Raw genomic sequence first — 47,160 nt, forward strand, 5'->3', positions numbered from 1 at the left:
ACTTGATGCCCTCAACAACCTGGCCACGCTTACGCGGAACCCGCGGCTGACTGTTAGCCGGAATGTTCCGGGAAATCACGAACAGCGAAACCAGTACGCCCGCGAAACTCGCTGCGTTGATCAAGAAAACCCAGCCCGTACCGACCGCGGCAATCAACAGGCCAGAAACACCCGGTCCGATCAGCCGCGCCGAATTGAAGCTCGTCGAATTCAAGGACACCGCGTTCGGTACCAACTTGGACGGCACCAAATCATTCACCAAAGCCTGGCGTGCTGGCGCATCGAACGCCGCCCCGATACCTAACAAGGTCGCCAAGATGTACACATGCCACAGCTCAACCGTGCCCGTGAGCACCAAAACACCCAAGATCACCGCGAGCACACCCATGAACGCCTGCGCGATCTGCACGATCCGTAACCGCGGGTACCGGTCAGCGATCACGCCCGCATAGGCAGACAAAAACAGGATCGGCAGAAACTGAAGCCCCATCACGAGGCCCACCGCGGTCCCTGAATTATCGGTCAGCTCAGTCAGAACCAGCCAGTCCTGCGCGATGCGCTGCATCCACGTCCCGATGTTCGAAACCAAGCCGCCGAAAAACCACCACCGGTAATTCTTGATCTGCAGCGAGGCGAACATGCGGGACATGAATAGGCGGCCTCCTCAACGGCGCAGAAACCGGTGGGGTAATACAAAACGGGACCCCGGCGTAGATTGAACTGTAGATTCAACCCTACGCCTAGGGTCCCGCCTTGTTAAGAGTTGCCGCGCTGACGTGGCGCCGCTGGCACGGCGGCATGCCAGCCAAGCTGACGCTATGCCGACGTTAGTTTAGGCCGCGGCCGCACTAGTTCAGGCCGCGCAGGTCGAGTTCGAGGTGGTCCTCCCCCGCCTCATCCAGCTGCACTGGGATACCCCAGTCCTGCTGGTATAGATGGCAGGCGGCGTGGTCCGGGATCTCCTGGCCTTCCTCACCATCGCAGGCTGCAGCACGCGCGGTGATATGCAGAACGCCGTGCACAATCTCCGGGTTGAGGACGAGCTCACGCGTGAGTCCTTGGCTCGTGCCAGCGCCTTCTAGGATGAGTTCTTCAGGGGACGCAGAAACCTGTAGCTGGGTTGGGTCACCCCAACGGTAGTCGAGCTTCTGGCCCGCAGGAGCGGTGAAGCGTGCGGTCAGCTTGTGGGTGCCGGGCTTCACCAGGGTCTTTGGGCGCTGGGTCTGGGATGCGCCACGGTCAACCGTGGTCGCTTCCTTCGGCAGCGGGACCCGCACGAGCTGATGCCGGTTCGTTTCGACCACCAACAGGACCGGATCTCCACCAACGCTGTGGTCCACGAGCACTTCCGCCGGTTCCTGTAGGCCCTCGGCGAGCGTTCCGACCGTATGCGTTTCGGGGTCATAGCGGCGCACCGCACCGTTATAGGTATCAGCGATCGCAACCGAGCCATCCGGCAGAACCGAAACACCCAACGGGTGCTGCAGACGCGCCTCATCGGCCGGACCGTCGCGGAAGCCGAAATCGAACAGCCCCAGGCCTGTCGCGGTCTCAACCTTGGCGACCGTGCCGTCCTCACCCAGGCGCAGCACACGCACCGCGGAGGTCTCCGAATCGGCAATCCACACGTCCCCGTTCGCATCCACATCCACACCGGAAGGCTGCGCGAACATCGCGACATCCGCAGTACCGTCATCCAAGCCTTCGATGCCGGAGCCAGCCTCCAGCGTGACCTCGGCCTTGACGGGGTCGAAACCGAAGATCTGGTGGGTTCCCGCCATAGCGACGATGAACCGGCCAGCCTTCTCTGCCCACGCAAGGTCCCACGGGGATGAGAGCGAAAGCTCGGTAGCGTTCTCCCCCAGCTCACGCGACCAACCGGCGTCCTGCAGGCGGGCGCGTTCGGCATCGAGCAGGCGCTGCACGCCGTTACCGGCAACAGTCGTGACCTCGCCCGTGGCCGTGTTAACGCCACGCAGGCGGTGGTTCACGGTGTCAGCAACCAGGACGTCGTAGCCGACCTTCTCCGCGATGTGGCCGGGAACGACCGCGGCACCCTGCGGCTCGTTGAAGCGAGCGGTGTCCGCGGAGCCGTCCGCGAAGCCGCGCTCCCCAGTGCCGATCTGACCGACCTTGGTCACGAGGTCCGTGTCCATGATCGTGAGCCGGTGGTGGCCCGAATCCACGACGAGGAACTGGCCGTTCGGCAGCTCGATCGCCGAACCTGGGAAGCGGAGGTCCCCTTCGCGTGCCGGCGGGGCGACGTACGGGCCGTCACCGCGGTGCAGGGTGCCCTTCGCATCGTGCTCTTCGATGAGCTCTTCAACCAAAGATTCAAGACCGGCCGCGTGCCCCTCACCCGAGAGGTGCGCAACGATGTAGCCCTCCGGGTCCAGGACCACGAGCGTGGGCCACGCGCGAGCTGTGTAGGCCTGCCACGTCAGCAGCTCTGGGTCATCCAGAACAGGGTGTTCGATCTCGTAGCGCTCAACCGCGGCCTCGAGCGCTTCCTTCTTCGCCTCGTGCTCAAACTTGGGGCTGTGCACACCGATCGTAACCAGCACGTCGCTGTATTTTTCCTCGAGTGGGCGCAGCTCGTCGAGCACGTGCAGGCAGTTGATGCAGCAGAACGTCCAAAAATCGAGGATCACAATTTTGCCGCGAAGGCTCGCAAGGCCAAGGTCCTTACCGCCGGTGTTCATCCAGCCGCGGCCACGAAGCTCGCTCGCACGCAAACGGACGCCGGTACGAAGTGCATCAGACTCAGCAGACACCTTAACTCCTGGTTTCAGACGGGGCTTGAAATGGGGTTTTCACTCGCCGCGCCGAAGGCGGGGCGGATTGTGTCCATTCTAGAAGTTCGCCTCACGCCAACGCTTTCGGCGCGTAACATCACGCTTTATGCCCGCGGCGTATCGTCACGGCCCTCCGGCGAACCCGTGCCCGCGGCCTCGCTCTCCACCGCTTCAGCCTTCGGGGCTTGCGCATCGACCTTGGCCGCCGCATCGTCCTGAGGAAGGCCTTCTGCTGGCAGGCCTGCGCGGATGCGGGCTGCGCGGCGCGCCTCTTCGAGGCCGTCGGCTTGGGCGCCCTGCAGCTGCTGCAGCATCTGGTTGTAGTCGCGTAGTTCGCGGTTGCCGGTACGTTCGGCAACGCGTTCGTCGCGGCGTGCTATGCGTTCCTCCGAACGCGACCACCCAACGGCCACGCCCACGGCGAGCATCAGCGTCGGTACTTCGCCGATGCCCCACATGATGCCGGCGCCTATTCGTTGGTCTTCGATCGCGCTCGGGCCCCAATCGCGGCCTTGGTTGCCGAACCAGTCCGGCTGGATCAGGACGTCGGTGCCCATGATGCTGGTTGCGTAGAACGCGTGGAAGATCATGGTGATCAGCAGGATCACGAGCCGCACAAAGTATGGTGCGCGGTTTGGTAGCGGGTCCAACCCGATCATGTTGACGGCGAGGACGTAGCCGGTCAGCAGGAAGTGGAAGTTCATGAACTCGTGGCCTAAGTGGTATTTCATGGAGAACCACATGAGGTCAGTCGAGTAGAAGATCACGATCGAGGCGGTGAAGTTCACGGCCGCGACAATCGGGTGTGTGACGCCTTTAGCCCACTTGGAGTGAAGGAACACCAGGGTCCATTCGCGGGGGCCGCGGGTTCCGTCGCGCCGGGCGGGGATCGCTTTGAGGGCCAGCGCGATCGGGGACCCGACCACCAGGAAGAACGGCGCGACCATGGTGAGCGCCATGTGAGCGACCATGTGCATCGAGAACAGGTTCTGCCCGTACACCGCGATGGGCCCGGATGTGATGTAGAACAGGAAGATCAAGCCCACATAGAAGCTGAGGGTGCGCCACCAGTCCCAGTGCCCGCCTTTAGCGTGGACGCGGTAGGCCCAGCGGCCGTAGGCGATCGCGAGGAAGATAATGATCGCGACCCACAGCCAGTCGAAGCGCCACACACTCGCCCACGATGAGATGGTCAGCTCGGGTGGTAGCTCGTAGCCGGAGAGGCGGCGGGCCGGGGACATGACTTCCGGCGGCGCGGTGGATACCGGCGGTTGGGTGCGGGCGAGCACCACGGCGATCGCCGATACGGCGGACATGATCGCTACTTCAACACCGATGATGCGCCACGCGGCTTTGCGTGCGGTGAGGTCGCCGTTTTTCAGGCGCGGAATGATGTTGGAGCGGTGGATGATCCCGAGGAAGCCCAGGATCACCGAGAGGAAAGCTTTGAAGATGAGGAACAGACCGTATTGGGTTCCGAAGAGCTGCTGAAGGGTGTGGACGCGGATCGCACCTGCCGCTACGCCGGAGAGCACGACCAGGAAGAACGATGCGCCAGCTAGGTGCGAGAATCGTTGCAGGACTTCCGCTGCGGCGGGGTTGGTATCAGGGCCGGTGATGTTCTTTTGCGCTCCGCCAAGCAGCCCGGAAACAACGGCGAGTGCTACGAGCCCGCCGCCCCACGCGACGACGCCGAGTAGGTGCAGGCCCATCGAGTTCACGGCTCCCCAGTGGTCGTCACCGCCGGCGGCATGGCCGAGTAGCGCCAGCGGCACGAGGGCAACCCCTGCGAAGCCTGCGGCCCAGCCGAGCGCGTTGGCGCTGCGGGCGGCGATCATGGTGGTGCTCGTGATGATCGCGAGGGAAACGACCACGGCCCAGCTTCGGCCGAAATCGAAGTTCAGCATGTAGTCGAAGATGCCGTCAGTGAAGGATTTGTCTGCGGTGACGGGGAGCGCGGCGGCATCCGAATAGCTGAGAACGAGCGTGGACATCGCAGCGAACGCCCACACGATCGCTGCGACGGAGCCGACGGTAACGAGCCGGTTGAACGCTTTGGTGAATTCCCCACCATCAGTGGAACCTGCGGCCCGAGTGGTGCGCTGTGGCCGGGTGGTACGCGGGATGATCGCGCACACGAAGATGAGCGTGCCGAGCGTGATCGAGAAGCTGATGTCGTGAACCCAGCGCGCGATCGGCAGGCCGTAGCGGGTCACCACGCCCGGGTCACCGAGTAGAACGGAGAGCGCTGTACCGGAGTACGAGAGCGCGAGGAAGAGGGTTATGAGCCCGATGGGCGCGGAAATCCAGGTGAGCGCGTATGCGACTCGAGGGTTGTCTGCCGCGAGCCTCGCGTTCTTTGCGGAAGGGTCCTCGCTTCCGCGGGCGGGCTCGGCGGAGGCACGCTTGGACGTTGCAACCTGCGAGTGCGACATGGGCGCCTTTCCTGAGGGCTTTTCTTCAGCGGAGGTTCACGTGAGCGGAGCTCATCAGATCCAGTTTAGGCGGTGCCGCTGTGGGAAGCGTTCCCGCCGTGGGGGTTAAAAAGTAAACCCACTCCAACCTGCGTGGTTGGGGCGGGTTTACTGCTCAGCTTGCGCTGTAAGACTTACTTATTGGAAACAGCAGCCTTCAGCTTGGAGCCAGCGGAGAGCTTAACGGAGTGACCAGCAGGGATCTGGATGGTCTCGCCGGTCTGTGGGTTGCGACCCTGGCGTGCGGCACGGTTGGTGCGCTCGAAGGACATCCAGCCTGGGATGGAGACCTTGTTGCCCTGGGAGATCTGCTCGGTCACGGTCTGGAAGAGGGCATCCAGTACGTCGTTAACCGTGGTCTGGGTCTGGCCGGTGTTGTTCGCGATAGCGCTCACAAGCTCACTGCGGTTCATTACTTGTCCTCCTGGACTCGGATACTCCCCAACCAGTGAGGGCTGAGGATTGCCCCAGGTTTCGGGGCCTGGATATGAAACTAACAGGTTTTCCCAGAATTTCGCGTGTTTCGGGGCGGATTTTCCGCGTTGAGTGAGAATTTACCCAGATTTTTGGCTGATTAGAGCTTCTTAGAGCGGTTTCTGGCGGCGAAAACACGAACGGAGCGGCCTAAACCTGCTTAAACGCGGACGTCCCGGCGCCTCGCTGATGTTCTTTTCAGCTGGGGCCGGGACGTCCGTGACAGCGTGCGATGCTTGTGTGCGTGCCGCTGTTGACGCTATGTGTTCCTCACAGTGCTGAGGAAGCGTGAGCGATTACCAGGACGACTTGGTGATGCCTGGCAGCTCGCCCTTGTGAGCCATTTCGCGGAAACGCACACGCGAGATACCGAACTTCTGGAAGGTACCGCGTGGGCGGCCGTCGATGGAGTCACGGTTGCGAACGCGAACTGGAGAGGCGTCACGTGGGAGCTTCTGCAGGCCGACGCGTGCTGCCTCGCGGGCTTCGTCGGTTGCGTTCGGGTCGATCAGGGTCTTCTTGAGCTCGGCGCGGCGCTCGGCGTAGCGAGCCACGATCACCTTGCGCTGCTCGTTCTTGGCGATCTTCGACTTCTTAGCCATGCTTACCGCTCCTCACGGAAATCGACGTGCTTGCGAACCACTGGATCGTACTTCTTGAGCACGATGCGGTCCGGGTTGTTGCGGCGGTTCTTGCGGGTCACGTAGGTGTAACCGGTGCCTGCCGTGGACTTGAGCTTGATGATTGGGCGAACATCCTGTGCTTTTGCCATCAGAACTTCTCTCCCTTCGCCTTAAGCTCAGCGACTACGGCTTCGATGCCGCGCGCGTCGATCGTCTTGATGCCCTTGGTGGACAGATTCAGGGTGATTGTCCGGCCGAGGGATGGTACGTAGTACCGCTTCTTCTGAATGTTCAGGTCCCACCGACGCTTGGTGCGGCGGTGCGAGTGCGAGATGCTGTGTCCGAATCCGGGCACTGCACCGGTCACCTGGCAACGCTGTGCCATGTTCACTCCTCCAGTGTTGGTCAGTTGTGCTGCGGTCCCTTGCCGCCTGGCTGTGGTGTTGGCTCGCCTGGAGTCAGGTGAGCGCAGCCGATGACGATGCGAGGTCCCGCTACCCAGTTGGGGACACCGTGCTTACAACGCTGGAGGGCCTAAAGCAGCTGGGTGAGATCCAGCCAGTGGTTGACCATCAGACAGGTTTCAAACAACGGTGGTCCGGGTGAAGCGTGGGCATTTGCCTACCCACTGTTCACCTTCTCTTCCGTGTCACGGGCTGTTGGGCACGCAAAGATTAACGCGTGGCAACAGAACGCCTATCTATCTTAGGCAATCCCCCATCTTTGGGGCAAATCATGGTAAGCGAGTTTGGCCACACTCGCACCGGGGCCTCCACCCAGCAGGCCGGCGCCCGGCGCGCGCCATCTGGCAAATTGTGTGCCGCATCGTTTTCTTGGCTAGTCTTGTACTGAATCGACAGGGGAGCGCTAACCGAGCGCTGAGAGTGCCGATGTGGCAGACCCTCGAACCTGATCCGGTTAGTACCGGTGTAGGGAGTTCGAATCTTCTCTCGTGGGCACACGTGGGCCACCCCCTTTCATGAACTGGAAGGTTGTTGTGGCAGATATGCGTAGAAACCCTCTTATGGCGGCTACCGCGGTGCTCTCTGTTGCGGGCTTGGCGTTGAGCGGTTGTTCGATCGCGGCTCAGCAGGAGGATGCGGATTCGAAAGAGAAGACGGTCACGATCATCACGCATGATTCCTTCGAGTTGACCAAGGAACAGGTCAAGAAGTTCGAGACCGAGACCGGCTATAAGCTCAAGACGACCTCCCCAGGTGACGCGTCTTCTGTGGTCAATCAGCTGATCCTGGCTGAAGGTAAGGCGTCCGCGGACGGTTTCTATGGCGTGGATAACCTCCAGGCCGGCGCGCTGACGGAGAAGGGCGTGGTCGAGGACTATGTGCCCGAGAAACTGCCGGAGGCTGCGAAGAAGCTGACCAACAGTGACGCGTTGACCCCGATCGATCAAGGCCAGGTGTGCATCAACGCTGACGCGGGCTGGTTCAAGAAGAACAAGGTTGATTTACCGAAGAGCATCAACGACCTCACCAAGCCTGAATACGCCAAGCTGCTGGTAGCCCAAGACCCGGCGCAGTCCTCCCCTGGTTTCGCGTTCATGGTCACCACGATGCACAAGACTGAGGATTGGAAGAAGGCGTGGGAGGACATGCTGGCTGGCGGCACCAAGGTCGTCTCTTCATGGTCTAACGCGTACAACACGGACTTTTCCGGTTCTGAAGGCAAAGGTAAGTACCCTCTGGTGGTCTCCTACTCCTCCTCCCCCGCTTTTGAGGGCGGTAAGACCGTGAACATCGATGACACCTGCATCGACCAGGTCGAATACGCCGGAGTCCTGAAGAACGCTAAGAACCCTGATGGTGCCAAGGCCTTCGTGGACTTCATGCTCAGCGAGGATATGCAGAACGCTATCCCTGAGCAGATGTACATGTACCCGGTGAACCCCGATGTGAAACTTCCGAAAGACTGGGCCGCTCACGCGCCGCTGTCGAAGACGTCGGTCACCCCGGACCCGAGCGAGATCGCCCAGAAACGCGAGGAGTGGATCAAGCAGTTCCGCGAGCTCAGCAAGAACGCTAAATAGGTGCGTTCCTGAGACGAACACTGGGTAGAAGAACGCCGGGTAGAAGAAGCAGGTCGGGTACCTGATGCACGAGCAGAACCGCTCTCACGGCGAGCTGAGGCGTCGGCGCCGCATCGTGACCATTGTGTGGTCTGTTGCGGCGCTGGCGTTGCCTGCCGTGTTCTTGGCTTTCTTCTTTGTGTGGCCGGTCGCGGCGATGATCGGCCGCGGCGTGACCCCGCCCGAAGGCAGTGAAGGTACGTGGTGGGGGCCGCTCGTTGCCGTGTTGTTCGATGGGTGGACGTGGCGGCTCATCGCGCAAACACTCGGGCTCGCGTTGGGTGGCACGCTCGGCTCGATCGTTCTGGGGCTTTTCGGCGCCCACATTCTCTCGACCCGTTCTTTCCGTGGGCGCGGGGTCATCCGCGCGGTCGCGACCATCCCGTTCGTTTTGCCGACCGTGGTGGTGGGTGTCGCGTTCCGTGCCTTGCTCGCCGAGAACGGCCCGTTAGGTTTCTTGGGCCTGGATCAGACCACGGCCGCAGTCATCCTCGCGATGATCTTCTTCAACTTCTCGGTTGTTGTCCGTCAGGTCGGGGCTGTGTGGGCTGACCTTGACCCGCGCCAAGCCGAGGCCGCCCGGACTCTCGGGGCGAGCCGCTTACGGGCTTTCCTAACGGTGACCCTCCCGGCGCTCAAACCCTCGATCTGGTCTGCGGCTTCGCTCATTTTCTTGTACTGCTCTACCGCGTACGGGTTGATGATGACACTCGGGAAACCAGGTTTCGGAACCTTGGAAACCGAGATCTATATCCAGACCGAGACGTTCCTGGACCTGCCCCAGGCGGCAGCGCTGTCGATCCTGCAGCTGGCGATTGTGCTCGCTTCGCTCGCGGTATCGCAACGCGCGCGTTCTAAAACTGAGACGACTCTGCGGCTATCGCAGCCGCGCTTGCGGCCGCTGGCCCGGGGTGACTGGTTCTCCGCAATGATCGCTTTCGGCACCGTCACTGCCCTTATTGTGGCCCCTCTGCTGGCGTTGCTGTTGCGTTCGTTCTCAACCCCACACGGCTGGAGTCTCAACAACTACCGGCTTCTAGCCACCAGCTCGGGCACCGGTTTCGGTGGCGGGTCGACCCCGTTAGAGACGCTCCGCAATTCGCTTTTGACCGCATCGGACGCCATGTGGATCACCCTCATCGCGGGCCTCCCGTTGGCGTGGTGGCTCTCCCGCCACGCACGCACCGCCGCGTTCGGGCGGGCGCAGAAGATTGTGGATGCCGCCGTGATGTTGCCGGTCGGGGTCTCAGGGGTCACGATCGGTTTCGGTTTCATCGTGTCCTTACAGATCGCGTTCCCGGAGCTTGCGCGTTCAGGCTCACTCGTGCCGTTCGCCCAAGCCGTGGTCGCGTTGCCCGTGGTGGTGCGCATGATCATCCCGATCCTGCGCTCGGTCGACCCGAAACTCAGGGAGGCCGCCGCGACCCTGGGAGCGAGCCCACTGCGGGTCGCGCTGACCGTGGACGGCCCGATGGTCGCCCGCGGCATCGGATTCGCCGCGGGGCTGTCCTTTGCGATCGCGCTCGGTGAGTTCGGCGCCACGAGCTTCCTGGCGTCTGCGGACTTCCAGACCCTGCCGGTCACGATCGTGCGGCTTATGAACCGACCCGGCGCCGATAACTACGGAATGGGTATGGCGGCCTCCGTGATCCTCGCTCTGGTTGCGGCAACCGCGATGGCGGTGTGCGAATGGCTCGCCGAACGCTCAACCCGTTCCGCGAAACTCTCCTCAACATCCGCCCGTCGCACCACAGTTCCCCAGGCTGCTGCTCCCCGCAGCGCAGATACAGACAGCGAAGTTTCCCGCAGCGCCGCCAGTACCGTTCCCGCCAGTGATTCTGCAGCTAAGGAAGACTAAATATGCCTACTGCTTCATATGCCCTTGAGGTGCGCGATGTGGACGTCACCTATCCCGACGGCACCGTTGCTGTCCGCGGGGTCAGCGTGGGCGTGGAACCGGGTTCGGTTTTGAGCCTGTTGGGCGCTTCTGGCTCCGGTAAGTCCACGCTCTTGCGCGGAATCGCGGGCCTTGAAGACGTCACGGCTGGCGAGGTCCTGCTCGACGGCGTCGATGTTGCCGGTGTTCCGGTCCACCGGCGCGGCATCGGGATGGTGTTCCAGGACGGGCAACTGTTCCCGCACCGCAATGTGGGCCGAAACATCAGTTATGGCCTCGAAATGGCAGGGGTCGCGAAAGATCAACGCAAGACGAGGGTCGAGGCGATGCTTTCGCTCGTGGACTTGGACGGTTACGCCGAGCGCCCCATCCGCTCGCTTTCAGGTGGTCAGGCCCAACGTGTCGCGCTCGCGCGCACTCTCGCACCGGAACCGAAGGTCGTGTTGCTTGACGAGCCTTTTTCGGCTCTGGACCGCGGCCTACGCGCAACACTCGCGCCGCATGTGCGGGAAATCCTCGCCCGCACCAACACGACCGCCGTACACGTGACCCACGACCACACCGAAGCCCGTGCGCTGGCAACTCATGTGGCGATTCTCGATCACGGCAAGCTCATCGCCCACGGAACCTGGGAAGAGATCGACCAAGCGGCGGCAACCGATCCGCGCATCGAACGCCTGCTGGGCTAGCACGCGCCGAGCCGTTTCAGCTCGACCCGCTACCCTGCTAGCCTGAGCCTCGGCCATGCTAGCGCGGGGCGTCAGCATTCGACGACGTTGACGGCGAGGCCGCCGCGGGCTGTCTCCTTGTATTTATCGAGCATGTCTTGGCCGGTGTCCCACATCGTCTTGATGACCTCATCGAGGCTGACTTTCTGTGTGCCGTCCCCCATCATCGCCATGCGGGCGGCGTTGACGGCTTTCGTTGCGGCGAGCGCGTTGCGTTCGATGCACGGGATCTGGACGAGGCCGCCTATGGGATCGCATGTGAGGCCGAGGTTGTGTTCCATCGCAATCTCGGCGGCTACTTCTACTTGCCACGGTTCGCCGCCGAGGACTTCGGCGAGTCCCGCTGCGGCCATCGATGAGGCGGAGCCGACTTCGCCTTGGCAGCCGACTTCGGCCCCTGAGATGGAGGCTTGTTTCTTATACAGGTTGCCGATCGCGGCCGCGGTGAGCAGGTAGCGGCGGACCTGTTCCGCGATGACCTCGGGGGCTTGGTCCCGGCATGCGCGGGCGTAGTGGGTCACGTAGAAGCCGACCGCTGGGATGATGCCGGCCGCGCCGTTGGTTGGGGCGGTCACGATGCGGCCGCCCGATGCGTTCTCTTCGTTCACGGCGAGCGCTGCGAGGTTGACCCACTCTTGCCAGTATTCGAAGGAGCGGTCTGTGTCGCGGGCGTAGAGCTCCTTGTGCCAGCGTGGTGCGCGGCGTGAAACGTTGAGCCCGCCGGGAAGGACGCCGGTGCGTTCGATCGCGGAGTTCTTGCAGTCCTCCATGACTTGCCATAGATGGTCGATGCCGTCGAGGACTTCTTGGCGGTCGCGGATCGCTTCCTCGTTGGCTAGCGCGACCTCCCATATGGCGAGGTCGTGCTTCTTGCACTGCTGCAGAAGCTCGGCACCCGTATCGAAGGGGTACGGGACGTCGATGTCCACGTGTGCGGCCGCGTCTTCATCGCCAGCTCGTTCGATGAAGCCACCGCCGATCGAGAAGTAGGTCTCTTCGGCGATGACTCCCCCAGCGGATTCGAGGGCCGCGATCTTCAGTCCGTTCGTGTGCCGCGGCAAGATGGTGAGCGGGCGCTGCGTCATGTCCTCAACACCGAACGCGAGCTCAACGGTCTCCACGCCATCGAGCGCGGACCCCACCGCGAGCTTCTCCCCGCGATCCCACGCGGCATAACGAGCCTCGGCCTGCTCGGGCAAAACCGTCTCCGGCGCATAGCCCTCAAGGCCCAACAAGAGTGCCGTGAACGTCCCATGCCCTTGCCCCGTGGCAGCCAGCGAGCCATACACATCAACACGTAAGCCAGCCAGCCGGCCATACGCTGACGGGTTAGCGGCAAGACGCTGCACGAAGTCCCGGCCGGCACGCAACGGGCCGACCGTGTGGGAGCTCGAAGGCCCCAAACCCACGGAGAAAAGATCAAAAATACTCAGGTACATTCGCACTCCTGAAAACTTTCGCCGGCACGCTCTCCCTCAAGGTGGGCGTGCCGGCGAAGGTCTATATGTCGCTGTGGCGAGGCGCCCTGCCTGGCCCCGCCACTACGGTGAAACGCGTCAAGCGACGCTCTAGACGAGGTTGCCGCCATTCGCGGAAGCGTAATCCTCAGCGGAGAGCAGCTCACCTTCCGAGCTCACCTCGACAGTGAAAAGCCAACCGGCACCGTATGGGTCCGAATTCAACAGTGCAGGATCATCGATCACGGCCTGGTTGATCTCAACGATCGTGCCGCTGACCGGCGCGTACAGGTCAGAAACCGACTTGGTGGACTCGACCTCGCCGCATGTCTCACCAGCGGTGACCTCGCTACCGGCCTCTGGCAGGTCTACGTAGACAACATCACCCAGTGCGTCAGCCGCAACCTGGGAGATGCCAACCTTCACCGGGTTGGAGTCATCCACCCACTCGTGTTCAGCGGAATAACGGAGGTTCTTCTTCACATCGGACATGGTCTCTCCTTGATGATCAGGCCAGGAATCCGGCCGTACATGTGAATCTAAAACTGTGAATCTAGATGCGTGAATCTAGTTGTGTGTGACTTTAGTTGGAACGACGATAGAACGGGAGAGGCGCCACCGTAAACCCGAGCATCTTGCCCCGGATATCCACGGCCAACTCGGTGCCTTCCTCAGCGTGGGCCACATCGACCATCGCCAATGCGACCGGATAACCCAGCGTCGGGGACGGCTGGCCGCTGGTCACCTGCCCCACCTCAGCGCCATCGAGCATCACGGTGTATCCGCCGCGGGCGGCGCGACGCTCAAGGCCCTTCAAACCCACCAAGCGGCGGCCACTCGTGACACCCAGCCCGGATTCTTTGGCGGCCTCGAACGCGTCCCGGCCCACAAAACGCTCATTCTTCTTCAACGAAACCACCGGCCCCAAACCGGCCTCGAGCGGCGAGGTCTCAGCCGATAGTTCGTTGCCATACAGCGGCATGCCGGCCTCCAGACGCAGCGAATCGCGCGCAGCCAGGCCGCACGGAAGCAAACCTTCCGCAGCGCCAGCGTGAATCACCGCATCCCATACGGCCTTCGCATCGGCGTTAGCGATATAGATCTCGTAACCGTCCTCGCCCGTGTAACCGGTGCGAGCAACCAACGCATCCACACCAGCCACCGTGGCGGGCACCGCCGAATAAAAACGCAGATCAACCACGGCGTCGCGGTCAGCGCCCTCGGTCACGGCCGCGAGGACCTTCTCCGCATTCGGGCCCTGAACCGCGACCAGCGCGGTCTCATCAGACTCATCGGTAACCACAACATCGAAACCCAGAGCGCGTTCCCTGAGGGCCTCAAGCACCGCCGGGGTGTTGGAGGCGTTCGGGACCACCAGGAACTCGGTCTCATCTAAGCGGTAGACGATCAAGTCATCGATGATCCCGCCGTCGGCGTTCATAAGCAGCGAATACTTAGCCCGACCCACAGCGACCGCCGCGAGATTCCCCGCAAGAGCCGTGTTGAGGTAGCTCGCCGCATCAGGCCCGCTCACCCGAACCTCACCCATGTGGGAGAGGTCGAATACGCCCGCTGCCTCACGCACCGCCTTATGCTCGGCAAGCTCGGAACCGTAACGCAACGGCATATCCCAGCCGCCAAAATCGGTGAAGGATGCACCCAGCGCCTCATGAACCTCATGAAGCGGAGTGTGACGAGACGTTATATGCATGTTCGTTGGAACCCTTTCGTGCAGGGTCGGCGAAACGCCGGTGCTATCTGGATGGTGGGGTGAGTTATGAGCCACGGGCCAGTCCTCTGAGTCTTCGAAAGCCGAAAGCGGCGGGCATTCGCACATCAGGTTGCGGTCGCCATAGGCCTGGTCGATGCGGCTGACCGGAGTGAAGTACTTGTCCGTGACCGAGGTCTGGCCCGGGAATACGCCCTGCTGGCGGGAGTAGGTGCGGTCCCAATCAGTGCGAGTCACGACTTCCGCGGTGTGCGGCGCGTTACGCAACGGCGAGCCTTCGAGGGAATGGATGCCGTCTGCGACCTCGTCGATCTCTTCGCGGATGGTCAGCATCGCGTCGATGAATCGGTCCAGTTCCGCAAGGTCTTCGGATTCGGTTGGCTCAACCATGAGGGTGCCTGCCACCGGGAACGCGAGCGTTGGCGCGTGGAACCCGAAGTCCATGAGCCGCTTGGTCACATCCTCTGCGGTGACACCCGTCTTGTTGGTGAGTTCCCGCAGGTCGAGGATGCATTCGTGCGCAACCAGCCCGGCGTTACCCGTGTAGAGAATCGGGAATGCCTGCTTCAAGCGGGCCGCGATGTAGTTGGCGCCCAACAACGCATGCTTGGTCGCTTGCGTGAGGCCAGCCGGGCCCATCATCGCGATGTAGGCCCACGAGATCGGCAGCACTCCGGCGGAACCGAAGCTCGCCGCGGTGATCGGCGCGCCATCGCGGCCGCCCAGGCCCTCATCGTCGCGGTCCTCAAGTGCCGGGCCTGGCAGGAACGGACGAAGATGCTCAGCGACAGCAACCGGACCCACGCCCGGGCCGCCGCCACCGTGCGGGATGCAGAACGTCTTATGCAGGTTCAGGTGGGAAACGTCGCCGCCGAACTTGCCCGGCTGAGCCAGCCCGACCATCGCGTTCATGTTCGCGCCATCGATATAAACCTGGCCGCCGGCCTCGTGGACCGCGTTGCACACCTCAACCACCTGCGCGTCAAACACGCCGTGGGTGGACGGGTAGGTGATCATGATCGCGGCGACCTTACCCTGATTCGCTTCGATCTTCGCGGCAAGATCGCCCTCGTCGATCGAACCGTCATCAGCGGTCTTGACAACCACCACGCGCAGGCCCGCCAAGACAGCCGAGGCCGCGTTCGTGCCGTGCGCGGAGGCGGGGATGAGGCACACATCGCGGTCAGCCTCGCCACGGGACTGATGGTATTGGCGGATAGCGAGCAAGCCCGCGTATTCACCCTGGGAACCGGCGTTCGGTTGGATCGAAACCCCGGCGTAACCGGTGATCGCTTCAAGCCGCTGTTCAAGATCAGCGATCAGCTCACGCCAACCGCGGGTCTGGGTTACCGGAGCGAACGGGTGGATGCCCGCGAATTCAGGCCACGTGATGGCCTCCATCTCCGCCGCCGAGTTCAGTTTCATGGTGCACGAACCCAGCGGGATCATCGTCCGATCCAACGCGAGGTCGCGGTTCGCCAGCCGGGTTAGGTACCGCATCATCTGCGTTTCAGAGCGCACCGAGTTGAAGATCGGGTGCGTCATGAACTCAGATTCACGCACCAGGCCCGCGCTCCGCCCGTACACGCCGTCGCAGGATTCGCGTGCTTCGCGGGCCGCTGCGATCGCGTCGTCAGCGTTGGCGATGAGCGCCTTGCATACCGCGGCGATCACGGTCTCGACGTGTTCGTCGGTGGTGGTTTCGTCTGTGGAAACCGAAATCGTGTCCGCATCCACGCGGCGAACGTTGATGCCTGCGGAATCCGCGGCGTCCACGATCGAATCCGCCGCCCCGTCGGTTACGAAACGCACGGTGTCAAAGAACGATGCGGTGGCTAGCTTCGCACCGGCGGCTTCAACGCCTGCGGCGAGCGCGCACGCGTGGGCGTGGGTGCGGCGGGCGATGTTCTTGAGGCCTTCCGGGCCGTGATAAACCCCGTACATTGAGGCGACAACGGCGAGCAGAGCCTGGGCGGTACAGATGTTGGAGGTCGCCTTCTCGCGACGGATGTGCTGCTCGCGGGTCTGGAGCGAAAGCCGGTAGGCGGGGCGGCCATCGGTGTCATAGGAGACACCCACGAGGCGGCCTGGCAGGTTGCGTTCCAGGCCCTTGGTCACGGCCATGAAGGCGGCGTGCGGGCCGCCGAAGAACAGTGGGACACCGAAACGCTGGGAGCTACCGACCGCGATGTCAGCACCCTGTTCGCCCGGGGATCTCAGGTGGGTGAGCGCGAGCAGGTCGGTTGCGATCGTGACTTTCGCGCCGCGTTCCTTTGCTTCCGCGATGATCTCGGCGTGGTTGACGATCGCGCCCGAATCGCCTGGCTGTTGCAGCACGATGCCCGAAATCGGGCCCTCCGGAAGGCCTTCGGCGGCGAAGTCACGCACCTCAAGAGGGATCCCGAGCGCTTCAGCGCGGCCGCGAACCACGTTGAGGGTCTGCGGGAACATGTCCGCATCCACCACCGTGACCGCGTCATCCTTAGCGCGGGTTGCGCGGCGCATCAAAAGGATCGCCTCTGCCACGGCCGAGGCCTCATCAAGTAGCGATGCGTTGGCGATCGCGAGCCCGGTGAGGTCAGCGACCATCGTCTGGAAGTTCAACAGCGCCTCGAGGCGGCCTTGGGAAATCTCTGGCTGATACGGGGTGTAGGCGGTGTACCAGCCCGGGTTCTCAACGATGTTGCGGCGGATCACCGCCGGGGTGTGGGTGTCATAGAAACCCTGGCCGATCATCTGAACACGCAGCGTGTTCTTCTGCGCCAACGCCCGCAACGCAGCAAGCGCTTCCTCTTCTGAGAGCCCCTCCGGGATATCTAGTGGCTCTTCCATGCGGATCGTGGACGGGACCGCGACATCAACAAGAGCGTCCAGGGACGCATAGCCAACGGTTTCCAGCATGTGTTCGGTCTCGGCGCCGCGTGGACCGATGTGGCGGGAAACGAATGCGGACATATCGGAGCGTGTCATAACGTGCTCGGCTCTTCTCGGCTCGGGATTCGACTCAGGGTTCGATTCAAAGAGTTCGGATCGGGGTCGGATCGGGATTCGATTGTCCTCCCCGCCCTGTCTTGGAACCTGAGAGCTTCCGCGCCGTTGACGGTTCGTCCTGCGCTTGCACCATCGGTGGGAACCAGCCTGTTGTGGCGAGGTTCCGCTTTCCAGGGTCGCCTGTACCTAGCGGTGCGGTTGCCTGAGAGTTTCCCGGGGAGGGTTTGCTCCTACGGCGCCTCGCTGGGGAGGTCTCTCCCGCTAAGCGTGGTCGGCGGTGCCATCAACCCGCGTCCCGCTGAGTGCAGGCGCGTGGTCCACAGCATGTGTCAGTCTACCGGGGCTTGCGTGATCCTGTGAAGAGGTGCCGCCGGGTCGGCAACCGTGGCGGCCACCGCATCGCCCACCGTGCCGGCCACCGGGTAGGCGCCGCCTCATGCGCGGCTTCAGGCCTGGCATCAGATAACGGCTCCAGACCCAACCTTAGGCCTGGTTCTCTGGCGCTTCGAGGCGCACGTATTCGGGGTACCGCGGGCTGAGGGTGTCACCGGAAGAGACGCGTTTGATGCGTCGGCGGACCCACGGGCCAGCGTGTTCGCGGACCCATTCGGCGTTGGTGCGGGCGCGTTGAAGTTTGGACAGTTCCGGTAGCTCGAGTGGTTCGACGTCGAATCCGCCGACGTCGTAGCCGAGTACATCCAGAGTTTTGCGGGCGGTGAATTCGTGGCCGCGGCTGTTCATGTGGAGGCGGTCCTCGGACCAGTAGCCGGGGTCTTGTAGCTCTCGCCAGCGCCAGTAATCGGCGATGATCGCGCCGGTGTCGTCTGCGATCTCGCGGAGGCGCTCGTTATAGAGTGCGGCGCGCCCGGCGAGCGCCCGGTAGAGCGGGCTCTTGGAAACATCGAGGCTTGTGAACAGCACAACCTTGGCCCCGACGCCGCGTAGCTCGGAGACCATGTGGTGCACGCCGCCAGCGATGTAGTCGATGTCGACGCGTGGGCGCATGATGTCGTTGCCACCCATACACACGGTTGCGAGTGTCGGGTTGAGCTCTAGTGCTGGTTCGAGCTGTTCGGCCATGATCTGGGGTACTTTTTTGCCGCGGATCGCGAGGTTCGCATACCCGAAGTTCGGATGTTCACGGCACAGCCGTTCTGCTACACGGTCGGCCCAGCCGCGCACACCGTTGGGGCGGTTGAGCTCGACATCGCCCACGCCTTCCGTGAAGGAATCACCGATGGCCACGTAGCGCTGTTGATACGGCGGGTTGGTTTCGCTCATATTCGCTGACGATGTTGGCACGTTGTGTTCCTCGTTGCGTTGACTCACACATGCGATCCTACGAGGTTAGCCCGCAATCGCGAACCCCCGTGCCGCGTCGCGTCGCCTTACACGTTGATGTGCGCGGTTTCTTGCCGGAAGAAACACTGCCACCGTTGCGTGCCTGCTTGCCTGGCGTCCCCGGTGAGGCGCCACCATGACAGCACCACGGCATCGGCGGTTGAGGCCCGCTGCGCACGGTAGGCGACGTAGGCGATGTCCTGGCTGACGCGTTCGGTGGTGATGACCTCGAGGTTGGTGATCGGGTCTTGGCCGCGCAGGCCATCGATCCCGTGGAGGGCGCCGTGGGCGGAGACGCCGCGGAAGTCTTCGGTGAGCAGGTAGCGCAGGGCTGGTTCGTCGTCCTGGTCGATGCTGTCGAGCAGGTCCGCTTCAGCAGCGGCTAGGAGCTCGCGGATGTCAGTGCTCGCCTGCCCGGCGTCAACCGCAGCGGGCATCGCGCTGGGCTGGGTTACCGTGCTGGGCTGGGTTGCGGCGTTACCTTGCCCCGCATCGTTGTTCTGTCCATCGTTGCTTTGACTCGGGGTGCCGCTATAGCCAGGGCCTTCCTCGGGAGCCTCGCCGTCTTTATAGGCTTGCGCGCATGCGCGGGCGCGATCGTCGGCGGCTTCGTTGAGCTCGTGGCCTGTGTGGCCGCGCACCCACTCGAATTCGACCTTCCGGCCGGCCAGTGCGGCATCGAGCGCTTTCATGAGTTCGGCGTTTTGGACTGGTTTGCCGTCAGCTTTCTTCCAGCCGCGTTTCTTCCACCCAAAGCGCCATTTGGTGAGCGAGTTGATGACGTACTGGGAATCGCACAGAACCTTCAGCGGCGCGCCCGCGGCCTCGGTTGCTTGCAGCAGTTTGAGGACGGCCTGTAGTTCGCCCTGATTGTTGGTGCCTTTGGGCCAGCCGCCTGCGGCCCACTGGTTTTCGTCGATGTACCACGCCCACCCCGCGGGGCCGGGGTTGCCGAGGGCGGAACCGTCCGCTGCGGCAATGATCACCGGAGCGTCAGTGCTCTTGGGGGCGTCAGCGGTCTTCGGGGCGTCCGGATTCCCTGATGCGTGGGCTCCGGAGGCCTTGGCGGTGCGTTGTTGTGCAGAACTCTGTGCAGAACTCATAGTCCTATCCCATCACGAACCTCTCCGATGCGGTGGTGACGGTGCATTATTTGATTCGGGGTTGGTTGGTTGCCGGGAACATGTGACGATTGATAGATCAAGTGCATGGAGTGTTTGAGATGAACCACCAACTGGACCCTGAAACGAACATTGAGCAGGGTGAGCCGCACAGTGACGTGCGGTGGCTGAACGCTGAGGAAGCTGATCTTTGGTACACGTTGCGTGAGTTCATTTGGGGTTTCCCATCCACGCTGGACCGTCAGTTGCTTCACGATTCCGCGCTGTCCTCGGGCGAGTATTCGGTGATGGCTACCATCTCAGATTCCCCGGAGCATCGGGTGCGCACCGGTGAGCTTGCCTCCGCACTTGGGTGGGAACGGTCGCGGCTCTCACACTTATTGCGGCGAATGGAGGATCGCGACCTTGTGGAACGTGCCCCTTCTGAGGGACGTGACCGCCGCGCCCAGGATGTGCTCCTGACCCCGCACGGGTGGGATGTCCTTCGTGCCGCGGCTCCGGACCATGTCACGTTTGTGCGCGAGACCGTGTTTGATCCTCTCACCGGCGAAGAGCAAGCACTTTTGGCGGACATACTGACCCGCATCAACAGGGCCTGTGATGAACAGAATGCGCGCCGCAAAAACTAGAGCTCTGTTCAAGGCAACTCTCAGGTAGTCACAACACCCCAGAAACAGCGATTTCTCAGGCATCGCATACCATCCCGAGGTTCTTTCGACAGCCGTTTCTTAGGCATTTCACACCTGTCCGGGGTCTCGGACGGAGGGTGCGTTGACGCTAGGACAACGTGGTGGTCTTCGCTATTGTCACTGTCGCTTCAGCATCCGTAGGCGGCAAGTTCACCTATAAAAGCTGTGAGCCTTCAATCTAAGACCAGGTGTAAACCGGGTGTTATTCGATGCGAGAAAACGTTGATTCCGAAGGGGTAAATCGCGCGTGTTCACCATAAAGAAGCCTGCTAAGTATGCAGTGGTCCCGTTGGCGCTGGGACTCGTTCTCCCAACTTCTGTTGCAGTAGGAGCCCATGCTGCTCCCGCCCCTACCGCAGTGGAGACGAAAGCCGGCCCTCCAGAGATCTCCCATGACAGCGGACGGTTTGAGACTGACTACAAGTTCGACACGATCGAATTCTCTGGTCAGGACTGGGCTATTCGCGGCAAGAACGATGTGATGGGTTGGGGCGGTCCTCAGGCTCCGCACCCGAGCGATGGCGAAGGTAAGTGGGTCAGCGGCGCTCACGTCAACGACAAAGGTGAGCTTGTTGTTGAGAACCAGGGCATCAACGGTGGCGTTGAGCTCATTGCTACCAAGTCCACCGGTTACGGCACGTACGAGTTCAGCTACACCGCTGACTTCGACAAGATGGACCCGAACAACGTTCTTGGCATCTTCACCTATGACACCGCCGAGGTCGCTATTGACGGCACCCCTGGCATGAAGAAGCACGTCAACATGAAGGGCCTCACGGAGATCGACTTCATCGAGGTTTCCCGCTGGGGTAGCCAGGATCTCCCTAAGACCTTCGGCATGGTCACTGTCTACCCGGATGACCTAAAGAACTTCCGCGACCGCGTATCCCACAAGCGCTTCGACATCCCTAAGGGTGTTCAGACCCTCAAGACTAAAGCGATCTGGGATAAGGATTACCTGCGTGTGATCACCTCGCTGGAAAACGGCAAGGTCCTCTCGGACGACACCCAGACCAAGCGCGTCCCTAAGGACAACGGAACCCAGCAGCTGCGCATCAACCTGTGGACCACCAAGGCCAACCGCGCTAACTTCGAGAACGCTCAGGGCGACACGATCGTCTTTGATGACGCGACCTTCACCCCTGCAGGCGAGAAACGTCCAGCCGAGGACAAGCCTAAGGATAAGAAGGACAAGAAGAAGGACTCCAAGAAGAAGGATTCCAAGAAGTCCAAGGATAAGAAGGCTAAGGACAAGAAGAAGTCCAAGAAGTCTAAGGATTCGAAGAAGAAGGACTCTAAGAAGAAGAATTCGAAGAAGTCCAAGGACGCTAAGAAGAAAAAGAACTCGAAGAATACTCTGAGGACTCCGGACCACATCAGGAAAGCCATCCCGCGTGACTTCCACGGGGACCTCGACGAGTTCGAGAAGACCGTCAACGAGTTCGTGACCACGCTCGCTGGCAAGACCAAGTAAGCGAGCTAACCCTCGCGACACCGCGGTTGCCGCGTAAGAAGAGAAACACCCTGCGAGGAGAAAAACCCTGAGATAGGGAAACGCTCTAGAAGCGGCACAACACTAGTAGCGGTTACACCCCATAGAGTAGGCCCCCGTCGCCAAGCGACGGGGGCCTACTCGTGCACTGTCAGCGCTGAGGTCAGAGGCAGAGATCAGCGGCAGAGGTCAGCAGCAAAGGTCGCGGTGTTCGCGTTGAGTAGTGCCGCAAATAATTAGTGGCTGTGCCTTCCGGTCTTCTTGAGGGTCACCTGCAAGATGAGACCGATCACTACGAGCACTAGGAATGCGGCGCCCACAATCCACATGATGGTTGTGGTGTCAGCCGTGGATTCCGGCGTCACGGCCTTCGCCTGAGCAGACGCAGAACCTTCCGTATTTGCTGCCGCGGCATCGGAGCCCTTGGAACTCTGCCCGTCCTCGCTACCCTTGCCGGAGCCTGCTTCACCGTCATCGGAGTTGCCACCCTGGGACTTCTCCCACGCCTCGATCTCCTTCTTCGAGGCACCTTCGGTCACGGTGAAGGAATAGTTGCCGTCGCCCTGGATCCGGTGGCCGTCCGAGGAAAGCGCGGACCACTTGACGTCATACGTGCCTTCCGGAAGCGGCTGCATAGCCCGCGAAACCTTAGTCCCTTTAACTGTGACGTCGCCGTAAGTCAGCTCGTTGCCGTCGCGGTCTTGAACAATGATCTGGTTGGCTTCACCACCTGAAACCTGCCGGATCTCACCCGAGAACGTCAGCGTGATCTTCTCCGGCGCTTTCGCGATCGCGTTGCCCGAGGGCGGGTCGCCGGCAATGAGCTGATCATGCGCAAACGCCTTCTGGGCACCAAATCCCGCGAACAAACCAGCGAACAGCAGCATGGACGCCGCCAACACAGCGACCATGGGCTTCGACAAACGAGCACGTACCTGCACAGTTCAATCCTTACCGTTGATGATTCGCATTGAGGACACCGCTTGCAGATATTCGTTACGTCACGCTTCCAGCGGGTCACTGCGATAAGTTTAGGCGCTCACCTTCCCAACCGGGCGCCCAAACCCGGAAACTATCAGGCTCTGTCCAGAAACCGTCAGGGGGTTCCTGCATACTGGGGTGCATGAACGCGAGCGAGAACAACCCTCACGCCCACGGCATGCACGATGCGGCTGCTGGCCCAGGCGGCGCTGTCCCGGTCTCTACAGGCGACGCCGCCCCGGACGCTGTAGACACGGCCCCGGCCGGCGCGGTTGCTACACCTGTCGAAGGCGTGTGGATGGTGCACCAGAACAATCCAGGCCCTATGACGTTGGATGGCACGCAAAGCTATTGGATCCCCAGCCAGCGCGGTGCGATCGTGGTGGATCCGGGTGATGACGATGCGCAGCACCAGGCCGCGCTCGCCTCGCACGAGGTCGCGCTGATCCTGGTTACGCATCGGCACCCTGACCACGTCGGTGGATTAGAACGCCTACGGGACCTCACGGGTGCACCGAGCCGCGCGCTCAGCAGCGACTACTGCGGCGAAGGACAAGAACCACTCACAGACGGAGAGATCATCGATGTGCCTGGCGCCGGGCTTCAGCTGAGGGTCCTTGCCACGCCGGGCCACACATCGGACTCCATCAGCATCGTCATCGAATCCACGCCCGAGGCCCGGCCGCTCGGGGTTCTGACCGCGGACACGATCCTGGGGCGTGGCACCACGATCATCGACCACCCGGACGGTCGGCTCACCAACTACCTGGACTCGCTCGAGAAACTTGAAACGCTCGGTAACATCCCGGCACTTCCCGCACATGCAGGTTTCCTCCCCTCGGTTGCGGAGACCGCGCGCAAATACCTCGCGCACCGCCGCGAACGTCTCGAACAGGTCCGCGCCGCCGTGCATACCCTGCAGGAACGCGGCGAAGAAGCCACCGTCAGCAACGTGACCGACATCGTCTATGCTGACGTCGATGCCGAGGTCAGGCCCGCCGCCGAACACACCGTGAGCGCCCAACTAGCCGCACTCGAAGACGGCGCATAAACGCAACATCAAGACGCCAGCCCCACCGAAGGACTACTGTTTCAGTATGGACACCACCCCAGCCCCACTAAACGCACCTCACCGAACAGCGCTGATCACTGGGGCAACCGCAGGGATCGGCGAAGAATTCGCAGAACAACTCGCCGCGCAAGGCAGGCACCTCGTGCTGTGTGCCCGCGACGCCGAAGCACTCGCGGAAGTAGCTCACCGGCTTGAGAGCCGTTACGCCGTCCACGTTGAAACCCTCATCGGCGATCTGCTGACTGAAAAAGGGGCCGCGGCGGTCGAGAAACGTCTCGCCTCCGACATCGACCCCGTGGAGCTGTTAGTCAACAACGCTGGTTTCGGGCTCATCAAGGGGTTCACATCCAGCGAGTGGCAGGATGAGCAGGACCACTGGCGCATCCACACCGAAATCCCGCTGCGATTCATGCACACCGCGATCCCCGCGATGATCAAACGCGGCGGCGGGCGCATCATAAACATCGCCTCCATCGCCGCGTTCACGGGTGTCAGCACCTATTCCGCCGCTAAGCACGCGATGGTTGAATTCTCCGAATACGCTTCCCGCAGGTATCAAGACCGCGGTGTGTCCGTGACCGCGGTATGCCCCGGAATGACCCGCACCTCATTCCATGAACGCATGAATATGAACGTGAGCCGTGTCCCTAAGATCGCGTGGCTCAAGCCCGAGCAAGTGGTGCGGGAGTCCCTCCTGGCGTCCGCGACAGGCAAGGCCCTGTGCATCCCCTCCCGCCGCTACCGCCTAGTGCGATTCCTCCTGCGTTTCCTCCCTGCACGCACCGTGCAGAAAGTCACGACGAACGCGGCAAGTTCAACCAACGATTAGGGCAAGTTCGACCAACGATTAGCCCGCGCGCACCCCAGCCACACCCCAGCCACACCCCAGCCACAACCCTGGCCGCCGCCTGCCTGGAACGCACCTCGTCTTGTAACCTGGCTCACAAGTAAGTAGCTACTCAAGCGCCGTTGGGCGCGGAACTTCAACGTTCCGCGCCCAACGGCGCTTTCGTGTAAAGGAACACGTACTTGCATCTTGCAGATAGGATCGCCTAACCTCATAGGCAGATGATTACGAAACATAAATGTTTGCTAATCAATCGCCTTGTCAAACAGAGCGGTAGCTGGGGCATCCGAGCCACCCTCCACGGAACAGATAGAACGAGAGAAACCCATGAAGCGTACCCGCCTCGCAACCCGGCTCACCGCCGTCGTTGCCGCCGCAGCCCTCGCGCTGACCGGTTGCTCCGGCAACGGAGACAACAACAAGGGCTCGTCGGAGACCATCGAGATCAAACACGCGCAGGGCACCACCCAGGTCCCTAAGAAGCCGGAGAAGATTTTCAGCTACGACCTCGCCTCCACTGACACCCTCAAGGCGCTCGGCACCGACGTCGCAGGTGTTGCCGAATTCACCTACCCGGAGCAGATGAAGTACCTCGAGGACGACAAGTACACCAAGATCGGTGGGCCAAAAGAGCCAGACCTGGAGAAGGTTGCCGCTGAAAAGCCTGACCTCATCATCATCTCCGGCCGCACCGCAGACGCGTATAAGGACCTCAGCGATATCGCCCCGACCATCGATATGTCGGTTGACGCGACCAAGCCGCTGGAGTCCTTCGAGGAAAACACTCGTTCACTCGCCAAGATCGTCGATAACGAAAAAGAGGCTGACGAAAAGCTGGGCGAGCTCGAAAAGCGCATCGACGAGGTCAAGGCTCGCGCTGAAAAGTCCGACCTGACCACCATGACCCTCATGGTTTCTGGCGGCAAGCTCACCGCTTACGCTAAGGGCTCGCGATTCGGAATCATCAACGACATCCTTGGCTTCAAGCCAGCCGCTGACGTGAAGGCATCTGGCCCTCACGGCGAGTCGGTTTCCTTCGAATTCGTCAAGGACAAGAACCCTGGCGCAATCTTTGCTATCGACCGTGACCAGGCCATCGGCGAGTCCTCCGGCGAGTCCGCAAAGCAGGTTCTCGATAACAAGCTCGTCAACAAGACCGATGCAGCTAAGAACAACAAGATCATCTACCTCGATGCGGCTAACTGGTACCTGGTCGGCTACGGCCTGACCACGGTTCCGAAGATGATCGACGAAGTTGAAAAGGCACTCGACTAGCCTGTAAAGCTCGAAGGGTGGGGCGTCCCCGTGACGCCCCACCCTTACGCGCCTCACACATTGAGTTGCCGGCTCACCAGTTGGGTCGAAGACTCTACAGGTGAGCGTATCTGGGGCACCACTGCAGTGTTGAACCACGAATATCTCGGTGTTAAACCATGACTAAAACAACTACAAGCATCCCGCCCCGGGCGAAGCGTGAGTCTTCACCGGGGCCTCGCCGTGTCACTTTCGGTCCAGCTGATCAGTCTCTGGCGACCCGATGGTGGGTCTTATTGCTCGCTCTTTTCGCGGTTCTTGGCCTCGCGGCCCTCTCGCTCTTCGTTGGCGCGTCCTCACTGTCTCTATCTGACCTGCTTGCCGGGAAGCAGGAAGCCGAGGAGGTCTTCTGGATCTCGCGCGTCCCCCGCACCGTAGCGGCCCTGCTTGCTGGCGCTGCGGTAGCGATCTCCGGTCTCATCATGCAGCAGCTGGCACGCAACCGTTTTGTTGAACCGCACATGGTCGGCTCAACCGAATCCGCGATGCTAGGTATCCTCGCTGTCACGATCTTTGTTCCGGCCATGCCAGTGATCGGCAAAATGGGTGTCGCCACCATCTTCTCTCTGGTCGGCACCGCTCTGTTCCTCGCGATCATCAACAACCTCCCAACCCGCGCAACGCTGCTGATCCCGTTGGTTGGCATCATGCTCGGCGGCGTGATCTCCGCAGCCGCAACGTTTGTGGCTTACCGCAACGACCTCCTCCAGACCTTGAACGCCTGGATGATCGGAGACCTCTCCGGCATCATCCAAGGCCGTTATGAGCTGCTGTGGATCGTCGCGGTCGTCGGCCTCGTGGGCTATATCGCGGCAGACCGTTTCACCGCCGCGGGCCTTGGTAGCGACTTCTGCACCTCGATCGGCATGAACTACAAGGTCACAGTCCGCCTCGGTATGGCGGTCGTCGCGCTCATCTCCGCGGTGAGCGTCACCACCGTAGGCGCACTCCCCTTCCTGGGGCTTGTGGTCCCGAACATCGTCTCCGCCATCGTGGGCGACCACCTGCGCCGTGCAGTCCCCTGGACCGCGCTCTTGGGCGCCGGCATGGTGCTGGCCTGCGACATCGCCGGCCGGCTCATCCGCATCCCGTACGAAATCCCGGTGGGCATGATCATGTCCGTATTGGGTTCCATCGTGTTCCTCAGCATGATCATCCACCAGCGCTACCAGAACGTCCCGCCGTCCTCGAAGAAGCGCGCCCGCCAGGCCGCTAAGAAAGCCCTGGCGATGCGCAAGCGCGCCGAACAGGAGGCTGCAGGTGCCTAATCAACACACAGCAACTCATGACAACGCAGCAGCTCATGACAAAACAGCGGCTACGCAACAGCTGGCCTCTGCTTCGAGCGCCACGACCCTGGATGAACTGATTGCCGAAGGTATCAAAGCTGAACGGCGCGACGCGCGGCGCGGCTGGATCTGGATCGCCGCACTGAGCGCCGGACTGCTGATTGCAGTTGCGGTGTTCCTCACGTGGGATCTGATGGGTGCGCTCGAATTCGCGCTGAAGCTGCGCGGAACCCGTGTGGGCGCGATGCTCGTATGTGCTGTCGCTATCGCGGTTTCCACCGTCGCGTTCCAGACCGTCACCGCCAACAGGATCCTGACCCCATCCATCATGGGTATGGATGCGCTCTATATCCTGCTGCAGACCACCGCGGTATTCGTTCTGGGTGGTACCGCATGGATGACCGCTTCCCCACTGCTGCGTTTCGGCATCGAGTTGGGGCTCATGGTCCTGTTCGCTGTGTTGCTCTACCGGTGGATGTTCACTGGGCGTACCGCCAACCTGCACCTCATGCTGCTGGTGGGTATCGTGTTGGGGACCCTGTTCCGCGGCATCTCGGCTCTCCTGCAGAAACTGCTGGATCCAAGCGAGTTCACGCAGCTTCAGGACCTGTTCTTCGCGTCCTTCAACCGTGTTGACCCTAACCTTCTGACTGCCGCGGCGATCGTGGTGGGGGTCGCGGTGTTCTTCGCGTGGCGTATGCGCCACACACTGGATGCGATGGCGCTGGGCCGCGACATGGCAACCAGCTTAGGCATCAACCACCAACGGGTCACCACCATCGTGCTGATCTTGTCTGCCGTGATGGTTGCAACCTGTACCGCGCTGGTTGGGCCGATCACGTTCTTCGGCCTGCTCGTGGTCTCGCTCGCCTACCAAGCGCTACCGGGCGCGGGCCACGGGACCCTGTTCATTGTGTCCTCGCTGATCGGTGCGTTCGCCTTAGTTGTGGGTCAGTTCATTGTTGAGCGGCTCGCGGGCCATTCGACCACGCTGTCTGTTGTGATTGAGTTTGCCGGTGGCATTGTGTTCATCGCGCTGTTGCTGAAGGGATCGTTGAAGTCATGATTGAAATCAATAAGGTTTCCAAGCAGTATGGCGCCACCACAGTGGTCGATGAGGTCACCACAGTGATCCCGGCAGGCGGGCTCACGAGCATCATCGGCCCCAACGGCGCCGGCAAGTCCACGTTGCTTTCGATGGTGTCGCGCCTGATCCCGATGGAGGAGGGCAACGTCAAAGTCGATGGTTTGGATGTGTCCACGACGCCGTCGAAAACGTTGGCGAAGAAGCTCGCTATCTTGCGGCAGGACAACCATGTTTCGCTCCGGTTGCGTGTGCGCGACCTCGTGGGTTTCGGTCGCTTCCCGCATAACGGCGGCCAGGCCACGCGTGAGGACCGCGCGATCATCGCTCAAGCAATGCAGGAAATGGACATCACGCCGCTAGCGTTCAAATACCTCGACGAGCTATCAGGCGGGCAGCGTCAGCGCGCGTTCATCGCGATGGTTTTGGCGCAAGACACCGACTACATCCTGTTGGATGAGCCGCTCAACAACCTGGACATGCGGCACTCGGTCGAGATGATGAAGCTCATGCGCCGCCTTGTTGATGAGCAAGGTAAGACGGTGGTTGTGGTGATGCACGACATCAACTTCGCCTCCGTGTATTCGGACACGATCGTGGCGATGCGCGATGGCCGCTTGGTTCAGCAGAGCAGCCCGGAAGAACTCATGACCACCGAACGGCTCGCTGAGGTGTATCAGATGCAGATCCCGATCCACGAGATCGACGGTAAACGCATCGGCGTCTACTACGGCTAGGTTGCTTTTGGGCTAGCTCCGGTTCCGCCGGTGAGCTCCGGTTCCGCCGGTGAGCTTTGGCTACGCTGGCTCAGGCTGGCGGCTGGCTGCCGGGCACAACTTTCGGGAGGGCGTCCGGGTATTTCTGCATGACTTCGTCTACGAGGTGTTCGCGGATGTAGTTTTTCAGATCCCAGAGGTCGCCCGGGTTGCGGGCGCTCACCACGACGGTGAGTTGCATGTTGCCGCCGGCCGCGTTGGTCACAACGGTCTCACTGAAGCGGCCGTCCCACAGCTCAGTTGCGTCCAGTAGCTGTTCAACGCGTTTACGCAGTGCCGTAACGGGTGCATCCCACGAGAGGTCCAGGACCACCGAGCCCTTGATTTCTTCCCCGCCTCGCGACCAGTTTTCAAACGGCGTGGTGGTGAAGTAGGTAGACGGCAGAATCATTTTGCGGCCGTCCACGAGCTTGACCACAACGTATGTCAGCGTGATCTCTTTGACGTTGCCGCGTTGGCCTTCCACCACCACGATGTCTTCAACACGGATCGCGTCCGAGAACGCGAGCTGCAAGCCAGCGAACACGTTGGTCAGCACTCCCTGAACCGCGAGGCCTGCAACCACGGAGATCAAACCGGCGGACGCGAGAACGGTTGCACCCATCGCGCGCACGCTCGGGATCATGAGTAGCACCGCGCCCACGCCGAGCACGAGCACGATCGCGGTCACGAGCCGCCGCATCAACGTCATCTGGGTACGCAGCTTGGCTACCTGCCGCGGGTCCCCGGATTCCTCATAGTGCACAATCACGGAGATTTCGACCACCGAAAGCACCGTGACCGCAAGCCACGTGATCGAAGCGACGGCCGCGACTTTGAGGATCACAGCCAACGGGATCGATATTTCTTCATCCCGGAACACCCCCGGGGTCCCGAACATGAGTCCCACCGAAAGCAGGAGGCAGAACACAGGGATTTGGAGGCGGCCTAGCTGCTCCTTGACCCGCGGGCGCTTACGCAGGATCCGCGCGAAGATGAACCACACGAGCCATGTGATGACTAACGATGCGACGATCGGAATGCCGAACGCGAGCCACGGCCGCACCACATTCGGTGCGCTCTCGACGATCGGCTCGAGCCCGGGAAGCGTCGGCTTGTCCGGATCAGGCTCCAGGAAGCCGCTCGGGCTTGAGCTTGGATCCTTGCTGGGGTCTGTTGAGGACGGGTCGCTTGAGGGCTTCCCAGATTCCGATGCGCCAGGTTCCTCAGACGGTTTTGGAGATTCCGATTCACCGGGGCTCTGACCATCGCTGGGGCTCGCTTTTTCTGCAGGCAAGGCCGTCAACAAGGTTGCTAGGAATCTCATAACTGTCAGCGTTTCACAAGTTTCTGATGGATTCCTTGAAGTGTTGCGGTAAGGCGCGGTAAACGCGCACTGCGCTGTCGGCTGCATTGGCGCGTTCTCTACGCACCTTAGGCAGGCCTAGCCCTAGTCAGATGAACGCGCGAACGTTAGGCTGGTCACATTAGGTTACTTGGGGGTAACTGCCGGCCGTACCGCATAGTCGCTGCTGTTGCCGTTGCCCTCCGCTCACGTCTTCGTTTCAGGAGTTCTCATGACTGACGCTTCCACCTCCCCACCGCAGCCATCATCGTCGCAGCCAGCGCAGCAAGCATCCACATCGCGCCCTGCTTCGCTCACGGAGCCGGATTACGATCTGTACGCGGCCGGCCCTGACGCGCCGAACGCTGATCCGGCGGGGGTTTTCAAAGATTTACCTGAGAGTGCGCGTGCCGTGCGGGAGCGGGCGCGCGCTTTCGCGCTCGAGAAGGTCGCGCCGGTGATCGATGACTACTGGCACCGCGGCGAGTATCCGGCGCATCTGACCAAGGAACTCGGCGAGGCTGATCTGCTGCGCGACGGCATCGCGGTGGATGGCCGTGAAGGCTGGAGCCGGCTTGAGGCCGCGATGGTCGGCATGGAGCTGGGCCGCGTAGACCTCTCGGTGTCCACCATCGTGGGTGTCCAGGGTGGCTTGGCTCTGCGTTCGATCGACCTGTGCGGCTCCGAGGAACAGAAGCAGAAGTGGGGTCCGGCACTTGCCGAAGGCAGTGTTGCTGGCGCGTTCGCCCTGACGGAGCCAACCCACGGCTCGGATTCGATCGGCCTGGAGACCATGGCTACTAAGGTCGATGGCGGGTGGCGCATCACTGGCGCCAAGAAGTGGATCGGTAACGGGGCGATCGGTCCGGAGTTCGGTGCGCCGGCCATCTCGGTCGTGTGGGCTCGTGATACCGATGACGGCCAGGTCAAAGGCTTCATTGTCCCGCAGGATGCGGAGGGCTACAGCGCGTTCCATTTGAAGGAGAAAATCGCTCTGCGTTGCTTGTGGCAGGCCGAAATTGATCTGCAGGATGTGTTCGTTCCAGAGGAGAACGTGCTGCCGGGCGCGCAGTCCTTCAAGAACACGGCGCAGGTTTTGTTCGCTACCCGCCTCGGTGTTGCATGGGCCGCCGTGGGTGCGGCGATGGGCGCGTACGAGGTCGCCGCGCAGTACGCGAGCAAGCGCATGCAGTTTGGCCGCCCGCTGGCTCATTCCCAGATTGTGAACGAGCGTTTGGCGCGCATGCAGTCCACGCTCGTTCAGGCGCAGCTTTTGGCTCTGCACTGCACCGAGTTGGAGGACCGCGGTGAGCTCTCCGGCGAGCTTGCATCGCTGGCTAAGTTCACGTCCACGCGTGCGGCCCGTTCGATTGCCGCCGATGCGCGTGACCTTCTGGGCGGCAACGGCATCCTGATCAAGAACCGGGTGGCACGCCACTTCGCCGACATCGAGGCGCTGCACACCTATGAAGGCACCGAAACTGTGCAGGCGTTGCTGATCGGGCGTGGCGTGACCGGCAAATCCACTTTCGCCGGTTAGCTGCTCCGGGGCAACGTGGGGCGCCGGGCATCGCGGTGCGCCCGGCATCGTGGGGCGCCGGGCATCGCGCAGGCTAGCCCCGCCTGTATCAACCCGGGCTAACTCAGCCCAGGGTAGTTCTTATCTAGGAACGGTTTGATGACGGCGAGGTTGTCTTGCGCATAGAACAAGGTTCCCGCGTGGTTGCGTCCAGGCAGTGGATGGAACGTGCAATTCTGAGCGAGCTGTGCTTCATCTTGTGAGTCTGCGTAACGGCGCGGGTCCTTGTCTCCGGCCATCGTGAGCACGGGTGCGCTGACCTGGGCGATGAGCGTGTCCGGGATGGTTTTCTCTGCTGTTTCCATCTCGGTGAACATCGCGTAGAGCGCGAGCGGGTCGTTAGCTTTGAACGCGAGCGCGGTGGCGTGGTCTAGTCCTGGCCCGAAGCCCGCGACGAACGCGTCGATGTCTCCGGCACGCAAGGTTTCGAGGTAGCCGGGGAAGAAGATGTTTTGGACTTCACCGGTCTGCTTCCGGTGGCTTCCCCCGAGCGCAACGAAGGTCGTGAATCGGGTTGGCGCGGTGGTCATGAGCTGCCAGCCGGTGCGCGCACCAAGCGAGTAACCGATCAAGCCCGCGATAGCGATCCGTTCGGCATCCATCACGGCGAGCACGTCTTCAGCCATGCGCTCCATCGCATAGGCCTGCGCCTCGTGGGGTTTATCTGACTTGCCGTGGCCGCGCGCGTCGATGCGGATGTAGGTGTAACCCGGCAGGCCTTTGAGGTAGCCCAGCCCACGCCAAATGACCCGCGACAGCGCCGATCCGTGCAGGAAAATCAGGACGGGCCCCTCCCCGGTTACCTCGTAGTAGATGCGGGTTCCGTCCGTGGGGTTGATTGCATAGCTCACGAGTTTGGATTCTAACTAACAGCCCGTGTCGGTGCGCATCGTGCCAAGATAGTAGACATGGATCAGCACGAAAGCACCGGTCAGCAAGAAGGCACAGGTCAACTAGACGGCACGCCTCAGCGCAAAACCCGCACTCACATTCCTGCCGCGGCGCAAAAGCCTGCGCCGGTGTCTGGCAGCACGGAGGCCAACACGTCGAACCATTTGCCGAGCGTGCGTGACCTTCCGAACCCGTGGAAGGACCGTTGGGGCCGCGCGGGTGCACGTAGCGCGCAAGTGCTGCTCATTATCGCGCTGGCCTCCGTCCTGGTGTATGGGCTGATCCAGGTTTCGGTTCTCGTCATCCCTGTTTTGTTGGCGACCATCCTCGCGTGTGCAGCGTGGCCTGCGATCGAGTGGTTGCGCCAACGCATGTCTGATACGTGGGCCGCCGTGGTGGTTGTGGTTGCCGCGGTGCTGGTGCTCGGCGGCATTATTGGCGGTATCACCGCGACGGTCGTCTCCCAGTGGAGCGGGCTGGTTGATAACGCGGTGCAGGGCTTCAACCAGACGCGTGAGATGGCGAACAAGATGGGCATCGAGATCAGCTCGAGCCAGGTGGATGAAGGGATCGAGCAAGTCAAGAAATTCTTGACGAGCTCGACCTTCAGCACGGGCGCGGCCGCCGGGTTGTCTTCTGCGAGCATGTTCTTTGCGGGCATGGGTACGTTCATTGTCACGATCGCGATCTTCTTGCGTGATGGCGACAAGATCTGGTCTTTCCTTCACTCGTGGGTTCCTGAGTCGGCTCAGCCTACGTGGCATACGGCTGCGGTGCGTGCCCGTGACACATTCGGCGGTTATGTGCGTGGCACCGCGGTGATTGCAGCGGTCGATGCGGCAGGCATCGCCCTGGTCATGCTCGTGTTCGGTGTGCAGTTGTGGTTCCCGCTGGCGATCATCGTGTTCATCGGCGGCTTCATCCCGATCATGGGTGCGTTGGTCAGCTCGATCCTCGCCGCCCTCGTCGCTTTAGTGACCAACGGTTGGCTTCCAGCGCTGGCGATCATTATCGGTTCGATTGTGGTGAACCAGCTTGAAGGCAACCTCCTGCAGCCGCTCGTGATGGGTTCGGCTCTGCGGGTTCACGCACTCGTTGTGTTGTTCGCCCTGACCGCTGGGACGGTTCTTGCCGGCATCATCGGTGCACTGCTCGCTGTTCCGCTAACGGCTGCCGCGTGGGCCGCGGTCAAGGTCTTCACCGGGAGGGAAACCAAGGTGGATGATCTCGAATACCGCAAGCGGAAGAAACGCATCCGGAAGATCGCGAAGAAGCGCGCTAAGCGGGTCAAGCAGCTCGCCTAACGCGGGGCCTGCAACAGGGCCGTATTAGTCTGCAACAAGCCCAGGCTGATCTGTGCCTCCCCTACCCAAACTCCGTAATGCATGTGAGGGTTCGTTCATGAAAGCTCGTATCGATGCGTGGTTGTGGTCCGTGCGCGTCTATAAGACGCGTTCGGAGGCCACCACCGCTTGCAGAGCGGGACATATTCGGGTCAATGGTGAGCCGGTCAAGGCGGCATATGCGATCAAGCCCGGCGATAACGTGCGCATCCGCCGGCATGGTTTCGATCGGCACCTGCAGGTTGTGAAGCCGCTCGCCAAGCGCGTCTCAGCGCAGGTCGCGGCCACCGCATACGTCGACCACACACCTGAACGGGTCAAGCCCGCGATCCCGCAGGTGCCGGTCCGTCCGCGCGGCTCTGGCCGGCCCACCAAGAAGGAACGCCGGCAGATGGATCAGCTGCGCGCATCGTGGGTTCCAACCGTTGAGAACATCGAGGATCTGGACCTCAATTCCGGCCCTTGACAGCGCCCTGAACCTAAGCCCTAGCTGAGCTTCTCATGTGAGCCGATATGAATGCGCTGTGAGTTTATCGCCCCGCTAGAGTAATTCGTTCCGAGACGGTAGCGTGAAAGCTACGTCTGTGCATATGCAGGCAGATCTTGTTCGCCGAAAGCAGTCCGGCACCGGTCAGCACACCGCGAGTCAAGGTAGTAGAACCGCCCACGCGTGGGCATAGGCCCGGCTTAACCGCTGGGTGTAGAAAGGACAAGGGCTCGTATGGCTTCTGGAACCGTCAAATGGTTCAACCCAGACAAGGGTTTCGGCTTCATCGCTCCGGATGATTCTTCTGATGACCTCTTCGCTCACTTCAGCGCAATCCAGACTACTGGCTTCCGCACCCTCGAAGAGGGCCAGCGCGTTGAATTCGTTGTAGCTGAGGGCCCGAAGGGTCTGCAGGCAACCGAGATCACCCCGCTGTAAGCGCACGCTACAACAGCGCATAATTACATAACATTCTTAACCCCAACGTGGTAGCCCCAGCATGGCGACCCCGATGCGGTAACCCTAGTCGGTAGCCCCGTTAGGCCGTCCACGTTGCGGTAGCCCCCGATGCGGCGAAAGCGAGCAGTAATCTGTTCAGCTTTCGCCGCATCGTACATTGAGGCGATAATCTGGGAACACCTCACCTCGCCAACAAGGGGAAGACTGTGGCAAACAAGAAGCTTAAGAAGCGTACGTGGGCTGCGATCGGTGCCGCTGCTGCCGTGAGTGGTGTGGCCGTTCGTGATCTACTCCAGAAGAAGAACGCGGTTCTGCGTAACTATCCGGTGCTGGGGCATGCGCGGTATCAGCTGGAGAAGATCCGCCCGATGATCCAGCAGTACTTCATTGAACGTGACTGGGATGGCCGCCCGTTCGACAAGACGACCCGAGACCTCATCAACGCGCGCGCCGACGGCAAGAAGGCCGAGGAGGCTTTCGGCACGTTAGCAGAAGTCAACGAGGTCGGTTTCGAGTGGATGGTTCACTCGATGAACCCGCTCGAGCCGCCACAGACCCCGCCGCGTGTTGAGATCGGCGGACCGGACTGTAAGCAGCCGTATTCGATGTCGTTGCTGAACATTTCCGCGATGAGCTTCGGTTCCCTCTCAGGTAACGCGATCACGGCCCTGAATAAGGGTGCGCGGATGGGCAATTTCGCGCACGATACCGGTGAGGGTGGGTTCACGCCGTACCACCAGCAGGGTGGCGACCTGATCCTCGAGGTCGGTACGGGTTATTTCGGTGTCCGCGATCAAAACGGCACGTTTGATCCCGAGCGTTTCCGTGATGTCTCGAGCAACGAGCAGATCAAGGCCGTTGAGATCAAGCTGTCCCAGGGCGCTAAGCCCGGTCTTGGTGGTGTTCTTCCTGGCCCGAAGGTGACTAAAGAGATCGCGGAGATCCGCGGCATCCCTGAGGGCGTGAAGTGTGTTTCCCCTCCGGGACATTCGGCGTTCAAAACCCCGACCGAACTGATCGAGTTCATCGCTAAGACCCGCGAGCTCTCGGGTGGTAAGCCGACCGGCTACAAGCTGTGCGTGACGTCGGTGGATGACGTCTTGGCGATGTGCAAGGCGATGATCGAGGTTGGCACGGCGCCAGACTTCATTGTGGTCGATGGCGCTGAAGGCGGTACTGGTGCCGCCCCGGTTGAGTTCGAAACCCACATGGGTATGCCTCTGACCCAGGGTCTCATGATTGTGCATAACGCTCTGGTGGGTGCCGGTTTGCGCGATAAGGTCAAGATCGGTGCTTCCGGCAAGATCGCTGAGGGTAACGCTATCGTCAAGCGCTTGATTCAGGGCGCTGACTTCACGAACTCGGCGCGCGGGATGATGCTCGCGCTGGGTTGCATCCAGTCTCTGCGTTGCGCTGAAGGTACCTGCCCTGTGGGTGTCGCGACCCAGAACCCGCGCCTTGAGCGCGGCCTGGACGTGGATGTGAAGGCTAATCGGGTCTATAACTTCCACCAGGCAACCGTTGCCCAGGCGGTCAAGATCATGGCTTCGATGGGCGTGACGCGCCCTGAGGACCTCTCCCCTGCGATGTTGCGCCGCAACGTCTCCCCAGACAACAACGATTCCTTCGCTCGCCTGTTCACGTGGCTTGAACCAGGTGAACTGCTGAGCGATTCCCCACGCATGTGGAAGGAACACTGGGCGAACGCGAGCTCGAGCCGCTACGGGCTCGGCAACGCGACAACCGCCCGCGCATAGCAGGGAGGCAGGCGCGGCGCGCGGGGCGAACGCGCTTGGCGTGAACGTGGGTTGCGCCCGGCCCGCGCCGGGCCCATACGTAGCCCGCGGCGGAATATTTCGTTTGAGGGCACCGTTGAAATAGCTAATGGCTACTTCAACGGTGTCCTCTTCACAGTCAACTGACCACTCCACTGCGCCAGCGCTTTCGATGCTGGATCTAGTTCCCGCGCGCCGTAACGATGGCCCGCAGCAGCCCTTCGTCAACGCGGTTGAGCTCGCCCAGACCGCGGAACGTACCGGCTACCAGACCATGTACTACGCCGAGCATCACAACATGCCTGAGATCGCATCGACCGCTACCGCGGTTTTGATGGGTCACGTCGCCGCCCGCACCGAGACGTTGGGCATGGGTGCGGCGGGCGTGATGCTGACGAACCACGCCCCGCTCGTGGTGGCTGAGCAGTTCAAGATGCTTGAGGCCCTCTACCCTGGACGCATCCAGCTCGGCCTGGGCCGGGCCCCTGGTACGGATCAGGCGACGGTGCGCGCTCTGCATCGCTCCCCTGAAGCCGCGGAGCATTTCCCTTCTGACGTCATGGAGCTGCTCGGGTATTTGGATGGCCCGTCGCGCATCCCTGGGGTCGAGGCGTTCCCGGCCACACCGGATGCCACGATCCCGGTCACCATCCTGGGGTCTTCCCTTTACGGCGCGCAGCTGGCCGCCAAACTCGGGCTCCCCTACTCTTTCGCCTCGCACTTCGCGCCAACCCACTTGCAAGAGGCACTTGAGGTGTACCGGAGCGAGTTCAAACCATCCGAGCGGCTGGAGAAGCCACGCGTCACCGTGGCTGTGGGCGTTGTGGCCGCACCGACCGTGTCTGAGGCGAATCAGCAGTTCCAGCACGCACTGCGCCGCCGCGTGCAGTCCATGCTGGGTCGGCATCGTCCGCAGCCTTTTACCGAGGCTGAGATCGACCAGATCCTGCAGATGCCAGCGGGTAACCAGGTGCGAAACATGATGAGCTATTCCGCGGTGGGCACGCCGGATCGTGTGGTCGAACAGCTCAAGAGTATGGCCGCGGAAACGCAGGCTGATGAGCTGATTCTCGCCCACCAAGCCGTGGCGCACGAAGACCGGCTCGCCTCCGTCATCGCAACCGGCGAGGCCTGGCAGAAGTAACGGGAAGGATCCATGCAGATGCAAACTCACCTCGTGCACGCCAGCGTGCACCAAGGCTTGGGCCTCATCCGCCTCAACCGGCCTGAAAAGCTCAACGCTTTGACCCCTGAGATGGTCGATGCGGTCCACACTTCCCTCCGTACATGGCGGTATAACGGGGACGTCAAGGCCGTGGTTTTGCTGGGTGAGGGCGAACGTGGGTTCAGTGCGGGCGGTGACCTGCCGAATTTTCGCCGCATGCTCATGGCGGGCGAGGCCACGCAGATGCTGGGCATCTTGGCCGCCGAGTTCGAGCTGGCGGCCGCGATCCAGACCTACCCTAAGCCGGTGATCGCGTTCATGACCGGGGTCACGATGGGCGCGGGCTTCGGGCTGGCATCGGCGGCTTCGGTGCGGATTGTGACCCCGGATTCGCAGCTTGCGATGCCGGAGGTGCGCATCGGCTATGTTCCGGATGTGGGTGGTTCGCTGTGGCTGGGCCGGGCGCCGGGACGGGTCGGCGAACACATGGCGTTGACTGGAGATGCGGTGGGTGCCGGGGACGCTGTCGAGTTCGGTCTGGCTGATTTCTGCATCGAGCAGGATGCCGTGGATGACGTGCTCACCTCGATCGCTGACCTGTGTGCTTTGCCTGGCCAGGATTTGGCGGTGGGCCTGCACATCATGCATGGTGCGCCGCAGCGTTCTGAGTTGAATGTTCAGCGGGCCTGGATCGATGAGGCGTATTCCGGCAGTGATGTCGCTCAGATCCTGAAGAATCTGGGTGCCTCCCCGTGGCCGGCGGCCGCGAAGGCTGCTGAGCGGATTCGCGCTAACGCGCCGATCGCGTGTGAGATTGCGTTGCAGCTCGTGCGTGAGTCCCGCGCCGAAGACGAGCTGCGGGGCGCGCTCGAACGTGAGCACCGTGCAGCGTCCTACGTCATGGACACCCCCGATGTTGTTGAGGGGATCCGTGCGCTGCTGATCGATAAAGACAAATCACCGCGGTGGTCGGTGACCCGCGCCGAGGATGTCGATACAGACCGGGTTGCCCGCATGCTCGAACCCCAGGACGATGAGCTCGGCCTGTGGGACGACGGCGAAGACGGCGACTGGTAGCGCCGGCACTGACACACGCCCGGCGCTGTCCCGCCCCCCCGTTGCCTAGCCACCAGTATTGACACCTGTGGCCCGCTCGAAACATTCGAGCGGGCCACAGTACTTCATCCCCTCGGCGCTATTCTGAGGCGCTACTTGCGGGTGACGTCGCCGAGTGCTTCGCTGGCGAGCTTGTTGACGGTGCCGTAGCGGTGCGCGGTCATGGTCACGGATTGTTCGCGCACGAATGGCAGCATTTCGATGCGGCCCGAACGTGTGACCGGGTGCGCGTTGACGGCGAGGTCTGGGGCTTGGGTCGTGGCCTCGCGGGTCGCCTGAACCAGCGCGTCCATCTCTTCTGTTCCTTCGCGTCCGATGAGGCGCACGCGGCTTCCGTCCGGGTTCGCGGACAGCTGTCGGCAGGTTTCGAGCCAGGCTTCTTCGTCTTCTATGACGACCGCGGCACCCAGCTGACGGTAGGCATCGGCGATACCGATGGGTGCCTCGTCTGGCAGTGAGACTTCCATGCGCTGTTTAGCGCCGGTTCCTACGCGGTCGGTCACGGAGCGCAGTACGCGCCAGCCTGCGGCAACCACGCGTGCTAGCAGCACGAGGTCGGCTTCTTCGATGGTTGCCACGCGGATGCGTACCTTGACGGGACGGTAGCGCAGACCGTTGACCTCAACGTCGAGGCCTGTGGCGTCTTGGAGGCCTTCGAAGAACTCGCTGTCCTTGGCGTCCTGCGCGAGTGCTTGTTCGAGCCAGGCCCGTGGTTCTTCGTTGAAGGTGTGGACCAGCATCGAGTAGTGCGGCGTGGACACGATGACCTCGCGGTCTGCTGGGCCGAGGCCGTGTTCGGAGTCTTCCCAGCGCAGCATCGACGGGACGTAGTTCGGGCCGCCGGCCTTGGTTCCGGTGCCGACCGCGGATTTCTTCCAGCCGCCGAACGGTTGACGCTGAACGATCGCGCCGGTGATACCGCGGTTGATGTAGAGGTTGCCGGCCTCGATGTGCTGCTGCCAGTACCGGATTTCCTCGGCATCGAGTGAGTGGATGCCGCTGGTGAGGCCGTAGTCGATCTGGTTGACCCACTGGACGGCTTCTTCGAGGCTTTCGGCGTGCATGATGCCGGTGACGGGCCCGAAGTATTCGGTCAGGTGGAACTCGGAGCCGGGCTTCACGCCGGCGCGGATGCCTGGCGAGAACAGCTTGCCGGAGTCATCGAGGGGTTCAGGTTTGAGGACCCAGTTCTGCCCTGGCTCGAGCTGGGTGAGGCCGCGGCGCAGCTTCTCCCCTGGTTCTTCGATGACTGGCCCCATGATCGATTCGGGGTTCTCCGGATAGCCCACCACGAGCGAGTTCGCGGCGTCGACGATCTGACGGTAGAGGCGCTCGGAGCGGGCCGCCTGGCCAACCAGAATCACCAGCGAGGCGGCCGAGCACTTCTGCCCTGCGTGGCCGAATGCGGAGTCGACGATGTCTTTCGCGGCGAGGTCGTAGTCCGCGGATGGGGTCACGATGATCGCGTTCTTGCCCGAGGTTTCCGCGAACAGCGGCAGGCCTGGGCGCATCTCGTGGAAGGCCTGAGCGGTTTCGTACGCGCCGGTGAGGATCACGCGGCCCACGCGTTCGTCGGTGATCATCGCGTCGCCGAGGTCGCGGGAGGAGGCGTCGATGAGTTGCAGGATCTCGCGTGGGAGCCCGGCTTCATCGAGCGCTTCCCAAATGCATTCGGTGAGCACTGCACCGCAGCGGATGGATGCGCGGGCTGGCTTGATCACTACCGCGCTGCCCGCGGCGAGCGCGGAGATGGTTGAGCCGGTTGGGATGGCTACGGGGAAGTTCCATGGCGGGGTCACGAGCGTGACTTTGTCCATGACGGGTTCCGCGCCGGCGATCGTGCCGAGGTTGCGTGCCTGTTCGGCGTAGTAGTTGCAGAAGTCGATGGCTTCGGAGACTTCCGGGTCGCCCTGGGCCAGCGTCTTGCCGGCTTCGGAGCCCATGACTTCGAGCAGGTCGGCGCGGCGGGCCTTCATTTTGTCTCCGGCGCGGTGGAGCACGTCGGCGCGTTGGTCTGGGGTGAGGCCTTGCCACACGTCGGCGGCTTTTTGGGCGGCATCGTAGACCTCGTTGAGGCGTGTGGTGTCTTTGACTTTCGCTGCGGCTACGGTGTCTGTGCCGAGGGTGCTGGTTGGGATGTTCTTGAGGATGTCTCCGCCCCAGAGTCGGTTCCATGCCAGGTCCGGGTCGGTGTCCGGTTCGTTGGTGAAGGTGCCGCCCCAGGTTGGTTGGGTGAAGTCTTCTTTGTTGCGGTCCTGGAAGCGGCGCGGTACGGGCGCCTCCGTCCATTCTGACAGGATGCTGACAGATTCACGGAAGCGTTCCTCTTCCTGCTTGAACGCGGCAGGCTCTTCGTCGAGGTTGAAGACCTCGGACATGAAGTTGTCTTCGGTCGCGCCCTCTTCGAGGCGACGCACAAGGTAGGAGATCGCAACATCGAACTCATCCGGCTTGACCACCGGCGTGTAGAGCAGAAGCCGGCCCACATCCTGCCGCACCGCTTGTGCCTGCTGGCTTGCCATGCCCAGCAGCATCTCGAATTCGACGTCCTTGCCACCCGGTTCGATGCCGCGGGCACGCATCAGATGCAGGTGCAGCGCGATGTCGAAGAGGTTGTGGCCTGCGATGCCGAGGCGCACGTTCTTGACGTGGTCCTGGGTCAGTGCGTAGTCGAGGATCGCTTTATAGTTCGCGTCAGTGAGCTGCTTGGTGGACCACACGGTCTGGGTCCAGCCGCGCATCTGCGCTTCGACCTGTTCCATCGGCAGGTTCGCGCCCTTGACCAGGCGCACCTTGATAGGGGCTCCACCGTTGGCCACGCGTTCCGCGGCGAAGCGCTGGAGGCGCTTCATGGCGGCGTAGGAGTCCGGCAGGTAGGCCTGCAAAACGATCCCGGCCTCGGTGTTTGTGAACTCGTCCTCGCTCAGCAGCTCGGTGAATACCGCGAGCGTGAGGTCGAGGTCCTTGTATTCCTCCATGTCCAGGTTGATGAAGGTGCGCGGGCTGGCGTTGTTGGCCGCGCGATACAGCGGGCGCAGGTGCTCCACGATGTCGGTCACGGCTTCATCGAAGGCCCACGGGCTGTGTGGCGCCACGGTTGCGGAGACCTTGATGGATACGTAGTCCACGTCGGAGCGTTCGATGAGCTCCTTGGTGCCCTTGACGCGGTGCGCGGCCTGGTCTTCGCCGAGGATCGCTTCACCCAGCAGGTTGATGTTGAGGTCGATGCCCTCGGTGCGTAGCTCCTTGATCGCTTTGGTGAGCTTGTCTGGGCGGGCATCCACGATGAGGTGGGAGACCATGTTACGAAGTGCGGCGCGGGCGGCCGGGATCACGACACGTGGGGCGAGCTTACCGAGGGTTCCCCCGGCTTTCACTGCGCTTTGGAGGTACCACGGCAGGAACGCTGGGACCTTCGCCGCGATCTCGTTGAGGGCCTTCGCGGCTGCCGCTGGGTCCTCGGTGCGGATCACGCGGTCCACGAACCCGACCGTGAAGTCGAGGCCGTCCGGGTCAGAGAGCACGCCGGCGAGCTGTTGGGCCGCCCTATCGACGGGGTAATCGCGGGCCGCGGCGAGCCAGTCACGAACCTGCTGTACGGCTTCGTCTGTGAGGTCCCACGGGCGGATGAGTCCTTCCATGTCTGGCCCGTGCCAAGCGATGGGCCTGCGGGTGATCGATTCAGCCGTGTGGCGTCCCGTCATGCGTACGCACTCCTAACTTTTGTGTCAATAACTAACGTATTTCCGTGGAAAATCTAGCTGGCTTTCAGGATGCTCTCAGCGTAATTTGAGCTTCTCCCTGGCTATATCTCTATTTTGCCGTAGGGTTGTAAGCAGAAGGCATCCTCAACGTGTGGGTGCTGTTTTATTCTGAAAGGCGGTGTTGGCTTTGGGTATTCTAGGTTGGATTCTAGTAGGTCTGATTGCTGGCGCTATTGGTAAGGCGATCATGGGCGACTCGATGGGAATCATCCCAACGCTCGTCGTCGGTATCATTGGTGGTCTTCTAGGTGGTTGGCTCGGTTCCGTTATCTTCGGTAAGGGAACCGGCGGCTTCTTCGAGCTGAGCACGTGGATCTGCGCGATCGCAGGTACCTGCATCCTGCTGGGTATCTTGGGAATCTTCTCCCGCGGCTCCGCACGCGCTAAGTAATAGACCTAGCTCTAGACAGCGGTGCCCTACCAGGTTTGACCTGGTAGGGCACCGTTCTTTAAGCCCGCTGACTTCTAGATGGCTGCTTGCACTGCGCGGTTGCGGCTCTGCGCTGGTTACCTGGCACCGGGCTATTGACTGGGCACCGCGTGTTTATTTGGCGTCGCGGGGTGTGCGCAGGCCGAAGTACACGGCGATGGATACCGCGAGGGCCAGCACCCCTGCGACCGTGGCGGTCACGGTGACGCCCGAGTCGAAGGCGTGCGATGCTGCCTGCAAGAGTTCTGCCGCGCGTTCGTGCGGGATCCTGGCCGCCACATCGTGCGCTGCAGCGAGCGAAGAGGCTGCTTGTTCACCCTGGGCCTGGCTCAGGGCCGCAGGCGGCACGAGGTGCGCGGTGTAGAGGGCGTTGAGTAGCCCACCCAGAACGGCGGCCCCCATGACGGTGCCGAATTCGTACGCGGTTTCAGACATCGCGGACGCGGCACCGGCTTTTTCGGAGGGCACGGCGGTGAGCACAAAGTCGTTCGAGAGGGTCTCCGCCATGCCAGCGCCAGCACCAATGAGAAGGAACGCGACCATCGGAACCCAGTCCCCGCGCCCCACGAACACCGCGAGGATCCCGTACGCGAGCGCACTGCACAGAAGACCCGCGACCATCGCGGCAACCGGGCCCGTTTTCCGGGCCACCGGAACAACACCGAGACCAGCGACCACCGTCATGACCATGCCAGGCAGCATGAACAGGGCGGCCTCCGCTGGGCTGCGGCCCTCGATGAGCTGTAGATGCTGGGAGAGGTAGTAGAGGAAGCCCACGAGCGAGAACATCGCGAGCAGGTTGATGATCAGTGGAAGCGCGAACGCCTTGCGAGAGAGCAATCGGACGTCCAGGAACGGAATGTCCGCACCCAGTTGGCGGCGCACGAAAACGAAGCCGACAGCCAGCGCGAACGCGATAGCGGCCAGGCCGACCCACAGCTGTTGTGGCAGGGTCTTGATCCCGTACGTGAGAGGAAGCAGGGTGGCCATAGCGAGCGCGATGCTCACAACATCGAGCGGGCCCGGGTTCGGGTCCTTCGACTCCGGCAGCAACAAAGGCGCGCCGATCAGGAACGGGAGCAGGATCGGGACCGCCATGAGCAGGACGGAACCCCACCAGAAGAAGTTCAGCAGCAGTCCGCCGATGATCGGCCCGAGTGCCGCACCCGCCGAGAACGTAGCCGCCCAGATAGCGACAGCGGTGGTGCGTTCGCGTGGGTCCGGGAAGATATTGCGGATCAGGGACAGCGTGGCAGGCATGAGTGCCGCACCGAACACTGCTTGCAGGGCGCGGAACACGATGAGCATCATCGGGCTCACCGAGAACGCAGCGATACCGGAGACCACCGCGAAGCCGACCGCGCCGATCATCATGATGCGGCGGCGACCAATCCGGTCACCCAAGTTTCCCATCGGGACCAACAGCCCCGCCAAAACCAGCGGGTAGATGTCCAAGACCCACAGTTGCTCGGTTGCGTTCGCGTGCAGTTCAACAGCGATTTCCGGTAGGGCGAGCACCATCACGGAGTTATCGACAGAAACCAGCAGGACAACAATCATGAGCAACGCCAACGCGGCCCAACGCCTGCGGGCGCTCGGGATCAGCTGCTCGTATTTACCGTATTGGGGGGACATAAACTTTCTCGAAAAACAACAAATAACAGGAGCGCAAGCGTGCTCTGGTTAGCCGCGGAGGATGGCTTTGCGTTCCCTCCAGGCGCGGGCTTTGCGTTCCGATAGCGGCATCGGCTGTTCATCCTCAGGGAGCGCAGAATCCGCGGGGACCGCGATGAAGGTGTTGAGCCATCGCGCGTTCGGGTCGGAATCGATGAGGAAGGATTTTAGCAGCAGCGTTGCCGGCAGTGCCAGGAGGGCTCCGAGCGGGCCGAGGACCCAGACCCAGAACAGCAGGGACAGGAAGGACACGGTTGGGGTGACGCCCACGGATTCGCCGGCGAACTTCGGTTGGATGATCGATTGGATCACGAAGTTCAGGACCGAGTACGCGACGATCACGGCAACCGCCGAACCCCAGCCTTTCTCGAGGAAAGCCAGCAGTGCGGGTGGGATGAGGCCGATGAAGAACCCGACGTTGGGGATGTAGTTGGTGATGAAGGAGAGGATGCCCCACACCCATACCAGCGGGATGCCGAGCAGCCAGAGCGCGCCAACGTCGGCGATCGCGACGATGAGGCCGAACACGGTGGTGACGAGCCAGTAGCGGCGCACGCCGTAGGCGAAGTCGTTGGTGACGATGAGGGCGCGCGGCTTGGTGATGCGCAGCAACTGCTGGCGTGCGTGCAAGCCAGCGGAGTCCATTGCGAGGAACAGGGTCGCGATCACCAGGGTGGTCAGTAGAGCGAGGATTGAGGAGACGTTGGAGAACAGTGGCGCCAACAGCGACATGACGTCGTTCGGCTGGATGGATTGCAGTGACTTGGTGATTTCGCTGAAGTCCAGGTTGAGTTCGAGCGCGGTCTTCTGGATCCACTGCCACGCTTCAACGAACTGTTCGTTATAGGACGGCATGAGTTGGATCAACGCGAGTAGCGACCACACGATGAGCCACACGAACAACACCAGGATCACGAGCACCAGCAAGAGCGAGACCATCGCGCCCACGAACGGTGGCACCCAGCGTTGCAGGAACTTCTGGACCGGATACACCACGATCATGAGGTTCAAGCCCAGGAAGACCGGCGCGATGATGTCTTGCAGATCGCGCACGAACATGAGGATGATGCAGGTGGCGGCGAGCCCGAGCGTCACCTTGATGAACCGAGGCATACCGGCTTGTTGGTCTTCACCCCACTTGCGGGCCTTACCCGCGGAGGCAGAGAACTCCTCCTTGGGTTTGCCGGCGTCATCCAGCGGGATCACTCCGATGCTGCGGGCTGGCTTGAACTCGTCGGCGTCGGCGTCGGCGTCGGTGGCGGTGTCACGTGGCTCTTCCTGCGCGGCGGAGGTGGAGGCGGAGGCGGGGTCGTGTGCCGCATCGTCCGACCTGTCTTTGGGTTGCGGGGCTTCAGTTTGGGTGTCGGCGGGTTCGGCGTCTTCTGGTTTGGCGCCGTCTGGGTTTTCGGGGGTGGGGACGATGGGGATTTCGCCGGTCACAGCATCGTTCGAGTCTGCTGTGTATTCATCTGACGATTCTTGACGTCCAGACATACTTCTCCCCTAGCTTCAACGGATACTTCGGCCCATTCGCACACCATTCTATGGCGCGATGACGGCTGCGCGGCGACTGTTGCGCGCCGGCGTCAAACGGGTGTGTTTTCGGGTTGAGTTTGGGTTAGAGGCGGGTGGGGCACGGGCCGGCTTCGGGCCGGGTTTGAGTTCGGTTTGGGTTCGTCTATTGGGCGTGGTATGGTTTCATCTGTTCGCCGCGGCGCGGTCCAGTGAGGACCTGCAGGCAGAGCGGACAGCGCAGGAATTATAAGTGAATTATTATGGCTTCTGCCTTGCGGGGGTATGGCGCAGTTGGTAGCGCGTCTCCATGGCATGGAGAAGGTCAGGGGTTCGAATCCCCTTACCTCCACGTTTTGTAATGTGTCGGGACATCGTTCACAC

37 protein-coding genes, 1 tRNA gene, 1 pseudogene and 2 riboswitches are annotated in these 47,160 nt (G+C 61.9%); of the genes and pseudogenes, 20 read left to right on the top strand and 19 right to left on the bottom strand.

The features are described 5' to 3' along the window. The 7 genes from HMPREF3160_RS10165 to rpmB all read right to left on the bottom strand — a co-directional run. A partial coding sequence (locus HMPREF3160_RS10165) for an MFS transporter (RefSeq protein ID WP_256173975.1) occupies positions 1–649 on the bottom strand: 649 nt, incomplete at its 3' end. Positions 650–848: 199 nt separating this feature from the next. Continuing rightward, positions 849–2,774 (bottom strand): NHL domain-containing thioredoxin family protein, encoded by a 1,926-nt coding sequence (locus HMPREF3160_RS04610; protein WP_070507297.1) that lies wholly within the window; start codon positions 2,772–2,774, stop codon positions 849–851. Positions 2,775–2,899: 125 nt separating this feature from the next. After that, positions 2,900–5,230: a bifunctional copper resistance protein CopD/cytochrome c oxidase assembly protein gene (locus tag HMPREF3160_RS04615; RefSeq protein WP_083285424.1), complete on the bottom strand. Its 2,331-nt coding sequence runs from the start codon at positions 5,228–5,230 to the stop codon at positions 2,900–2,902. A 173-nt stretch (positions 5,231–5,403) separates the two neighbouring features. Beyond that, positions 5,404–5,682, bottom strand: a complete 279-nt coding sequence (locus tag HMPREF3160_RS04620) for an HU family DNA-binding protein (protein WP_035756287.1) — start codon at positions 5,680–5,682, stop codon at positions 5,404–5,406. Positions 5,683–6,039: 357 nt separating this feature from the next. After that, positions 6,040–6,345, bottom strand: coding sequence for a 30S ribosomal protein S14 (rpsN, locus tag HMPREF3160_RS04625; RefSeq protein ID WP_035756285.1), 306 nt, complete (start codon positions 6,343–6,345; stop codon positions 6,040–6,042). 2 nt (positions 6,346–6,347) lie between these two features. Then, positions 6,348–6,515 (bottom strand): 50S ribosomal protein L33, encoded by a 168-nt coding sequence (gene rpmG / locus HMPREF3160_RS04630; RefSeq protein ID WP_035756283.1) that lies wholly within the window; start codon positions 6,513–6,515, stop codon positions 6,348–6,350. Beyond that, the gene (gene rpmB, locus HMPREF3160_RS04635) at positions 6,515–6,751 is read right to left on the bottom strand and encodes a 50S ribosomal protein L28 (protein WP_035756281.1); all 237 of its coding nucleotides are present in this window, start codon (positions 6,749–6,751) and stop codon (positions 6,515–6,517) included. Before rpmB ends, rpmG begins: the two co-directional genes overlap by 1 nt. 463 nt (positions 6,752–7,214) lie before the next feature. After that, positions 7,215–7,320, top strand: a riboswitch (TPP riboswitch). Positions 7,321–7,390: 70 nt separating this feature from the next. On the opposite strand from rpmB, the gene HMPREF3160_RS04640 reads away from it, so the two are divergent. From HMPREF3160_RS04640 to HMPREF3160_RS04650, 3 genes are all read left to right on the top strand, one after another. Further along, the gene (locus HMPREF3160_RS04640) at positions 7,391–8,410 is read left to right on the top strand and encodes a thiamine ABC transporter substrate-binding protein (RefSeq protein WP_256173976.1); all 1,020 of its coding nucleotides are present in this window, start codon (positions 7,391–7,393) and stop codon (positions 8,408–8,410) included. A 64-nt stretch (positions 8,411–8,474) separates the two neighbouring features. Continuing rightward, positions 8,475–10,307, top strand: coding sequence for an ABC transporter permease (locus HMPREF3160_RS04645; protein WP_083285425.1), 1,833 nt, complete (start codon positions 8,475–8,477; stop codon positions 10,305–10,307). Between the two features lie 2 nt (positions 10,308–10,309). Beyond that, complete coding sequence (locus tag HMPREF3160_RS04650) at positions 10,310–11,035, top strand: ABC transporter ATP-binding protein (protein ID WP_070507299.1); 726 nt, start codon at positions 10,310–10,312, stop codon at positions 11,033–11,035. Between the two features lie 71 nt (positions 11,036–11,106). Here the strand turns inward: HMPREF3160_RS04650 and HMPREF3160_RS04655 are convergent, their stop codons facing one another. From HMPREF3160_RS04655 to HMPREF3160_RS04675, 6 genes and pseudogenes are all read right to left on the bottom strand, one after another. Continuing rightward, positions 11,107–12,513, bottom strand: coding sequence for an L-serine ammonia-lyase (locus HMPREF3160_RS04655; protein WP_070507301.1), 1,407 nt, complete (start codon positions 12,511–12,513; stop codon positions 11,107–11,109). Positions 12,514–12,642: 129 nt separating this feature from the next. Next, a complete protein-coding gene (gene gcvH / locus HMPREF3160_RS04660) occupies positions 12,643–13,023 on the bottom strand; it encodes a glycine cleavage system protein GcvH (protein WP_035756276.1) in 381 nt (126 codons plus the stop codon). A 91-nt stretch (positions 13,024–13,114) separates the two neighbouring features. Next, positions 13,115–14,242: a glycine cleavage system aminomethyltransferase GcvT gene (gcvT, locus tag HMPREF3160_RS10170; RefSeq protein WP_256174027.1), complete on the bottom strand. Its 1,128-nt coding sequence runs from the start codon at positions 14,240–14,242 to the stop codon at positions 13,115–13,117. 90 nt (positions 14,243–14,332) lie between these two features. Next, positions 14,333–17,230: pseudogene (gene gcvP, locus HMPREF3160_RS04665) on the bottom strand (aminomethyl-transferring glycine dehydrogenase); the annotation flags it as partial. A 201-nt stretch (positions 17,231–17,431) separates the two neighbouring features. Further along, positions 17,432–17,522: riboswitch (glycine riboswitch) on the bottom strand. Between the two features lie 212 nt (positions 17,523–17,734). Then, positions 17,735–18,580, bottom strand: a complete 846-nt coding sequence (locus HMPREF3160_RS04670; protein ID WP_310247924.1) for an SGNH/GDSL hydrolase family protein — start codon at positions 18,578–18,580, stop codon at positions 17,735–17,737. Between the two features lie 59 nt (positions 18,581–18,639). Continuing rightward, positions 18,640–19,695, bottom strand: a complete 1,056-nt coding sequence (locus tag HMPREF3160_RS04675) for a ribonuclease H family protein (RefSeq protein ID WP_070507306.1) — start codon at positions 19,693–19,695, stop codon at positions 18,640–18,642. Between the two features lie 119 nt (positions 19,696–19,814). Here HMPREF3160_RS04675 and HMPREF3160_RS04680 point away from each other — a divergent pair, with 119 nt between their 5' ends. Further along, the gene (locus HMPREF3160_RS04680) at positions 19,815–20,342 is read left to right on the top strand and encodes a MarR family winged helix-turn-helix transcriptional regulator (RefSeq protein ID WP_052048471.1); all 528 of its coding nucleotides are present in this window, start codon (positions 19,815–19,817) and stop codon (positions 20,340–20,342) included. A 307-nt stretch (positions 20,343–20,649) separates the two neighbouring features. Continuing rightward, complete coding sequence (locus HMPREF3160_RS04685) at positions 20,650–21,876, top strand: hypothetical protein (protein ID WP_141739832.1); 1,227 nt, start codon at positions 20,650–20,652, stop codon at positions 21,874–21,876. 254 nt (positions 21,877–22,130) lie between these two features. On the opposite strand, the gene HMPREF3160_RS04690 is transcribed toward HMPREF3160_RS04685, so the two are convergent. After that, positions 22,131–22,835: a copper resistance CopC family protein gene (locus HMPREF3160_RS04690; protein ID WP_070507313.1), complete on the bottom strand. Its 705-nt coding sequence runs from the start codon at positions 22,833–22,835 to the stop codon at positions 22,131–22,133. 182 nt (positions 22,836–23,017) lie between these two features. Between HMPREF3160_RS04690 and HMPREF3160_RS04695 the strand changes: the two genes are divergently transcribed. From HMPREF3160_RS04695 to HMPREF3160_RS04720, 6 genes are all read left to right on the top strand, one after another. Next, a complete protein-coding gene (locus HMPREF3160_RS04695; RefSeq protein ID WP_256173977.1) occupies positions 23,018–23,926 on the top strand; it encodes an MBL fold metallo-hydrolase in 909 nt (302 codons plus the stop codon). 46 nt (positions 23,927–23,972) lie between these two features. Then, positions 23,973–24,776 carry an SDR family NAD(P)-dependent oxidoreductase gene (locus HMPREF3160_RS04700; RefSeq protein WP_070507314.1) on the top strand — a complete coding sequence of 268 codons (804 nt, stop codon included), beginning with the start codon at positions 23,973–23,975 and terminating at the stop codon, positions 24,774–24,776. 345 nt (positions 24,777–25,121) lie between these two features. Next, positions 25,122–26,069, top strand: a complete 948-nt coding sequence (locus tag HMPREF3160_RS04705) for a siderophore ABC transporter substrate-binding protein (protein ID WP_035756270.1) — start codon at positions 25,122–25,124, stop codon at positions 26,067–26,069. 158 nt (positions 26,070–26,227) lie between these two features. After that, positions 26,228–27,376: an ABC transporter permease gene (locus HMPREF3160_RS04710; protein ID WP_083285427.1), complete on the top strand. Its 1,149-nt coding sequence runs from the start codon at positions 26,228–26,230 to the stop codon at positions 27,374–27,376. Beyond that, positions 27,369–28,463, top strand: a complete 1,095-nt coding sequence (locus HMPREF3160_RS04715; protein WP_256173978.1) for an iron chelate uptake ABC transporter family permease subunit — start codon at positions 27,369–27,371, stop codon at positions 28,461–28,463. Before HMPREF3160_RS04710 ends, HMPREF3160_RS04715 begins: the two co-directional genes overlap by 8 nt. Beyond that, a complete protein-coding gene (locus HMPREF3160_RS04720; RefSeq protein ID WP_035756268.1) occupies positions 28,460–29,218 on the top strand; it encodes an iron ABC transporter ATP-binding protein in 759 nt (252 codons plus the stop codon). Before HMPREF3160_RS04715 ends, HMPREF3160_RS04720 begins: the two co-directional genes overlap by 4 nt. A gap of 70 nt (positions 29,219–29,288) precedes the next feature. Here the strand turns inward: HMPREF3160_RS04720 and HMPREF3160_RS04725 are convergent, their stop codons facing one another. Continuing rightward, positions 29,289–30,563 (bottom strand): mechanosensitive ion channel family protein, encoded by a 1,275-nt coding sequence (locus HMPREF3160_RS04725; RefSeq protein WP_083285428.1) that lies wholly within the window; start codon positions 30,561–30,563, stop codon positions 29,289–29,291. Positions 30,564–30,813: 250 nt separating this feature from the next. Here HMPREF3160_RS04725 and HMPREF3160_RS04730 point away from each other — a divergent pair, with 250 nt between their 5' ends. Continuing rightward, on the top strand, positions 30,814–32,121 hold the full coding sequence (locus HMPREF3160_RS04730; RefSeq protein ID WP_083285429.1) for an acyl-CoA dehydrogenase family protein: 1,308 nt from the start codon (positions 30,814–30,816) through the stop codon (positions 32,119–32,121). A gap of 98 nt (positions 32,122–32,219) precedes the next feature. On the opposite strand, the gene HMPREF3160_RS04735 is transcribed toward HMPREF3160_RS04730, so the two are convergent. Further along, positions 32,220–33,011 carry an alpha/beta fold hydrolase gene (locus HMPREF3160_RS04735; RefSeq protein WP_070507318.1) on the bottom strand — a complete coding sequence of 264 codons (792 nt, stop codon included), beginning with the start codon at positions 33,009–33,011 and terminating at the stop codon, positions 32,220–32,222. Between the two features lie 57 nt (positions 33,012–33,068). Between HMPREF3160_RS04735 and HMPREF3160_RS04740 the strand changes: the two genes are divergently transcribed. The 6 genes from HMPREF3160_RS04740 (at position 33,069) to HMPREF3160_RS04765 (ending at position 39,357) form a co-directional block, all read left to right on the top strand. Continuing rightward, a complete protein-coding gene (locus tag HMPREF3160_RS04740) occupies positions 33,069–34,355 on the top strand; it encodes an AI-2E family transporter (RefSeq protein WP_083285430.1) in 1,287 nt (428 codons plus the stop codon). 97 nt (positions 34,356–34,452) lie between these two features. After that, positions 34,453–34,860 (top strand): RNA-binding S4 domain-containing protein, encoded by a 408-nt coding sequence (locus HMPREF3160_RS04745; RefSeq protein WP_052048466.1) that lies wholly within the window; start codon positions 34,453–34,455, stop codon positions 34,858–34,860. 255 nt (positions 34,861–35,115) lie between these two features. Then, positions 35,116–35,319, top strand: a complete 204-nt coding sequence (locus HMPREF3160_RS04750) for a cold-shock protein (RefSeq protein WP_035756264.1) — start codon at positions 35,116–35,118, stop codon at positions 35,317–35,319. A gap of 227 nt (positions 35,320–35,546) precedes the next feature. Further along, positions 35,547–37,097 carry an FMN-binding glutamate synthase family protein gene (locus HMPREF3160_RS04755; protein ID WP_070507319.1) on the top strand — a complete coding sequence of 517 codons (1,551 nt, stop codon included), beginning with the start codon at positions 35,547–35,549 and terminating at the stop codon, positions 37,095–37,097. Between the two features lie 127 nt (positions 37,098–37,224). After that, positions 37,225–38,259: an LLM class flavin-dependent oxidoreductase gene (locus HMPREF3160_RS04760; RefSeq protein ID WP_070507325.1), complete on the top strand. Its 1,035-nt coding sequence runs from the start codon at positions 37,225–37,227 to the stop codon at positions 38,257–38,259. A gap of 12 nt (positions 38,260–38,271) precedes the next feature. After that, positions 38,272–39,357: an enoyl-CoA hydratase/isomerase family protein gene (locus HMPREF3160_RS04765; RefSeq protein ID WP_070507326.1), complete on the top strand. Its 1,086-nt coding sequence runs from the start codon at positions 38,272–38,274 to the stop codon at positions 39,355–39,357. Between the two features lie 131 nt (positions 39,358–39,488). On the opposite strand, the gene HMPREF3160_RS04770 is transcribed toward HMPREF3160_RS04765, so the two are convergent. Further along, complete coding sequence (locus HMPREF3160_RS04770) at positions 39,489–43,100, bottom strand: bifunctional proline dehydrogenase/L-glutamate gamma-semialdehyde dehydrogenase (protein WP_070507327.1); 3,612 nt, start codon at positions 43,098–43,100, stop codon at positions 39,489–39,491. A 187-nt stretch (positions 43,101–43,287) separates the two neighbouring features. Between HMPREF3160_RS04770 and HMPREF3160_RS04775 the strand changes: the two genes are divergently transcribed. Then, entirely contained in the window at positions 43,288–43,551 is a 264-nt protein-coding gene (locus HMPREF3160_RS04775) for a GlsB/YeaQ/YmgE family stress response membrane protein (RefSeq protein WP_035756297.1), read from the top strand. 153 nt (positions 43,552–43,704) lie between these two features. Here HMPREF3160_RS04775 and HMPREF3160_RS04780 read toward each other — a convergent pair whose 3' ends face one another. Both HMPREF3160_RS04780 and HMPREF3160_RS04785 read right to left on the bottom strand, forming a co-directional pair. Next, positions 43,705–45,225 (bottom strand): MFS transporter, encoded by a 1,521-nt coding sequence (locus HMPREF3160_RS04780; RefSeq protein WP_070507328.1) that lies wholly within the window; start codon positions 45,223–45,225, stop codon positions 43,705–43,707. A 48-nt stretch (positions 45,226–45,273) separates the two neighbouring features. Then, positions 45,274–46,758 (bottom strand): AI-2E family transporter, encoded by a 1,485-nt coding sequence (locus HMPREF3160_RS04785; protein ID WP_070507330.1) that lies wholly within the window; start codon positions 46,756–46,758, stop codon positions 45,274–45,276. A gap of 297 nt (positions 46,759–47,055) precedes the next feature. Here HMPREF3160_RS04785 and HMPREF3160_RS04790 point away from each other — a divergent pair. Next, positions 47,056–47,128 (top strand) — tRNA-Ala (locus HMPREF3160_RS04790). Positions 47,129–47,160 lie beyond the last annotated feature (32 nt).

Origin of the sequence: Arthrobacter sp. HMSC06H05 (genome assembly GCF_001807395.1) — a bacterium.
In the GTDB taxonomy this organism is placed as follows: Bacteria; Actinomycetota; Actinomycetes; order Actinomycetales; family Micrococcaceae; genus Pseudoglutamicibacter; species Pseudoglutamicibacter albus.

Excerpts from the sequence above, each read along its gene's own strand:
- HMPREF3160_RS04675 (WP_070507306.1), bottom strand. The coding sequence starts at position 19,695 with ATGAGTTCTGCACAGAGTTCTGCACAACAACGCACCGCCAAGGCCTCC.
- HMPREF3160_RS04725 (WP_083285428.1), bottom strand. The coding sequence starts at position 30,563 with ATGAGATTCCTAGCAACCTTGTTGACGGCCTTGCCTGCAGAAAAAGCG.
- HMPREF3160_RS04720 (WP_035756268.1), top strand. The coding sequence starts at position 28,460 with ATGATTGAAATCAATAAGGTTTCCAAGCAGTATGGCGCCACCACAGTG.
- HMPREF3160_RS04655 (WP_070507301.1), bottom strand. The coding sequence starts at position 12,513 with ATGTACCTGAGTATTTTTGATCTTTTCTCCGTGGGTTTGGGGCCTTCG.
- rpsN (WP_035756285.1), bottom strand. The coding sequence starts at position 6,345 with ATGGCTAAGAAGTCGAAGATCGCCAAGAACGAGCAGCGCAAGGTGATC.
- HMPREF3160_RS04730 (WP_083285429.1), top strand. The coding sequence starts at position 30,814 with ATGACTGACGCTTCCACCTCCCCACCGCAGCCATCATCGTCGCAGCCA.
- HMPREF3160_RS04780 (WP_070507328.1), bottom strand. The coding sequence starts at position 45,225 with ATGTCCCCCCAATACGGTAAATACGAGCAGCTGATCCCGAGCGCCCGC.
- HMPREF3160_RS04680 (WP_052048471.1), top strand. The coding sequence starts at position 19,815 with ATGAACCACCAACTGGACCCTGAAACGAACATTGAGCAGGGTGAGCCG.
- HMPREF3160_RS04760 (WP_070507325.1), top strand. The coding sequence starts at position 37,225 with ATGGCTACTTCAACGGTGTCCTCTTCACAGTCAACTGACCACTCCACT.
- rpmG (WP_035756283.1), bottom strand. The coding sequence starts at position 6,515 with ATGGCAAAAGCACAGGATGTTCGCCCAATCATCAAGCTCAAGTCCACG.
- HMPREF3160_RS04740 (WP_083285430.1), top strand. The coding sequence starts at position 33,069 with ATGGATCAGCACGAAAGCACCGGTCAGCAAGAAGGCACAGGTCAACTA.
- HMPREF3160_RS04640 (WP_256173976.1), top strand. The coding sequence starts at position 7,391 with ATGGCGGCTACCGCGGTGCTCTCTGTTGCGGGCTTGGCGTTGAGCGGT.
- HMPREF3160_RS04765 (WP_070507326.1), top strand. The coding sequence starts at position 38,272 with ATGCAGATGCAAACTCACCTCGTGCACGCCAGCGTGCACCAAGGCTTG.
- HMPREF3160_RS04695 (WP_256173977.1), top strand. The coding sequence starts at position 23,018 with ATGAACGCGAGCGAGAACAACCCTCACGCCCACGGCATGCACGATGCG.
- HMPREF3160_RS04700 (WP_070507314.1), top strand. The coding sequence starts at position 23,973 with ATGGACACCACCCCAGCCCCACTAAACGCACCTCACCGAACAGCGCTG.
- HMPREF3160_RS04745 (WP_052048466.1), top strand. The coding sequence starts at position 34,453 with ATGAAAGCTCGTATCGATGCGTGGTTGTGGTCCGTGCGCGTCTATAAG.
- HMPREF3160_RS04710 (WP_083285427.1), top strand. The coding sequence starts at position 26,228 with ATGACTAAAACAACTACAAGCATCCCGCCCCGGGCGAAGCGTGAGTCT.
- HMPREF3160_RS04645 (WP_083285425.1), top strand. The coding sequence starts at position 8,475 with ATGCACGAGCAGAACCGCTCTCACGGCGAGCTGAGGCGTCGGCGCCGC.
- HMPREF3160_RS04620 (WP_035756287.1), bottom strand. The coding sequence starts at position 5,682 with ATGAACCGCAGTGAGCTTGTGAGCGCTATCGCGAACAACACCGGCCAG.
- gcvT (WP_256174027.1), bottom strand. The coding sequence starts at position 14,242 with ATGCATATAACGTCTCGTCACACTCCGCTTCATGAGGTTCATGAGGCG.
- HMPREF3160_RS04650 (WP_070507299.1), top strand. The coding sequence starts at position 10,310 with ATGCCTACTGCTTCATATGCCCTTGAGGTGCGCGATGTGGACGTCACC.
- HMPREF3160_RS04705 (WP_035756270.1), top strand. The coding sequence starts at position 25,122 with ATGAAGCGTACCCGCCTCGCAACCCGGCTCACCGCCGTCGTTGCCGCC.
- HMPREF3160_RS04750 (WP_035756264.1), top strand. The coding sequence starts at position 35,116 with ATGGCTTCTGGAACCGTCAAATGGTTCAACCCAGACAAGGGTTTCGGC.
- rpmB (WP_035756281.1), bottom strand. The coding sequence starts at position 6,751 with ATGGCACAGCGTTGCCAGGTGACCGGTGCAGTGCCCGGATTCGGACAC.
- gcvH (WP_035756276.1), bottom strand. The coding sequence starts at position 13,023 with ATGTCCGATGTGAAGAAGAACCTCCGTTATTCCGCTGAACACGAGTGG.
- HMPREF3160_RS04615 (WP_083285424.1), bottom strand. The coding sequence starts at position 5,230 with ATGTCGCACTCGCAGGTTGCAACGTCCAAGCGTGCCTCCGCCGAGCCC.
- HMPREF3160_RS04785 (WP_070507330.1), bottom strand. The coding sequence starts at position 46,758 with ATGTCTGGACGTCAAGAATCGTCAGATGAATACACAGCAGACTCGAAC.
- HMPREF3160_RS04770 (WP_070507327.1), bottom strand. The coding sequence starts at position 43,100 with ATGACGGGACGCCACACGGCTGAATCGATCACCCGCAGGCCCATCGCT.